The 56,941-nt window shown below is 68.8% G+C and carries 49 protein-coding genes and 2 pseudogenes (1 of these 51 cut by a window edge); 14 read left to right on the top strand and 37 right to left on the bottom strand.

Translation table 11 applies throughout. The features are described 5' to 3' along the window. Together purU and E3O42_RS06285 are read left to right on the top strand one after the other, a co-directional pair. A protein-coding gene (purU, locus tag E3O42_RS06290) for a formyltetrahydrofolate deformylase (protein WP_134453120.1) crosses the window boundary here: on the top strand, positions 1–725 show its 3' portion. It extends 151 nt beyond the left edge of the window; 725 of the gene's 876 nt are visible here — the last part of the coding sequence; its start codon lies off the left edge, out of view; it ends in the stop codon at positions 723–725. Between the two features lie 21 nt (positions 726–746). Beyond that, a complete protein-coding gene (locus E3O42_RS06285; protein ID WP_134453119.1) occupies positions 747–1,106 on the top strand; it encodes a YrdB family protein in 360 nt (119 codons plus the stop codon). Between the two features lie 3 nt (positions 1,107–1,109). On the opposite strand, the gene E3O42_RS06280 is transcribed toward E3O42_RS06285, so the two are convergent. The 5 genes from E3O42_RS06280 to E3O42_RS06260 form a co-directional block, all read right to left on the bottom strand. Continuing rightward, the gene (locus E3O42_RS06280) at positions 1,110–1,502 is read right to left on the bottom strand and encodes a DUF1761 domain-containing protein (protein ID WP_134453118.1); all 393 of its coding nucleotides are present in this window, start codon (positions 1,500–1,502) and stop codon (positions 1,110–1,112) included. A 55-nt stretch (positions 1,503–1,557) separates the two neighbouring features. Next, on the bottom strand, positions 1,558–2,433 hold the full coding sequence (locus E3O42_RS06275) for an AraC family transcriptional regulator (RefSeq protein WP_134453117.1): 876 nt from the start codon (positions 2,431–2,433) through the stop codon (positions 1,558–1,560). Positions 2,434–2,624: 191 nt separating this feature from the next. Further along, positions 2,625–3,896 carry an MFS transporter gene (locus E3O42_RS06270; protein ID WP_134453116.1) on the bottom strand — a complete coding sequence of 424 codons (1,272 nt, stop codon included), beginning with the start codon at positions 3,894–3,896 and terminating at the stop codon, positions 2,625–2,627. A 44-nt stretch (positions 3,897–3,940) separates the two neighbouring features. After that, a complete protein-coding gene (locus E3O42_RS06265) occupies positions 3,941–5,836 on the bottom strand; it encodes a heavy metal translocating P-type ATPase (protein ID WP_134453115.1) in 1,896 nt (631 codons plus the stop codon). Positions 5,837–6,029: 193 nt separating this feature from the next. Next, positions 6,030–7,244, bottom strand: coding sequence for an NADP-dependent isocitrate dehydrogenase (locus E3O42_RS06260; RefSeq protein WP_134453114.1), 1,215 nt, complete (start codon positions 7,242–7,244; stop codon positions 6,030–6,032). Between the two features lie 164 nt (positions 7,245–7,408). Between E3O42_RS06260 and E3O42_RS06255 the strand changes: the two genes are divergently transcribed. Both E3O42_RS06255 and E3O42_RS06250 read left to right on the top strand, forming a co-directional pair. Continuing rightward, positions 7,409–7,861: a GNAT family N-acetyltransferase gene (locus tag E3O42_RS06255; RefSeq protein ID WP_134453113.1), complete on the top strand. Its 453-nt coding sequence runs from the start codon at positions 7,409–7,411 to the stop codon at positions 7,859–7,861. Positions 7,862–7,863: 2 nt separating this feature from the next. Then, entirely contained in the window at positions 7,864–8,184 is a 321-nt protein-coding gene (locus E3O42_RS06250; protein ID WP_166787911.1) for an MGMT family protein, read from the top strand. Here the strand turns inward: E3O42_RS06250 and E3O42_RS18470 are convergent. From E3O42_RS18470 to sucC, 11 genes and pseudogenes are all read right to left on the bottom strand, one after another. After that, positions 8,159–9,394 (bottom strand): annotated as a pseudogene (locus E3O42_RS18470) (NAD(P)/FAD-dependent oxidoreductase). The gene E3O42_RS06250 and the pseudogene E3O42_RS18470 sit on opposite strands and share 26 nt — an antisense overlap. 278 nt (positions 9,395–9,672) lie before the next feature. Further along, complete coding sequence (locus tag E3O42_RS06240) at positions 9,673–11,478, bottom strand: ABC transporter ATP-binding protein (RefSeq protein WP_134453112.1); 1,806 nt, start codon at positions 11,476–11,478, stop codon at positions 9,673–9,675. After that, positions 11,475–13,325, bottom strand: coding sequence for an ABC transporter ATP-binding protein (locus E3O42_RS06235; RefSeq protein ID WP_134453111.1), 1,851 nt, complete (start codon positions 13,323–13,325; stop codon positions 11,475–11,477). The genes E3O42_RS06240 and E3O42_RS06235 overlap by 4 nt, the downstream gene beginning before the upstream one ends. A 475-nt stretch (positions 13,326–13,800) precedes the next feature. Next, positions 13,801–14,613 carry a dimethylargininase gene (gene ddaH / locus E3O42_RS06230; RefSeq protein WP_134453110.1) on the bottom strand — a complete coding sequence of 271 codons (813 nt, stop codon included), beginning with the start codon at positions 14,611–14,613 and terminating at the stop codon, positions 13,801–13,803. 144 nt (positions 14,614–14,757) lie between these two features. Beyond that, entirely contained in the window at positions 14,758–15,978 is a 1,221-nt protein-coding gene (locus E3O42_RS06225; RefSeq protein WP_241984670.1) for a mechanosensitive ion channel family protein, read from the bottom strand. A 320-nt stretch (positions 15,979–16,298) separates the two neighbouring features. Continuing rightward, positions 16,299–17,981 (bottom strand): bifunctional phosphoribosylaminoimidazolecarboxamide formyltransferase/IMP cyclohydrolase, encoded by a 1,683-nt coding sequence (gene purH, locus E3O42_RS06220; protein WP_134453109.1) that lies wholly within the window; start codon positions 17,979–17,981, stop codon positions 16,299–16,301. Next, positions 17,978–18,571 carry a phosphoribosylglycinamide formyltransferase gene (gene purN / locus E3O42_RS06215; protein WP_134453108.1) on the bottom strand — a complete coding sequence of 198 codons (594 nt, stop codon included), beginning with the start codon at positions 18,569–18,571 and terminating at the stop codon, positions 17,978–17,980. The genes purH and purN overlap by 4 nt, the downstream gene beginning before the upstream one ends. A 9-nt stretch (positions 18,572–18,580) precedes the next feature. After that, entirely contained in the window at positions 18,581–19,840 is a 1,260-nt protein-coding gene (locus tag E3O42_RS06210; protein WP_134453107.1) for a cell division protein PerM, read from the bottom strand. 84 nt (positions 19,841–19,924) lie between these two features. Then, entirely contained in the window at positions 19,925–21,484 is a 1,560-nt protein-coding gene (locus E3O42_RS06205; RefSeq protein ID WP_134453106.1) for an APC family permease, read from the bottom strand. A gap of 110 nt (positions 21,485–21,594) precedes the next feature. Further along, positions 21,595–22,482, bottom strand: coding sequence for a succinate--CoA ligase subunit alpha (gene sucD / locus E3O42_RS06200; RefSeq protein WP_066597484.1), 888 nt, complete (start codon positions 22,480–22,482; stop codon positions 21,595–21,597). Positions 22,483–22,515: 33 nt separating this feature from the next. Beyond that, a complete protein-coding gene (gene sucC, locus E3O42_RS06195) occupies positions 22,516–23,685 on the bottom strand; it encodes an ADP-forming succinate--CoA ligase subunit beta (RefSeq protein WP_134453105.1) in 1,170 nt (389 codons plus the stop codon). Between the two features lie 165 nt (positions 23,686–23,850). Here sucC and E3O42_RS06190 point away from each other — a divergent pair, with 165 nt between their 5' ends. Both E3O42_RS06190 and E3O42_RS06185 read left to right on the top strand, forming a co-directional pair. Then, positions 23,851–24,255 carry a DUF3054 domain-containing protein gene (locus E3O42_RS06190; protein ID WP_134453104.1) on the top strand — a complete coding sequence of 135 codons (405 nt, stop codon included), beginning with the start codon at positions 23,851–23,853 and terminating at the stop codon, positions 24,253–24,255. 118 nt (positions 24,256–24,373) lie between these two features. Next, positions 24,374–25,696 (top strand): DUF1254 domain-containing protein, encoded by a 1,323-nt coding sequence (locus tag E3O42_RS06185; RefSeq protein ID WP_134453103.1) that lies wholly within the window; start codon positions 24,374–24,376, stop codon positions 25,694–25,696. A gap of 160 nt (positions 25,697–25,856) precedes the next feature. Here E3O42_RS06185 and E3O42_RS06180 read toward each other — a convergent pair whose 3' ends face one another. The 4 genes from E3O42_RS06180 to E3O42_RS06165 form a co-directional block, all read right to left on the bottom strand. Further along, positions 25,857–26,075, bottom strand: coding sequence for a hypothetical protein (locus tag E3O42_RS06180; protein WP_134453102.1), 219 nt, complete (start codon positions 26,073–26,075; stop codon positions 25,857–25,859). Positions 26,076–26,202: 127 nt separating this feature from the next. Beyond that, the gene (locus tag E3O42_RS06175; RefSeq protein ID WP_134453101.1) at positions 26,203–27,306 is read right to left on the bottom strand and encodes an FUSC family protein; all 1,104 of its coding nucleotides are present in this window, start codon (positions 27,304–27,306) and stop codon (positions 26,203–26,205) included. Next, positions 27,303–29,780 carry an ATP-dependent helicase gene (locus E3O42_RS06170; protein ID WP_134453100.1) on the bottom strand — a complete coding sequence of 826 codons (2,478 nt, stop codon included), beginning with the start codon at positions 29,778–29,780 and terminating at the stop codon, positions 27,303–27,305. Before E3O42_RS06170 ends, E3O42_RS06175 begins: the two co-directional genes overlap by 4 nt. Positions 29,781–29,834: 54 nt before the next feature. Further along, on the bottom strand, positions 29,835–30,872 hold the full coding sequence (locus tag E3O42_RS06165; protein ID WP_134453099.1) for a glycerophosphodiester phosphodiesterase family protein: 1,038 nt from the start codon (positions 30,870–30,872) through the stop codon (positions 29,835–29,837). Between the two features lie 38 nt (positions 30,873–30,910). Here E3O42_RS06165 and E3O42_RS06160 point away from each other — a divergent pair, with 38 nt between their 5' ends. Together E3O42_RS06160 and E3O42_RS06155 are read left to right on the top strand one after the other, a co-directional pair. Beyond that, a complete protein-coding gene (locus tag E3O42_RS06160) occupies positions 30,911–31,522 on the top strand; it encodes a hypothetical protein (RefSeq protein ID WP_134453098.1) in 612 nt (203 codons plus the stop codon). A 101-nt stretch (positions 31,523–31,623) separates the two neighbouring features. Next, complete coding sequence (locus E3O42_RS06155; RefSeq protein WP_134453097.1) at positions 31,624–32,439, top strand: Bax inhibitor-1/YccA family protein; 816 nt, start codon at positions 31,624–31,626, stop codon at positions 32,437–32,439. 225 nt (positions 32,440–32,664) lie between these two features. On the opposite strand, the gene guaA is transcribed toward E3O42_RS06155, so the two are convergent. From guaA to E3O42_RS06130, 5 genes are all read right to left on the bottom strand, one after another. Beyond that, a complete protein-coding gene (gene guaA / locus E3O42_RS06150) occupies positions 32,665–34,344 on the bottom strand; it encodes a glutamine-hydrolyzing GMP synthase (protein ID WP_255454967.1) in 1,680 nt (559 codons plus the stop codon). Continuing rightward, positions 34,341–34,769 (bottom strand): DUF3817 domain-containing protein, encoded by a 429-nt coding sequence (locus tag E3O42_RS06145; RefSeq protein WP_134453096.1) that lies wholly within the window; start codon positions 34,767–34,769, stop codon positions 34,341–34,343. Before E3O42_RS06145 ends, guaA begins: the two co-directional genes overlap by 4 nt. Positions 34,770–34,778: 9 nt before the next feature. Further along, a complete protein-coding gene (locus tag E3O42_RS06140) occupies positions 34,779–35,594 on the bottom strand; it encodes an SURF1 family protein (protein ID WP_241984672.1) in 816 nt (271 codons plus the stop codon). Between the two features lie 5 nt (positions 35,595–35,599). Further along, complete coding sequence (locus E3O42_RS06135) at positions 35,600–36,958, bottom strand: cation:proton antiporter (RefSeq protein WP_134453094.1); 1,359 nt, start codon at positions 36,956–36,958, stop codon at positions 35,600–35,602. A 3-nt stretch (positions 36,959–36,961) separates the two neighbouring features. Then, the gene (locus E3O42_RS06130; protein WP_134453093.1) at positions 36,962–37,489 is read right to left on the bottom strand and encodes a cation:proton antiporter regulatory subunit; all 528 of its coding nucleotides are present in this window, start codon (positions 37,487–37,489) and stop codon (positions 36,962–36,964) included. Positions 37,490–37,760: 271 nt separating this feature from the next. On the opposite strand from E3O42_RS06130, the gene E3O42_RS06125 reads away from it, so the two are divergent. Next, positions 37,761–38,735 carry a hypothetical protein gene (locus E3O42_RS06125; RefSeq protein ID WP_134453092.1) on the top strand — a complete coding sequence of 325 codons (975 nt, stop codon included), beginning with the start codon at positions 37,761–37,763 and terminating at the stop codon, positions 38,733–38,735. Positions 38,736–39,027: 292 nt separating this feature from the next. Here E3O42_RS06125 and E3O42_RS06120 read toward each other — a convergent pair whose 3' ends face one another. The 3 genes from E3O42_RS06120 to guaB form a co-directional block, all read right to left on the bottom strand. Beyond that, positions 39,028–40,752 carry a glycerol-3-phosphate dehydrogenase/oxidase gene (locus E3O42_RS06120; protein ID WP_174844227.1) on the bottom strand — a complete coding sequence of 575 codons (1,725 nt, stop codon included), beginning with the start codon at positions 40,750–40,752 and terminating at the stop codon, positions 39,028–39,030. A 49-nt stretch (positions 40,753–40,801) separates the two neighbouring features. Further along, complete coding sequence (locus tag E3O42_RS06115; protein ID WP_134453125.1) at positions 40,802–41,911, bottom strand: GuaB3 family IMP dehydrogenase-related protein; 1,110 nt, start codon at positions 41,909–41,911, stop codon at positions 40,802–40,804. 101 nt (positions 41,912–42,012) lie between these two features. Then, on the bottom strand, positions 42,013–43,515 hold the full coding sequence (gene guaB, locus E3O42_RS06110; protein WP_134453090.1) for an IMP dehydrogenase: 1,503 nt from the start codon (positions 43,513–43,515) through the stop codon (positions 42,013–42,015). 235 nt (positions 43,516–43,750) lie between these two features. On the opposite strand from guaB, the gene E3O42_RS06105 reads away from it, so the two are divergent. Genes E3O42_RS06105 through E3O42_RS06090 form a run of 4 tightly spaced genes read left to right on the top strand, consistent with a single transcriptional unit; the run spans position 43,751 to position 47,721 of the window. Next, complete coding sequence (locus E3O42_RS06105; protein ID WP_241984669.1) at positions 43,751–45,058, top strand: branched-chain amino acid ABC transporter permease; 1,308 nt, start codon at positions 43,751–43,753, stop codon at positions 45,056–45,058. Between the two features lie 12 nt (positions 45,059–45,070). Beyond that, positions 45,071–46,051: a branched-chain amino acid ABC transporter permease gene (locus tag E3O42_RS06100; RefSeq protein ID WP_134453123.1), complete on the top strand. Its 981-nt coding sequence runs from the start codon at positions 45,071–45,073 to the stop codon at positions 46,049–46,051. 37 nt (positions 46,052–46,088) lie between these two features. After that, the gene (locus tag E3O42_RS06095; protein WP_134453122.1) at positions 46,089–46,964 is read left to right on the top strand and encodes an ABC transporter ATP-binding protein; all 876 of its coding nucleotides are present in this window, start codon (positions 46,089–46,091) and stop codon (positions 46,962–46,964) included. Next, positions 46,951–47,721: an ABC transporter ATP-binding protein gene (locus E3O42_RS06090; protein ID WP_134453089.1), complete on the top strand. Its 771-nt coding sequence runs from the start codon at positions 46,951–46,953 to the stop codon at positions 47,719–47,721. The genes E3O42_RS06095 and E3O42_RS06090 overlap by 14 nt, the downstream gene beginning before the upstream one ends. A gap of 484 nt (positions 47,722–48,205) precedes the next feature. Here E3O42_RS06090 and E3O42_RS06085 read toward each other — a convergent pair whose 3' ends face one another. From E3O42_RS06085 to groES, 3 genes are all read right to left on the bottom strand, one after another. Beyond that, on the bottom strand, positions 48,206–49,501 hold the full coding sequence (locus E3O42_RS06085; RefSeq protein ID WP_134453088.1) for an ABC transporter substrate-binding protein: 1,296 nt from the start codon (positions 49,499–49,501) through the stop codon (positions 48,206–48,208). A gap of 168 nt (positions 49,502–49,669) precedes the next feature. After that, on the bottom strand, positions 49,670–50,590 hold the full coding sequence (rarD, locus tag E3O42_RS06080) for an EamA family transporter RarD (RefSeq protein WP_241984671.1): 921 nt from the start codon (positions 50,588–50,590) through the stop codon (positions 49,670–49,672). A 135-nt stretch (positions 50,591–50,725) separates the two neighbouring features. Beyond that, the gene (gene groES, locus E3O42_RS06075) at positions 50,726–51,022 is read right to left on the bottom strand and encodes a co-chaperone GroES (RefSeq protein WP_066597535.1); all 297 of its coding nucleotides are present in this window, start codon (positions 51,020–51,022) and stop codon (positions 50,726–50,728) included. Positions 51,023–51,166: 144 nt separating this feature from the next. Between groES and E3O42_RS06070 the strand changes: the two genes are divergently transcribed. Continuing rightward, complete coding sequence (locus E3O42_RS06070; RefSeq protein WP_134453086.1) at positions 51,167–52,354, top strand: class I SAM-dependent methyltransferase; 1,188 nt, start codon at positions 51,167–51,169, stop codon at positions 52,352–52,354. 26 nt (positions 52,355–52,380) lie between these two features. Here the strand turns inward: E3O42_RS06070 and E3O42_RS06065 are convergent, their stop codons facing one another. From E3O42_RS06065 to tsaB, 6 genes and pseudogenes are all read right to left on the bottom strand, one after another. After that, positions 52,381–52,896 (bottom strand): hypothetical protein, encoded by a 516-nt coding sequence (locus E3O42_RS06065; protein ID WP_134453085.1) that lies wholly within the window; start codon positions 52,894–52,896, stop codon positions 52,381–52,383. Between the two features lie 38 nt (positions 52,897–52,934). Next, complete coding sequence (locus E3O42_RS06060) at positions 52,935–53,564, bottom strand: DUF4190 domain-containing protein (RefSeq protein ID WP_134453084.1); 630 nt, start codon at positions 53,562–53,564, stop codon at positions 52,935–52,937. Positions 53,565–53,665: 101 nt separating this feature from the next. Next, a complete protein-coding gene (locus E3O42_RS06055; protein ID WP_166787910.1) occupies positions 53,666–54,067 on the bottom strand; it encodes a DUF4190 domain-containing protein in 402 nt (133 codons plus the stop codon). A gap of 165 nt (positions 54,068–54,232) precedes the next feature. Beyond that, positions 54,233–55,396, bottom strand: a complete 1,164-nt coding sequence (tsaD, locus tag E3O42_RS18830; RefSeq protein WP_420897866.1) for a tRNA (adenosine(37)-N6)-threonylcarbamoyltransferase complex transferase subunit TsaD — start codon at positions 55,394–55,396, stop codon at positions 54,233–54,235. Between the two features lie 36 nt (positions 55,397–55,432). Beyond that, a pseudogene (gene rimI, locus E3O42_RS18825) lies at positions 55,433–55,864 on the bottom strand (ribosomal protein S18-alanine N-acetyltransferase); the annotation flags it as partial. After that, complete coding sequence (tsaB, locus tag E3O42_RS06045) at positions 55,864–56,499, bottom strand: tRNA (adenosine(37)-N6)-threonylcarbamoyltransferase complex dimerization subunit type 1 TsaB (protein WP_134453081.1); 636 nt, start codon at positions 56,497–56,499, stop codon at positions 55,864–55,866. The pseudogene rimI and the gene tsaB, both read right to left, overlap by 1 nt. Positions 56,500–56,941: the final 442 nt, after the last annotated feature.

Genomic DNA, 56,941 nt, shown 5'->3' with positions numbered 1-56,941 from the left:
ACACCGGCCGGTTCTTCATCCGCCTGCAGGTGGAGTCCCCCGCGAACCGGGACGAACTGCAGGCCGCGCTCGCGCCGATCATCGAGCGGTACGCCATGGCCTCCGTCATCGACGTCGTCGGCCGGCCGCTGCGCACCCTGGTGCTTGCGTCGACCGCCGGGCACTGCGTCAACGACCTGCTCTTCCGCGAGCGCGGCGGCCAGCTGGCCGTCGAGGTGCCCCTGGTGCTCAGCAACCACGGCACCCTGCGTGACCTGGTCGGTTTCTACGGCGTCCCGTTCGAGTCGCTGCCGATCACGGATGCGGCCAGCAAGGCCGCGTTCGAGGCGCGAGTGGTCGAGGCCGTCGAGGAGAACGACATCGAACTGGTGGTGCTGGCCCGGTACATGCAGATCCTCTCCCCCGAGCTGTGCGCGTACCTCGAGGGGCGCGCGATCAACATCCACCACTCGTTCCTGCCCGGCTTCAAGGGTGCCAATCCGTACAAGCAGGCGCACGCCCGTGGCGTGAAGCTGATCGGCGCCACCGCGCACTTCGTCACAAGTGATTTGGATGAGGGCCCGATCATCGAGCAGAACGTGGTGCGTGTGGATCACTCCCGCACCCCAGGCGAGCTCGTCGCGATCGGGCAGGACGAGGAGAGCCGCACGCTCACCCAGGCCGTGAAGTGGTTCGCCGAGAACCGGGTGCTGCTCGACGGGGCGCGCACCATCATCTTCAAGTAGCCCGGTGGGTAGGATTGGCGGGTGAACGACACCCGCCCCACGCCGAGCATCGGCGCCAACGACATCCTGCGTTTTGTGCTGGAACTGTTCGCCTTCGTGAGTCTGGCGCTCTGGGGGTTCCTGGCCTGGCCGTTGCCGTGGCCGGGCATCCTGGTGGGTATTCTCGCGCCGGCGTTCGCGATCCTGGTCTGGGCGTTGTTCCGCTCCCCCAAGGCCGTGTTCAGGCTCGACCCGTTCGGCAAGGCGATCGTGGAGATCTTCGTGTTCGGCGCCGCGGCGCTCGCCTGGTGGGACCTGGGCCAGCCGATCGTAGCCGGCATCTTCGCCGTCGTCGCCACCGCCAGCGGAATCCTCTCCGGCCGCAAGGAACTCAGCACCTGAGCATCACTGCATTGCACCGATGATGGCGCCCATCACGGTGAAAGACACCACGTTGTACGACCCATTGATGGCGAACAGCAGCGGGCCGCGCCGCTCGAACAGGTAGTTCACGCCGAGGGCGGCGGCCACGAACGTCGCGCCGGTGGCAAATCCGGCGAACACACCGAAGCCCAGCCCGTTCGAGCCGATGAACGCGGCCAGGCTGATCGCCATCACGATCGCCAGGATCAGCGAACCGAGGAAGACCCTGGCGGTTCCGTGCTTCAGTTGCTCGTCGGTGACGCCCGCCGCGCGTTGCCAGGGGCGCGCGAACAGCACCGAGTACCAGAGTCCGCCGATGACGAACGACGAGAGTGCGGCCAGCGCGATCGCCAGCCAGTTGAATGACACGTCCATGACTGCTCCCGGGATGCCTGGTCCCGGCCTCTCCAGGACAGTGTCACGCTAGCCGTCACGGTGCGGTGCGTCTTGTAGAAAATTCCGGCACCTCTGGCGAGGGCACGCCGTCCAGCTCGTCCAGCGGCACGAAGGCGGCATAGTCGGCGCCGTAGCGGGCGACGATGTCGAGGTACCGGCTGGGCGAGAACCCGGTGAAGGCGCGGAAGACCCTGATGAAATGCGGCTGGTCGTAGTACCCGGAGGTGGCCACCAGGTCGGCCCAGCTGGGCATCGACCCCTGCAACGGCAGTGCCTGGATGAACTGGCTGAACCGCACGATGTCCGCGTAGACCTTGGGGGTGACCCCGCACCAGGACCTGAATTCGTCGATCAGGCGGTGGTGGCTGAGTCCGGCGGCCGCCGCGATGACCGGCATCGGCGCATCCGGGTTCTGGTGGATGCCGGCCCAGGCTCTCACCACCGCCGGCGGCACCGTGTTGGGCCGCTGCAGGGCGCGCAGGTGGGTGATCAGCAGCGCGACCGCTGCCGCCGGGTCGGATGCCTGCCTCGCGGCCTCCCGCAGCGCGTCGGTGTCACCGAGCAGCCCCTGACTCTCGCGCACGGTGCCGGTCAGCTCGGCGGCGGGCAGCCCGAGAAACCTCGCGGCGGCGAACGGCGCCAGCTCGGCGGCGACGTGCCGGATCGCCGGCGGGCCCTGGGTCATCAGGAACCGTGGCTGCAGCCCGGACAGGAATCCCGCCCCGAGCGTGCGCACCGCCCCGCTCCGCAGGTCGAACAACCGATACGGGTCGGACAGGTTCACGATCAGGTGCAGCGCGGGCTGCGGGAAGATGCGCTCGTAGCGCTGCGCGACGGGCTGCTCGAGGTACCACAGTCGCAGCACCTCCGGGGCCAGATCGGCCGGTACGGGCACCTCGAGGTAGGCCATGCCCCCACCGTAGGACCGACCGCGGCGGAAGGCTACTCCTCGTCCACGCCACGCGCGCTCCACGAGGCGCCGCCCCTTGCCGCGCGGACGCTGCCCTGCCGGGTGTCGAGACGACACTTCGGGCCCGTCCACAGCCCCGCGACGGGCCCCAACTGCCCACTCGCGCCAGGTGCCACTCGCGAAGGGGCGGCTCAGCGGTCGGCGGGGTCGGTGACCGGCGGCGCCGGGGGCTCGGGGGCGGGCTGCGGGGGCAGGCCGGCGGGCATCCGCAGGGCGTAGAGGGAGGTGGCGACGAAGAGCAGGCCGCCGAGCAGGAACGCGGCCGGGTACGAGACGGTGTCGGCGAGCAGGCCCGCCACGAGCGGCCCGACGATGGCGCCGAAGTCGGAGAACATCGAGAAGATCGCCACCGGGCGGCCGCCCGCGGTGCCGGCGGCGGCGTCGCCGACGGATGCCGCAGGCGCGGTGCCCATGAACGCCGCGGCGACGCCGTAGACACAGAGGAGCGCGGTGAGCAGCCAGATGTTCGGGGCGAACGGGATCGCCGTGATCGTCACGGCCGCCACGAGGAACGCCCCGATGATGGCCGGTTTGCGGCCGACGGTGTCGACGAACCTGGACGCGGGCGCGAGTGCAAGCGTCTGCGCGACCGCCGCGATGGCGAACGCGATGCCGGTCCAGGCGCTCGGGCCCTTGAGCACCTCGACCACGAGAACCGGCACCAGGGCGCCGCGCACTCCGAATGACGACCAGCCCTGGGAGAAGTTGGCCAGGCAGGCGGCACGGAACCGGGGGTCGCGCAAAACCGTGCGCAGCGGCAGCAGCGGGGTCAGCACGCCCGTCGGGCCCGCGCCGGCGCGAGTGGCCGGCTGCAGCAGGACCAGCCCGATCAGACCGGCCACGGCGAGGGTACCGGCGTAGAAGAAGAACGGCGCGGTCAGCGAGATGGTGGCGAGCAGGCCGCCGAGCGCCGGCCCGGCCATACCGCCGATGAGAAAGCCGCCCTGGTAGAAGCCCACGGCGCGGCCGCGGATGCCCGGCGCGGTGGTGCGCAGCAGCAGCGTCATCGCCGCGACGGTGAACATCGCCGAACCGATGCCGCCCGCTCCGCGCAGCAGCAGCAGTTGCGGGTAGCTGCCGGCGATGCCGACCAGGCCGCTGGACACCGCCACGATGCCGATGCCCACGGCCAGGATGGTTCGTTCGCCGGCCCAGTCGATGAGCTTGCCGCAGACCGGGCTGGCGACGAAGCGCATCAGGGCGAACGCCGACACCACCGCGCCGATCTCCAGGTTGCCCACGCCGAAGCTCTTCACGTACACCGGCAGCACGGGCACGACCACGCCGAAACCCACCATGACGAAGAACGCGATCACGCCAAGCACATAGACGTCGCGGCCCAGGCGGGGTTCGTTGGCCGTTCGGCTGGTGGTGGGCCCGAACGGCAAACGGATGCGACGCATCCCTCCAGATTAGGCGCTCGGCGGGCCCGGCAGGCTCACCGGAGTCAGTGGGCGGCCACCGGCTGCGTCGCCGCCGGGATTCGCGCGGCCACGCCGCGGGCCCGCACATCGCGCCGCCCGCCGATGGCCCGCAACGCGTTGAGGATGGTGGCCAGGTCCACCAGCTCCTGCAGCAACGCGCCCACGGTGGCGGGGATCTGTCCGAACGCGGCGGCGATCATCAGGCCGATGCTCAGCGCGATGCCGAGCCAGATGCTCTGCAGGGCGATCCGCACGGTGTCCTGTCCGATGGCGACGGCGCGGGCGGCGCGGGACAGGTCGTCGAGCAGGATCACGGCATCCGCCGATTCGCTGGCCGCCGTTGACCCCCTGGCGCCCATGGCGATGCCCACGTCGGCCACGGCGAGCACCGGCGCGTCGTTGACGCCGTCACCGACCATGATCACCGGCCGCTCACGGATGGCCCGCACGGCGTCGACCTTGTCGGCTGGGAGGCAGTCGGCCCGCACCCGGGTGATGCCCACCAGCCGGGCGATGTGGTTGGCGGTGGGCCGCGTGTCGCCGGTGAGCATCACCGATTCGCGCACGCCGAGCCGCTCAATCGCCCGCACAGTGGCGCGGGCGTTGTCGCGCACCTGGTCGCTGGCGACGATGCAGCCGGCGTACTCGCCGTCGACGGCAAGGTAGATGGCGAGTTCGCCGCCGGACAGGTCCGCAGGGTAGGCATCCGGGGCGTGGTCGGCCACGAACGACAGCCCGCCCACGATCACCTCCAGCGAACCGAACCGGGCGGTCACGCCCTGGGCGGGCACCTCCTCGGCGGACTCGGTGTGCTGCAGGGTGAGGTCGCGCAGCTCGGCGGCGGTGATCACGGATGCGGCGAGTACGTGCGACGAATACTGCTCGGCCGACGCAGCGAGGGTGAGCAGCTCATCCGAGGTGAATGGGGGTTCCGGGCAGACCCGGGCGATGATCGGTGTGCCGTAGGTGAGGGTTCCGGTCTTGTCGAAAACCACGGTCCTGGCGCGAGCGAGAGTCTCGAGCACTCCCCCGCCCTTGACGATGATGCCGTTGCGGGCCGCCCGGCTCATGCCGCCCATGAACGCCACCGGGGCGGCGAGCAGCAACGGGCACGGGGTGGCGACCACGAGCACCTCGGCGAAGCGCACCGGATCGCCCGAGACGAACCAGGCCAGGCCGGCGATCAGCAGGGCCACCCCGGTGAACGGCACCGCGTACCGGTCGGCGAGGCGCACGACGGGGGCCTTGCTCGCAGCGGCCTCCGCCACCAGCGCCACGATCTGCTGGTACTGGCTGTCGGCGGCCAGGGCGGTGGCGCGCACGGTGGCGGCGGCCTGCCCGTTGATCGAGCCGCTGAGCACCGGGTCGCCGGCACGCCGCTCCACGGGCAGGCTCTCGCCCGTGAGCGAAGACTCGTCGAACACCGCAGCGGCGGAGACCAGCTCGGCGTCAACGGGCACGATCTCGGCGGGCCGCACCAGCAGCAGGTCGCCGACCTGCACCAGGGTGGCCGGCAGGTCCTCAACGTCGGAGGGGCCGTCGCGCAGCAGGTGCGCGATCTGCGGCACCCGGTCGAGCAGCGCGTTCAGCTCCCGCTGGGCCCGCCCGGCGGCGTAGTCCTCGAGCGCGCCGCCGCCGGAGAGCATCAGCACGATCAGCAGGGTGGCGACGTACTCGCCCACCAGGATGGTCGCGATGATCGCCATGATCGCCAGCAGGTCAACACCGAACGAACCCCGGCGCATCCGCTTGAGCATGCCGACGCCCTCGATGCCGACCACGGCCAGGCCCAGGCCGGAGAACAGCCATTGCACGGCGACCGTCTGCCCCGCTGCCCACAGCAGCAGCCCGAGCAGGCCGATCACGATGGTTGCCGCCACAACCGGATACCGGCGGAATGCTCCCCTGAGCGTGGACATGGGTCCATTGTCACCTCGGATGCCCGTGCGCACCAGCACGGAAAGCCTCGCCGTGGTCGCACCCGGTCGGGCCGACTGTGCCCGGTGCGGGCAATTGTGCCCCGCGCACCGGGCGCAAGTGTCCGCACCGGCAACAGTTGCCCACGGAAAAGGCCCCGTCGGATCGGCGGGGCCTTCTCGACGTGCGGGCGGGTTACGCCAGGCGGGACTGCAGGTTATCGGCGATCGCGGCCAGGAACTCCTCGGTGGTGAGGTAGCCCTGGTCCGGGCCGACCAGCAGCGCGAGGTCCTTGGTCATCTTGCCGCTCTCGACGGTCTTCACGACAACATCCTCGAGGGTGTGCGCGAACTCGGCGAGCGCCGGGTTGCCGTCGAGCTTGGCGCGGTGCGACAGGCCGCGGGTCCAGGCGTAGATCGACGCGATCGGGTTGGTCGAGGTGGGCTTGCCCTGCTGGTGCTGGCGGTAGTGCCGGGTGACGGTGCCGTGCGCGGCCTCGGCCTCGACGACGCTGCCGTCGGGGGTGGAGAGCACGCTCGTCATCAGGCCCAGCGAACCGAAGCCCTGCGCGACGGTGTCGGACTGCACGTCGCCGTCGTAGTTCTTGCAGGCCCAGACGTAACCGCCCTCCCACTTCATCGCCGATGCGACCATGTCGTCGATCAGGCGGTGCTCGTAGGTGAGGCCGGCGGCCTCGAAGCGGTCCTTGAACTCGGTGTCGAAGATCTCCTGGAAGATGTCCTTGAACCGACCGTCGTACGCCTTGAGGATGGTGTTCTTGGTCGACAGGTAGACCGGGTAGTTGCGCTCGAGGCCGTAGTTGAGCGAGGCACGGGCGAAGTCGATGATCGACTTGTCGAGGTTGTACATGCCCATGGCCACACCGCTGCCGGGCGCCTGGAAGACCTCGAACTGCTGGGGGTCGCCGCCGTCCTTCGGGGTGAAGGTCATGGTGAGGGTGCCTTCGCCCTCGAAGCGGAAGTTGGTGGCGCGGTACTGGTCGCCGAACGCGTGGCGGCCGATGATGATCGGCTTGTTCCAGCCCGGCACCAGACGCGGGATGTTCGAGATGATGATCGGCTCACGGAAGATGGTGCCGCCGAGGATGTTGCGGATGGTGCCGTTGGGCGACGCCCACATCTTCTTCAGGCCGAACTCCTCGACGCGGGCCTCGTCGGGCGTGATCGTCGCGCACTTCACGCCGACGCCGTGCTTCTGGATGGCGCGGGCCGCGTCGACCGTGATCTGGTCGTCGGTCTCGTCACGCTTCTGGATCGAGAGGTCGTAGTACTCGAGGTCGATGTCGAGGTACGGGTGAATCAGGGAGTCCTTGATGGCCTGCCAGATGATGCGGGTCATCTCGTCCCCGTCAAGCTCGACGACAGTACCTGCAACCTTGATCTTCGACAATGGATTCTCCTCAGTGAGTCGGGGCGTGGTGGCCGTGAACAATCCTAGCCGAGGGCGGTAACTGTCTCGACATCGAGACACTTGGCCGGCGGTTCGTCCCCGATAGCCGCGTCCCCCACAATCCCGACTATCTGCCGCCGCGACCGGGCGATAGCCTTGGGAGTATGCCTGAACTCCGACTTGAAGAACTGTCCGCGCGCAACATCGTCGCGGCCAACAACCTGAGCCTCAAGCCCGGTCAGGAGCAATTCATCGCGCCGGTGTCGTACTCGGTCGCCGCTTCCGTGATCAACCCGGCCACCGCCTGGCAGCGCGTCGTGCTGCTCGACGGCGATGTCGCCGGCTTCATCCACGGCAACTTCGACCCCGACTCTCCCCAGATGGAGTTCCGGGCTTGCATCTGGCGGATCAACGTCGACGCCGAAGCTCAGGGTATGGGTGTGGGCAAGTTCGCCGCCGAGGCACTCGCCGAAGAGGCCCGCCACCGCGGCTTCGACCGCATCACCGTGATCTGGGAGCCCGGCGTAGACGGCCCGGAGGCCTTCTTCCACCGCATCGGCTTCGCCGACATCGGGGAAACCGAATTCGGCGAGGTCATCGGCGCGCTCACCCTATAACGGTGCGGCTCAACCCGGACAGCCCGTTCGTGGCTGCGGTGCTCGACATCGTCGACTCGATCCCACCCGGGCAGGTGATGACCTACGGCGACGTCGCCGCCGTCCTCGGTTCCCGCGCCGCCCGGGTGGTCGGCCAGACGATGGCGCAGTTCGGGGCAGATGCGCCGTGGTGGCGGGTGATCCGCGCAGGCGGGCATCCGCCGATCGGCCACGAGAGCCGGGCCCTGGTGCACTACCGGGCCGAACAGACGCCGCTGTTGCACGGTGCCGAGCCGGAGACCGGCTACCGAGTGGACCTCAGCCGGGCGCGCTGGCTTCCGTGACCGCGCCGGCCGGCACCGCGGGGTCGGGGTTCGCGGGGTCGGGGTCGGCGCTGGGTCCGGCCAACCGGGCCTGCCACTCCCTCACCTGCACGGGCCGGTCGATGCCCAGCACCGCCACCGGCTGGTCGCCCCTGCGGTAGACGGCGAGCAGGTCGCCGGTGTCGACGCTGCCCGCCTCGATCGTCATCGACTCTGTGCCGTGCAACCGGCCGGCGAACTGCACCAGGGCGCCGGCCTGCTGCGAGGTCAGCATGGCGGGTGCCGCCGCCGCTCCGGGGTCGACCCCGAGCAGCGCGGCCATGGCGATCGATAGTCGGTCGCGAGTGTCGCTCCAGTGCGCGATGCGGTGGTGCTCCCCGGTGACCGGGTCCAGCCAGGCCGCGCAATCGCCGACCGCGACGATTCCGGGCAGGCCGGTGGCGCCGGCCTCGTCAGCGGCCACTCCGCCGCGCAGGTCGGGGCCGGGACGCTCGAGGGCGGAGCCGTTCAGCCAGCCCACCAGCGGCACCGCACCGATGTCGAGCAGCACCACGTCGGCGCCGAGCTCCTCCCCGGTGCCGAGTCGCACTCCGGAGACCCAGCCGGGGCCGATCAGGTCGGCCACCCGCAGGTCGGTGCGCACGGTGATGCCCCGGCGTTAGTGCAGCCCGAACACGGCGTCGGCGACGGTGGCGCCGAAGGTCGTGCAGAGCGCATCCGTGGCGCTGCCGAGCACCGTCACGTCCAGGCCCATGTCCCGGGCGGTCGACGCCACCTCCAGGCCGATCACGCCGGAGCCGACCACCACCATGCGGGCGCCGGGCAGCAGCTCTTCGCGCAGGGCGAGGGCGTCCTCCACGGTGCGCAGCGTGTGCACCCCGCGGGGCATGGTCGCAAAGCGACGGGCGGCGGACCCGGTGGCGATCACCACGGCGTCGGAGTCGACGGTACGGCCATTGGCCAGCGTCACCCGGTGCGCGGCCGCGTTTAGCGCGACGGCCGGCACCCCCAGCTGCCAATCGGCGTCGAGGTCTTCGTCGGGGGCCTCCAGGGCCAGCTCATCGATCGTCGTCTGCCCGGTGAGGAACCCGCGGCAAAGTGGCGGCCGGTCGTAGGGCCGGTGGCGTTCGCTGCCCAGGACGGTGATGCGGCCGGTGTAACCGTGGGCGCGGAGGGCGGCGGCACACGCGTGACCCACCGCCCCCGCGCCCACGATGGTGACTGAGTCCATGCTGGGTGATCCCCCGATCAGACAGGCCGGGCCCGCGGATGTCCGCTCGGCGCCGACTCGGGAACGAATGGTTCGAGGCGGTGGTTGTTCTCTGGGACCAGATTCCCCGCCCAAGCTGTGTCAAGCGGCGTCGGGCCGGTTCCCGGCAAGAGGTTCGACACCCTTGACCCGCCCGAAACACCTCAAAGCCCTCCCCTCAGCCCGCGAGCTGTGAGCTAAGCACCCAGAAGTTGAGTTTCTTGGGGCTTAACTCACAGCTCGCGGAGGGGTGGCGGGGTCTAGACCAGCGACTCGCGCCAGGCGGCGTGCAGGCGGGAGAACCGGCCGGTGCCCGAGATGAGCATGTCGGGGGTGCCGTCCTCCACGATCACCCCGTTTTCCATCACCAGCACCCGGTCGGCGATCGCCACGGTCGACAGGCGGTGCGCGATGATCACCGCGGTGCGGTCGCTGAGCAGCGTCTGCAGGGCCTCCTGCACCAGCCGCTCGCTGGGGATGTCCAGCGACGAGGTGGCCTCGTCGAGGATCAGCACCGCCGGATCGGCCAGGAACGCCCGCGCGAACGAGATCAGCTGCCGCTGGCCGGCCGAGACCCGCCCTCCGCGTTTGTTCACGTCGGTGTCGTAGCCGCCGGGCAGGCCCACGATGAAGTCGTGCGCGCCCACGGCCCGGGCGGCCGCCTCGATCTCCGACCGCGTCGCATCCGGTTTGCCGATCGCGATGTTGTCGGCGACGCTGCCGCTGAACAGGTACGCCTCCTGGGTCACCATCACGATGGCCCGGCGCAGGTCCTTGGGGTGCAGGTCGCGCAGGTCAACGCCGTCCAGCAGCACCCGGCCGTGGGACGGGTCGTAGAACCTGGAGATCAACTTCGCCAGGGTCGACTTGCCGGCGCCCGTCGAGCCGACCAGGGCGATGGTCTGCCCCGGCTCCAGAGTGAGGCTGAAGTGCGGCAGGATGACCCGGTCGGCCTGGTACTCGAACTGCACGTTGTCGAAGTGCACGGCTCCCTTCGACGTCCACAGGTCCACCGGCTTGACCGGGTCCGGCACACCGGGCTGCTCCTCGAGCACCCCGGAGATCTTCTCCAGCGCGGCCGCGGCCGACTGGTAGGAGTTGTAGAACATCGCCATCTCCTCCATCGGATCGAAGAACCGGCGGGTGTACAGCAGCGCGGCGAGCAGCGCGCCGATCGCCAGCTGCCCGTCGGCGACCCGGAAACCGCCGACCAGCAGCACCGCGGCGACGGTGACGTTGCCGATCAGGATCAGCCCGGGGTCGAACACGCCGAACAGCTGGATGACCCGGGCGTTGACCAGGCGGTACGACTCGACGAGCCTGCCGAAGACACCCTCGTTGCGCTTCTCGGTGCGGAACGCCTTGACCGCGCGGATGCCGGTCATCGTCTCGACGAACTGCACGATCAGGCTCGCCGACGCCGTGCGTGACTGGCGGAACAGATGCTGCGAGCGCACCTGGAACCAGCGGGTCAGCCCCAGCAGCGGCACGAGCGCGGCGAGCAGGACCAGCCCGCTGACCCCGTCGAGGGCGACCAGGGCGATGCCGGTGAAGGCCATGTAGAGCAGGCCCTGCACGAGCTGGTTGATGCCGGAGTCCAGCAGCTCGCGGATCGCATCCAGGTCGCTGGTCTGCCGGGAGATGATGCGCCCGGAGGTGTACGACTCGTGGAATTCGAGGCTGAGGCGCTGGGTCTGCAGGAACACGCGCTTCCGCAGGTCAATGAGCACGGCCTGGCTGATCCGGGCGGAGAGCACGGTGTACCAGGCGATCAGCAGCGCGCCGGTGATGCCGGTGACCAGGTAGATCGCACCGGTCGCCGCCAGCGGCACCCAGTCCTGCTCGAGCAGGGCGGGCAGGCCCTTGTCGATGCCGTAGGCGATCAGGGCGGGGCCGGCGACCTGCGCGGCCGTGGACACGACGACGACGAGCATCGCCACGACCACAGACCAGCGCACCGGGAACAGCAGCGAGCCGAGTAGGCGCAACGAGCGGCGCCGGATCTGCGCGCTTTCCGCCTTGGTGTAGTCGAGGCGTTCTTCGCCTTCGACGCCGATGACACTCACAGTGCTTCTCCCGCTCGCTCGGACTCTCGTCGTTCTTCGTCCTCCAGGCTGGAGATGACGAACTTGTAGTGCGGGCTGCTGGCCAGCAGCTCGGAGTGGGTGCCGACGGCAGTGATGCGGCCTGCTTCGAGCAGGGCCACCCGGTCGGCGAGCATCACCGTGGACGGGCGATGCGCCACGATCAGCGCGGTCGTCGACGCGAGCACCCGGCGCAGGGCCGCTTCGACCAGCGATTCGGTGTTCACGTCGAGCGCAGAGAGCGGGTCGTCGAGCACGAGCACGGCGGGCGCAGCGGCCACGGCGCGGGCCAACGCCACGCGTTGCCGCTGGCCGCCGGAGAGGCTCATCCCCTCCTCGCCGACGAGGGTATCGACGCCGTTGGGCAGGTCGTGCACGAAGGCGGCCTGCGCGATCTGCAACGCCTCCGCCAGGGCAGCGTCGGCCTCCGGGCTCCGTTCGGCGAACTCCGGGCGGCCCAGCAGCACGTTGTCGCGCACGGATGCCGAGAACAGGGTGGCATCCTCGAACGCCATGGCGATGTGCCGGCGCAGCTCGTCCCGCCGCAACGCCCGCACGTCGACCCCGTCGAGGGTCACCGAGCCATCCGTCACGTCGTACAGCCGGGTGGTGAGGGCCGTCAGGGTGGACTTGCCGGAGCCGGTGAGCCCGACCAGGGCCATGGTCTCGCCTGGTTCGAGCACCAGGTTCACCCCGTCGAGCAGGTCGGGGAAGCGTTCGGGAGAGTCCGCATAGCGGAAGTGCACGTTCTCGAACGCGAGCCGGCCGCGCGGGCTGGTGATGGTGACCGGGCGGGGCGGGTCGGTGATGGTGTTGGGCGTGTCGAGGATGTCGAAGAACCGGTCGGTGGCGGTGCGGGTGTCGAAGGTCATCGACAGCAGGAACCCGATCGACTCCACCGGGAAGCGCAGCACGGTGGCGGTGGCGAAGAACGCCACCAGTTCGCCGACGCTGAGCTGTCCCTGGCTGGTCAGCCAGACGCCGGAGACAAGGCAGAGCGCGAAGGCGACGTCGGGCACCAGCAGCAGCCACAGCCAGATGCCGGCGATGGCGCGGGCCTTCTCGATCTCGGTGCCACGCAATTCCTCGGCCTGGCTGGCGAAGCTCTTCAGAGCGAAGCTGCCGCGGCCGAACGCCTTGAGCACGCGGATGCCGTGCACCGATTCCTCGACGGCGGTCGCCAGGTCGCCGGACTGGTCCTGGCTGCGCCTCGCGATCACCGAGTACTTCTCCTCGAAGACGTAGCCGTAGATCCAGATCGGGATCGAGCAGACCAGGAAGATCACGCCGAGGATCCAGTTCATCGACAGGAGGATCACGACACCGGCGATGATGGTGAGGAAGTTCACCACGAGCAGCACCAGGCCGAACGAGATCCAGCGGCGGATCATGTTGAGGTCGCTGACCGCGCGGGAGAGCAGCTGACCGCTCGGCCAGCGGTCGTGGAAGGTCACGGGCAGGTCCTGCAGCCGGGCGTACAGGGCGTTGCGCATCCGGGATTCAATGTGGGTGCCGGGCACCAGCACGAACCAACGGCGCAGGGCGATCATGCCCGCCTCGAGCACGCCGAGGCCGAGCACGGTGAGCACGGCGGGCCAGATCGGCGCGGTGTCGCCATGACTGAGGGCGCCGTCAACGAGCTGCTGCAGCACCTGCGGGATGGCCAGGGCCACCAGCGAGGCCAGCAACGACGCGAGCATGCCCAGGCCCAGCCGCGGCAGCGCAGGCTTGGCGAAGGGGTAGAGCCGCAGCAGGGTGTGGAAGGTATTGGAGCGCGCGACCGGCGTGGCCGTGCTGTGGGGCGGATGCTGTGGAGCGGTGGTGGTCATGAGGGGTTCCTGGCTGGGCCCGGTGCGGCGCTGAAGCGTCGCCGGGCTGGATGGTGCGTGGCTGGGGTGGTGTGGGGACCGTGGCAGAGCCGATGGTGCTGGCGGCGTGCCGACGGTGCTGCCCGGGCTGGCGCGGTGCGACCGTGTCCGGGAGAGGAAGCGGGCGGTGACGCCCGCTGAAATGTGCCGGCCCGCGCGGGCGCGGGCGGCGGGGTTCTCTGGCCGGGCCCTTAGGCGGAGGCGAGTCGGAGCGCCGGGACGAAGGCAGCGCCGGTCGCAATCGCTGCGTACCTGGTGCGAGCTGTCTTTGTCATGTCGGCCTCCTGAGTGTTTCGTGTCATCGTCTTGTGCCCCCCTTTTCAGGCAGCCTTTCAGGATAGGACAACGGGCGGCTCAGGCGCAAGCACCAATTCTCGGGTGCGGGTTGCCCCTGGCGCGCTTCCGGGCCGCGGGCCCGCATCCGCCGTTGGCCGGGTCAGCGCACCCGCACGCTCAGGCAGGTGACGCAGCCCTCGAGTTTCTCGAATTCGGTGATGTCCACGGTCACCACCCGGTAGCCGAGCCCGGTGAGCAGCTCGGTGGTGCGCGGCGCCGCGGCAGACATCAGCAGGGTGTGCTCGTCGAGCACGATGACGGCGGTGCCCTCCGCCTCGGGCACCGGCACGAACCTCTCGAACAGGCCCGGGTCGTCCACGAGCGGCGGGTGGCCGATGATGGTGCCGTCCGGCAGGGCGGTGATCGCGGTTTTGAGGTGCAGGGCGCGGGTCACCGGAACCAGGACGACGGTGTAGCCGAGCGGTTCGACGATGGCGGCGAGTTGCGCGGCGCCCTCGGCGTTGGTGCGCAGGCTTTGGCCCACGTAGACGGTGGCGCCCACCTTGAGCACATCACCGCCGTCGAGGGTGCCGGGCAGGTCGAGCCGGCGCACCGTGAGGCCCAGGGCGCGCACGGCCGCCTCGGCGCCGGCCGTCTCGCCGCGCCGGCTGGGCGCACCGGGGCTGGAGAGCACGGCCGTGCCGCCGAACAGGATCACGGCATCCTCGATGAAGACGGAGTCGGGCTGGTCGGGCGCCGGATCCACCTCGGTAGTGATCCAGCCCTCCTGCCGCAGCGCCGCCACGTAGCCGGCCCACTGCGCCCGGGCCAGGTCCAGGTCGATCGGCAGACGTTCGATGTGGGTGATCTGCCCCTCCGCGAGACTGTCCGCGGGCCGGCGCACGAGTGCGCGCCTGGCGGTGCCCGTGGATGTCGTGTCGACACGGAGGCCTGAGTCGCCGGAGGTTGTCATGCGGACAGCCTAACCGCCGACGAATAGTTGCCCATGAAGCCCCCGTCGGCCGCCGCATCCGCCACCTGCCGCAAAGTACCCTTTCACGCGGCGCGAAAGGGCAGGATGCGGCAAGTCGGCGAACCGACAGAGGGAGCGTGGAACCTAGCGGGGCGCGGGGAGAGCCTCGGGGGCGTCCTCCCAGTCCTGCACGGTGATCGATTCGGTGAAGTGCTGGGCGCGTTCCTTGCCGCCGTCGTTGCCGGAGAACAGTCCGGGCGCCTCGATCACCGGGCGCGCGGGCTTGCGCGCGTGGCTGGACGGGCGCACTGGCGGGGTGTCCGGCTGCTGGCGCACCTCGACCCGGTTCAGCGGCAGGGCATCTGGGTTCTCGGCGTTGACCCAGTCGATCAGGTTCTCCCGCACGAAGCAGCGCAGGTCGAACAGGGTCGGCGCGTCCTGCGCCGTCACGAGCACCCGCACACGCACGTAGCCGCCGACGGCGTCCGTCACCTGCAGCACCACGGCCCGGCCGTCCCAGAGATCGGTCTGGGCGACCACACGGTTCAGCTCCTCGCGCATCGCGGCGGGGTTGACCCGCCAGTCCAGGTCGAAGTCGATCTGGCCGAGCAGCTCGCTGTTGTGCCGGGTCCAGTTCTGGAAGGGCGTGGTGGTGAAGTAGGTCGACGGCAGCACCATGCGCCGGTCATCCCAGATGTGCACAACGATGTACGTGAGGGTGATCTCCTCGATCTTGCCCCACTCTTCCTCGACGATCACGACGTCGTCGACCCGCAGAGCGTTGTTGAACGCGAGCTGCATGCCGGCGAAAATGTTGGCCAGGGTGGACTGGGCGGCCAGACCGGCCACGACGCTGAGCAGGCCGGCGGAGGCGAACAGGCTCGCGCCCACCGTCGCGGCTCCGGGGATGCTCAGCAGCACGGTGCCGATGGCGCAGATGATGATGACCACGACGCCGATGCGGCGCAGCATCCGCAGCTGAGTGCGCACCCGCCGGGCCACCCGGTTGTCACGCACGTCGATGCGGTACCGGTTGGCGGCGATCTCCTCCGCGTAGTAGAGCACGGCGCAGAGCAGCCAGGTGCCGCTGCCGATGAACAGGGTCCGGAAGATGAAGCCCAGCAGCACGTCGAAGTCGGCGGGCACATCGAGGTAGCCGGCGACGGCCAGCCAGAGCGCGCCGATCAGCACGGTCATGCGGAACGGCACCCGGATCAGCTGCACGAGCACACGCGCCCAGGCCCTGCGCTTGCCGACCATGCGGAAGGCGAACGCGGTGATCGCGGTGATCGCGAGGGCGATAACGATCGCCGCGACAACGGCGACCGGGAAGGCGGGCAGGGACAGCCCGAAAATGTCGATCACAAGTGGCCTTCCGTGTCAGGTCTAAATGAGGTCTGCAACGGCGGTGTCACGTGAATCTCCCATCATGGCAGTCCGACACTGGGAACGACCACAACGTCACCGAGGTTCGATCGGCTGTGACTGGGTCTGGTCCCAAACCTGCCGATTGTTCTGACTCCCCGTCAGGGATACCGTGCTACAGACGACGCCGGTGGCGTCACGGCCGGCGGCATCGCAGCCGGATCGCCCCGCGTTCGGCGCCTCCTCGATTCGAGGGAGACGGAAATGAAACGACGAGTGCGATGCCGGGTCGGCGTTCACAAGCGGGCTTAAGCCGCGCATCAATGGAAGAAGTGACGCTCCCCGGTGAAGTACATCGACACGCCGGCTGCCGTCGCCGCGGCGATGACCTCTTCGTCGCGCACCGAACCGCCGGGCTGCACGACCGCGGTCACGCCGGCCTCCAGCAGCACCTCGAGGCCGTCGGCGAACGGGAAGAACGCGTCGGACGCGGCCACGGCGCCCTCGGCCCGCTCCCCCGCCCGGCTCACGGCCAGGTGGCACGAGTCCACCCGGTTGACCTGGCCCATGCCCACACCGACGGATGCGCCGGCGTGCGCGAGCAGGATCGCGTTGGACTTCACCGCGCGGCAGGCCTTCCAGGCGAACTCGAGGTCGGCGCGAGTGGCGGCATCCACCTCGGGGCCCGACACCAGGCGCCACTCGGAGGTGTCCAGGGTGTCGAAGGTGTCGGTCTCCTGTACGAGCAGGCCGCCGGAGATCTGGCGCAGCTCCAGCGACGAACGACGGTAGTCGGCCGGCAGCTCGAGCAGACGGATGTTCTTCTTGGCCGAGAGCAGCTCGAACGCGGCCGGCTCGAAACCGGGAGCCACGAGAACCTCGGTGAAGATCTGGCTGACCGTCTCGGCCATGCCCAGCGTGACCACCCGGTTGGCGGCGATGACCCCGCCGAACGCGGAGACCGGGTCGCAGTCGTGCGCGCGGTGGTGCGCCGACGCGATGGCGTCAGGCGCCTTGGGGTTGGCAACGGCGATGCCGCACGGGTTGGCGTGCTTGATGATGGCCACGGCCGGTTCGCTGAAGTCGAAGGCGGCGCGCACTGCGGCGTCCGCGTCGACGTAATTGTTGTACGACATCTCTTTGCCGTGCAGTTGCTTGGCCTGGGCGATGCCCTGGCCGCCCTCGCCGAGGTATAGCGCGGCGGCCTGGTGGGAGTTCTCGCCGTAGCGCAGCACGGCGCCGCGGGTGGCTTCGATGGCGAGGGTGTCCGGGAACAGTGCGTCGGTCGGGTCATCGTCGGTGTCGCCGACGAGGGCGTCGATCACCTCGAGGATCTCCTCGCCGAGCGTCTCGGAGTCGTCCTGCCACTGGTCGTAGACGTTCTCGGTGAACCAGGCCGACACGCTCAGGTCGTAGTTGGCGGTGTGCTCGAACGCGAGCGAGGCCAGCTTCTGGCGCAGGCGCATGGTGCTGCCGCCGGCGGCAACGGCCGCGATGATCTCCGGGTAATTCTCCGGGTCGACGACGATGGCCACGTTGGGGTGGTTCTTGGCGGAGGCGCGAACCAGCGCCGGTCCGCCGATGTCGATCTGCTCGATCACGTCGGCGGGTTCCGCACCGGACTCGACGGTCTCGACGAAGGGGTACAGGTTCACCACGACGAGCTGGAACGGGGCGATCGACAGGTCGGCGAGCTGGTTCTCGTGCGCCTCGAGGCGCAGGTCGGCGAGGATGCCGGCGTGCACGCTCGGGTGCAGGGTCTTCACCCGGCCGTCGAGCGACTCCGGGAACCCGGTGACCGCGGCGACATCCGTCACGTCGTGGCCGGCGGCGCGGATGGTGGCGGCGGTGGAGCCGGTGGAGATCATCTCCACCCCGGCGGCGGCCAGGGCGTTGGCGAGTTCGACCAGGCCGGTCTTGTCGGAAACCGAGATCAGTGCGCGCTGCACGGGAATGACATCCCGGTCGCGGTAGAGGCTCCGGGCGTTGGTGTGACCGCTCATATGGGGGATTGCTCCTTGAGATCGACGTGTCCGTTGGCGATGTCGAGCACGGCCTGCACGAGGAGGCGGCGTTCGACGAGTTTGATGCGGTCGTGCAGCGAGTCCTGGGTGTCGTCGGGCAGCACCGGCACCCGTTCCTGGCTCACGATCGGTCCGTCGTCCACTCCGTTGTCGACAACGATGATGCTGGCACCCGTCTGGGTCGCCCCGGCGGCGAGCGCGTCGCGCACCCCGTGGGCGCCGGGGAACTCGGGCAGGTAGGCGGGGTGCGTGTTGATCAGGTGCGGCGAAAGCGTGCCAACGACCCTCGGCGGCAACAGGCGCATGAAGCCGCTGAGCACGGTGAGGTCGGGCTGCCACTGCTGAATCTGCTCGAGCAGGGCGTCGCCCCACGCGTCGCGGTTGGCGTACGAGGCGAACGGCACCGTGAAGGTGGGGAGGCCGAATTCCTCACCGAGGGCGAGCCCCTCGGCGTCCCTGTCGGCGCCGATGGCGATCACCCGGGCGGGGAACTCGGCGTCACCGGACGCCTCGAGAAGCGCGCGCAGGTTCGATCCTCCGCCGGAGATCAATACGACCAGTGACAGCACCATCCGAGCCTACCGTTTCGTTGAGAGTTCCTCGGCACCTGAGCCCGTGCTCCGGGCTCGTCGGCCACCGACGAGCATACCGAGTGCGGCGGCGACGCCCACCTCCAGGGTGGTCAACGCCCCGACGAGCAGCGGGTTGGGCCCCACCTCGGCGAGGCGCCCCGGCCCCATCGCCCCGGCGGACCACCAGGCGAGCAGGCCGAGCAGGATGCCGGCGACGACACCCATCAGCGCACCGGTGACGAGCATCCGCGCCGTGCCGTGCGGGGCGTTGGCGCGCTTGTCGACGCTCTGCCGAACGAGCACCGCCACCACGAATCCGAGCAGCACCGGAACGAGCAGGCCCAGGAAACCGAACTCCAGGGTGCCGTGCGGCAGTGCGCCGAGCAGCGGCAGGCCGGGCACCGCGCCGAGCGTCGTGCCGAGCGGTGAGACGCTGTTGCCGGCGCCGAGGGCGATACCGGGGCCGACGAACCAGCTGGCCGCCCAGACGACGACGTTCGGGATGAAGGCGAGCTGCCCGATCGTGAGGGCGATGCCGCCCATAACACCGGCCTGCAGGGTCTCGTAAAGTCCGATCACGGTGGCGAAATTGGCCAGCACCGACACGAACACGGCCAGGCCGGAGACGATCATGATGCCGGCGACGGCGGCGGTGCCACCGCGGAGGGCCGCGACGAGCTGGCTGCGCGTCTCGGCGGGGATCCGGGCCAGCTGGTCACCGACCGGGCGGCTAGCCCAGCCGGGCAGGAGCGTTCCGGTGGCCCGGTTCGCCCAGACCAGACCGATCAGCACGCCGGTGGCAAAGACCAGGGTGGGCAGCAGGATGCCCTGCACGGGCGCCGGCGTGACGACGGCGGTTCCGGCGGAGAAGGTGAGCAGCGCGGCGAGCAGCCCATAACTGAGAACGGCCACGCCCGCCGCGGTCAGGCTGTACTCGGTGCCAGCCGCGCGGCGGCCGGTGCGCACACCGAGCAGCACCGCGAGCAGGGCGAAACCGAGCAGGGCGATACCCAGGGTGAAGGGGAGTTCGGAGCCGGCCAGCCCCAGCGACGCCGACATCTCGACGGGCAGCTGCACCGCGAGGTCGACGCCGTTGCCGAGCAGCCACACGTCAACGGCGGCACGCCAGAAGACGAACCAGTCGATGGCCAGACCGTAGTGGGTGCCCCACAGGATCGTGAGCGGCACCAGGGCGATGCCCACGCCGACGGCGACGACAATGAGCGCCTCGAGCGCGGCGAGCAGGGCAATCGTTATCCGGTTCATATCCGCAGGGAGTTTACCGTGGGCGGGCTGTGGGTTCGTCCTACCCCGCCGCGCTCGGGCCGAATCTCCGGCGAATCCGACGCCTCAGATCCCGCCGTCTACCGACCGGATCACCGGCAGGTCCTCGTCGGGCACCAAGACCGCGGTTTCGCGGTTGAGTGACTCACCGCGGAAGAACGGCTTGGCGCCGGAGAAGAACGACCAGACGATCATGAGAAGCACCCCGAACAATAGCGAGCCGACCCCCACCACGAACACACCGCCGACGCCGAACAACACCGTGTAGCCGTAGTCGGGGTCGAGCATGTCCCACACCGAGAACCCGAACGCCGCGGTGAGCAGCAGCGACCCGACCAGCGGGAAGACGAAGCGCATCCAGGCGTTGCGCCAGCTGGTGAATAGGTCGTGCCGGAAGTACCAGACGCAGGCGTAGCCGGTGATGGCGTAGTAGAACGCGATCGCCAGGCCCAGAGAGAGGATGGTGTCGTTGAGGATGTTGGAGCTGACGAGGGTCATCCCCACGTAAAAGGCCACCGCGACGATGCCCATGATCAGGGTGGAGAACGACGGGGTGTGGAAGCGCGGGTGCACCTGGGCGAACCGGCGGGGTAGGGCCTTGTAGACGGCCATGGCGAGGGTGCCGCGGGCAGTGGGCAGGATGGTGGTCTGGGTCGAGGAGATGGCCGAGATCATCACGGCGGCCACGAGCAACCAGGCCCACGGCCCGAACACGGCGTCCTTGAGTGCGAAGAAGACGTCGTCGGCGTTGCCCTCGTTGCCCAGGCCGAAGCCCTCTGTGCCGAGTCCGGCGTAGGCCATCGCCGCGACGGCGACGCCCACGTAGGTGACCAACAGGATGAGCGTGGTGAGCACCGCCGCCTGGCCCGGAATCCGTTTGGGATCCTTTGTTTCCTCGTTCAGCGACAGGCAGGTGTCCCAGCCCCAGTAGATGAACAGGGCCAGCAGCACGCCCTCGACGAGCCCGCTGAACGAGGTGAGCGCGAACGGGTTGAACCACTCGGCCTGCGGGGTGGTGGAGCCGGCCGGCGCGCTGCCGTCGAACACCGCCCACAGGGTGAACACCGTGAACAGGATCAACGCGAGGTACTGGAAGCCCAGCAGCACGTTCTGCAGCCGTTCGCCGATCTCGATGCCCCGGTAGCTCACCCACACCATCAGCACGATGAACACCACCCCGGTGACGGTGACAATGAGCTCGTTCTCGGCCAGGTCCGGCGCCACCAGCAACCAGAAGTAGATGCCGCCGATCTGTGCGAGGTTACCGAGCACCACGATGCCCGCCACCGCCACACCCCAGCCGCCCATCCAGCCCACCCACGGGCCGAACGCCTTGGTCGCCCAGGTGAATGTCGTGCCGCAGTCGGGGATGTCCCGGTTCAGTTCCCGGTACGCGAACGCCACCAGCAGCATCGGGATGAACGCGATCACGAACACCACCGGTGCCTGGGCGCCCACGGCGAGCACCACGAAACCCAGCGTCGCGGCCAGGGAGTACACCGGGGCCGTGGAGGCGAGCCCGATGACGGTGGAGCCGAACAAGCCCAATTTTCCGGCGGCAAGGCCCTTGCCCGAGGTGGGGGCGGGCTCTGGCCGGACCGGCACCGTGGAGTCATTGCGGGACATGGTCCCCCTCTCGAAGCCAGCGCATCCGTCGTGTGCGGGCATAGTACACGCCGCCCCGCACACGAGAAAGGGCCCGCCGGATCGGCGGGCCCTTCGTCGTCTGGTGCGGTCTACAGCGCGGCGAGAACCTCGCGCAGCAGGGTCGCGGTCTCGCTCGGCGTCTTGCCGACCTTGACCCCGGCGGCCTCGAGGGCCTCCTTCTTGCCCTGCGCGGTCCCGGCTCCGTCGGAGACGATGGCGCCGGCGTGGCCCATGGTCTTGCCCTCCGGTGCGGTGAAACCGGCCACGTAGCCCACGACGGGTTTGGTGACGTGAGCCTTGATGTACTCCGCGGCCTTCTCCTCGGCGTCGCCGCCGATCTCGCCGATCATGACGATCGCGAGGGTCTCCGGGTCGGCCTCGAACGCGGCGAGCGCGTCGATGTGGGTGGTGCCGATGATGGGGTCGCCGCCGATGCCGATGGCGGTGGAGAAGCCCAGGTCGCGCAGCTCGTACATCATCTGGTAGGTCAGGGTGCCCGACTTGGAGACCAGGCCGACCGGGCCCTTACCCGTGATGTTCGCCGGCGTGATGCCCACGAGCGCTTCACCGGGAGTGATGATGCCGGGGCAGTTCGGCCCGATGATGCGGGTCTTGTTGCCCTTCTCCTGGGCGTAGGCCCAGAACTCGGCGGAGTCCTGCACGGGCACGCCCTCGGTGATGATCACGAGCAGGCCGATTTCGGCGTCGATCGCTTCGATGACGGCGTCCTTGGTGAAGGCCGGCGGCACGAACGCGATGGAGACATCCGCGCCGGTCTTCTCCATGGCTTCGGCAACCGTGCCGAAAACGGGCAGCTCCACGTCGCCGTGGGTGACGGTGGTGCCGGCCTTGCGGGCGTTGACGCCGCCGACGATCTGGGTGCCGGCCTTGAGCATCAGGGCGGTGTGCTTGGTGCCCTCGCCGCCGGTGATGCCCTGAACGATGACCTTGGAGTCCTTGTTGAGGAAGATTGACATGTTTTTCCTATTCCTTGATCTCGACGGGCGCGATCAGCGGGCGGCGTTGGCGAGTTCGGCGGCCTTGGCGGCGCCCTCGTCCATGGTGGCGGCCAGGGTGACCAGCGGGTGGTTGGCCTCGTTGAGGATGCGGCGTCCTTCCTCGACGTTGTTGCCGTCGAGGCGCACCACGAGGGGCTTGTTCGCGGCGTCGCCGAGGGTGGCGAGCGCGCCGACGATGCCGTGGGCCACGGCGTCGCAGGCGGTGATGCCGCCGAAGACGTTGACGAAGACGCTCTTGACCTGCGGGTCACCGAGGATGACGTCGAGGCCGGCGGCCATGACGGCTGCGGATGCTCCGCCCCCGATGTCGAGGAAGTTGGCCGGCTTGACGCCGCCGTGCTCCTCGCCGGCGTAGGCGACCACGTCGAGTGTGGACATGACGAGCCCCGCGCCGTTGCCGATGATGCCGACCTCGCCGTCGAGCTTCACGTAGTTGAGGTCGTTCTGCTTGGCCTTGGCCTCGAGCGGGTCGGCGGCGGCCTTGTCCTCGAGGTCGGCGTGGCCGGGGTGGCGGAAGCCGGCGTTCTCGTCGATGGTGACCTTGCCGTCCAGGGCGATGATGTCGCCCTCTTCGGTGAGCACCAGCGGGTTGACCTCGACGAGGGTGGCGTCTTCGCCGGCGAACACCGTGTACAGCTGCACGAAGACCGGGGCGACCTTGTCGACCAGCTCGGCCGGGAACTTCGCGGCACGCGCGATCTCCGTGGCCTTGGCCAGGTCGATGCCGGCGGTCGGGTCGATGGCGACGTAGGCGAGCGCCTCGGGCTTCTCCACCGCGAGGACCTCGATCTCCACGCCGCCCTCGTAGCTGGCGAGCGAGAGGTAGGAGCGGTTGGAGCGGTCCAGCAGCACGGAGAAGTAGAACTCCTGCTTGATGCGGGCTCCCCCGGCGACCATCACACGGTGCACGGTGTGCCCCTTGATGTCCAGGCCCAGGATGGCGCGCCCGGCGGCCTCGGCCTCATCCGGGGTCTTGGCGACCTTCACGCCGCCGGCCTTGCCGCGACCGCCGACCTTGACCTGCGCCTTGACGACGACGACACCGCCGAGCTTCTCGGCCGCGGCGCGCACCTCCTCGGGCGTGTCTGCGATGATGCCCGGCAGAACCGGGACTCCATACTGTTCAAACAGGTCTCTGGCCTGGTATTCGTAAAGATCCACGCTGCTCTTCCAATCCGCGTCATAGCGTTCCGTGCATGGGGTAGGTGTGGCCTGGTCTTCCCGGCGCAAAAACTAGCTCGACGTCGAGAGATACTGACCATCTCAAACTCTACCTTCTCAGATGAGTGGCCATGCCCGCTGGTCGAGCGCCGGTATTCTGGGCCCATGCCCAATCGCAACTCCAGCTTCGCCCTCATTTCGTTTGCGGCCGGCCTGGATGCGGCCCTGCTGCTGCTGTTCGTGGCGATCGGCCGGTCCAGCCACGGCGAGGGGCTCTGGGGTGTGCTGGGCACCTGGTGGCCGTTCCTGGCCGGACTGGTGGTGGCCTGGCTGGTGCTGCGCGCCTGGCGGGCGCCGCTGCAGATCGTCTGGACAGGGCTGGGCCTGTGGCTGATCACCGTGGTGGTGGGCATGCTGCTGCGGATCGCCAGCGGCCAGGGCGTGCAACTGAGCTTCGTTCTCGTGACCTTCCTCGTCCTCGGGGTGTTCCTGCTCGGTTGGCGCGCGGTCGTCCTGCTCGTGCAGCGCCTGCGTCGCCGCGGTGCGGCGGCGCGCGTCCCGACTCGCTGATTGAGCCCAGACTCGCGGTCGCACTGTGCCCGGCCGCAGGGCTGGGCCACAATGCCTGCGAAAGGTTCGCTCGCCCGGGCTTCCCTGGCGTGACCCGACCCCGCAGGAGGAGCACCCAATGAGCACCCTGTCGATCGACCCGAAGACCCTGGCCGGGGAGGCCTACCTCTACCTGTACCCGCTGGTGCTGATGGAGGTCACCCGGCAGCAGAGCATCAACACCGCGCCGGGGCGGATCTTCGGCCGCGGCCCCGAGAACACCTTCGTGCACACCCGCAGCTTCCCGGCGGCCGACTTCCGCGACGTCGTGCGGCCCAACTTCGACACCCTGTATTCGATCGCCTGGCTCGAGCTCGGCTCGGGCCCGGTCGTGGTTCACCTACCCGACACCGCCGACCGGTACTACCTGCTGCCGCTGATCGACATGTGGACGGAGGTCTTCGCCAACCCGGGCAAGCGCACCACCGGCACCGCGGCGCTGGACCTCCTCGTGGTTCCGCCCGGCTGGGCGGGCGAGCCGCCGGACGGCCACGGACTCATCCACGCCCCCACCCCGCATGTCTGGGTCGTGGGGCGGTTCCAGACCAACGGTGTCGGCGACTACCCGGTGGTGCGGGCGCTGCAGGACCAGGTCTCGCTCACCCTGCCGCCGCAATACGTGCAGTTCCCGCTGGACCCGACGGTGGACTCGGCCACCGCGCCGCTGCGCACGGTGGCGCAGCTGAGCGGGGTGGATTTTTTCCGACGGGCCGCGTCGGCGCTGCGGACGGTGCCGGCGCACGACACCGACTTCTCGATCCTGGCCCGGATCCGGAACCTCGGCATCGTGCCGGGCCTGCCCTTCGCCAGCGAGCGGCTGGATGTGGTGGACACCGCTGCGCTCGAAGACGGGGTGGCCGAGGCCAAGGCGACCATGCTGGCCACGCTGCCCCGGCTGGGCCGGCGCGTGAACGGGTGGTTGCTCAATGTGAAGACCATGGGCAACTACGGCAACGACTACGTCACCCGCGCTGTGGTGGCGATGGTGGGCCTCGGCGCGAACCCGCCGGAGGACGCGGTGTACCCGATCCTCATGACGGATGCCGATGGTCGGCCCCTCGACGGCGGGAACCTGTACAGGCTGCACTTCGAGAGGCACGAGCTGCCGCCCGTTGAGGCGTTCTGGTCCCTCACCATGTACGACGCGGACGGTTTCCCCGCCGCCAACCCGATCGACAGGTTCGCGATCGGCGACCGGGACTCGCTGCACTACAACGCCGACGGGTCCCTCGACCTCGTCCTGCAGCACGAGCGGCCGGCGGAGGACCTGGTGGCCAACTGGCTGCCGGCGCCGCTGGGGCCGCTCGGGGTGACGATGCGCCTGTACGGCCCACGCCGCGAGGTGCTCGACGGCACGTGGGTGCCTCCGGCGGTCACCCGGCTAAACGGCGCGTCCCGCTGATGGGTAGGGCTTGTTTTTGGGAAAAAGTGACTTTACAAGGACGGAATTGGACACCGGATCCTTTTTTCCGACCGATGTCCTTATAAACGGCCGTCAGCTGCACGAGGCCCTCAACGAGCAGGTCGCCCGGGCGCAACGCAGCCGCACCGCCCGACCAGGGTCAGTGGTCCAGGACCTCGTCGTCGTCGGTGTCCTCGCCCAGGTCGACAAGTCGGTTGTCGGCGTCGTCGCCCCACTCGTCGGTGGTTTCCACGGTCGGCGCGGTGTACTCCGCCTCGGGGAGCAGCTCCTCGTCTGTGGGGATCTCCAGGTCGTCGACGGCGCGGTTATCGGCCAGCGCTTCGGGGTCGTGCGGCCACCCGTTGGAATCGTGGGTCATGATCGAGCCTCCTTCGGACGTGCGCCGGCGTTGAGATGTGCGGGGAGTTGATGACCGGGCGGCTGCAGCGCGCGGGTTCCAATGCAGGACACCGTACCTTCGTCGGTGGTCGCCGACAAGGCGTCGATCAGGGGGTGACGGCCGACCGGCGGGTTGCCCGGGCCAGGCCGGCGCGGGTGGCCACCACGAGGATCACGGCGACGGCACCGCCCAGCGCCGTTTCCACGACCCGGTCCACCAGAAGCTCCGACACCGGCACCGGACTGCCCAGGTGCGACACCGTCAGCGCCAGCGGCGTGATGAATAGCAGCGCAGCACCATAGTGCTTGCCGATCAGGATCTCGGCGCCGAACTGGCCGATCGCGATCACCAGGATCAGCACCCAGACGGGTGGCCCTGGCACGAGCACCAACGCTGTGACGAGGACCCCGAGCGCGGTGCCGAAGATGCGATGGAAGGCGCGGGAGGTGGAGTGCCTGGCGCCGGGCGGCGGCATCACCGCCACCACGCTCACGACCGCCCAGTACGGATGCCCGATGCCCACGAGGATGGCCAGGCCGCCGGCGACCAGACTGCCCACCACCATCTGCCCGATCGACAGCCAGACGCGGCCGTCACGGTACGCGGCCGGGTTGACGCGCGGCTGCCGCGGCAGCCGCTTGAACAGCGGAGCCGAGCGTTCCGGCGCGGCCCGGCGCAGCAACCAGCCCGACATGGTCACCATCCAGGCGAAGGCGGCACCGACCAGGCCCACCAGCAGCCGGCTCAGCACCTGGTCGGGCTCGGTGGGCACCTGGGCGCACACTGTGTAGGCGAACACGAAGAACAGCGCGGTGCTAGGGAACAGTCCCATCGTGTTGACAAGCAGCACCCCGAGAACCAACACCACGATCAGGCCCGCGGTCAGCAGGCCGAGAGGCGCCCCGAAGACGGCCAGTATGAGCCCAAAACCGATGCTGCCGACCATCCCGACGGCCGCCACGCTCACCGACCGGGCCCGCAGCCGGTACGGTTCGCTGCGCCCGAACAGAGCCGTCATACCGCCGAACGACGCGTACACCGCCCAGTCGATGCGCCCCACGAGCACCAGCACAATGAGCGGAATCACCATGGCCAGCGTCGCCCGGGTGGCGACCTCCAGGTCGAGGGCGCGCAGCGACCGTGACCACTGCCTCAGGCTTTCGGGCCGGGAGCGGGCATCCGCTGAATCGTCGTGGTTCGGGGCCGTCACTCGATCTTCTCGATCGGGGCGACCTTGATCAGCAGTTTCTTTGCCCCAGTGGTGTCGAACTGCACATGCGCGATGCGCTTCGTGCCCTCCCCGGTGACCTGATTGACCCGCCCGTCACCGAAGTCGACGTGACGGATGCGGTCGCCGGCGTTGAGGGTGAGGTCGCCGTTGTCGCGCACCTGCGCGGTGATGCGGTTGGCCCACTCGGTCTTCGGCTTGGGCGCCGGCGGCAGCTGGCCCGGAGTGCCGCTGCGGCTGCCGAAGCCGCCGCCGTCGCGGCGCGCGTTGAGCGCCCGGGGCTGGGTGCCGCCGCGGGAGTTGGCCATGCCCGGCGACTGCTTCCAGTCGATCAGGGCGGCCGGGATCTCCTGCAGGTAACGGCTGGGCATGGCCACGTTGACCTCACCGAACTGGGCGCGGGTCATCGCCAGCGACAGGTACAGCCGCTGTCGTGCACGGGTGATGCCCACGTAGAAGAGGCGTCGTTCTTCGGCGGGTCCGCCGGGTTCGCCGGCCGACATCTGGTGCGGCAGCAGCCCCTCCTCGACGCCGGTGAGGAACACGGCCTCGTACTCCAGGCCCTTGGCGGTGTGCAGCGTCATCAGCGACACGGTGCCGGAGGCGTCGTCGAGGTCGTCCGCGGCGGCGACGAGGGACACCTGGGTGAGGAAGTCGACCAGGCCGGAATCGGGGTTCTCCCGGTTGAAGTCCTTGGTCTGGGCGACGAGCTCCTCGATGTTCTCCGCCCGAACCTCGTCTTGCGCGTCGCGGCTGGCCCGCAGCACCGCGAGCAGGCCGCTGCCGTCAAGCAGGAAGGTGAGCAGGTCGCTGACGTTGGAGACCCCGGCCGGGTTCTCCGGGTCGAGGCTGAGCGCGGCGGTGTCGAGCAGGGTGGCCAGCTTCAGGATGGCCCCGGTCACCTTGGGGCCCAGGCCCAGGCCGCCGGAATCGCGCATGGCCTGGCGGAAGGAGATGCCGTTGGTCTCGGCGAAGCTGGCCAGCTGGGTCTCGGTGGCCGGGCCGATGCCGCGCTTCGGGGTGTTCAGGATACGGCGGAGCGCCAGTTCGTCCAGCGGGTTGGCCACGGCGACGAGGTAGGCCAGCGCATCCTTGATCTCGGCGCGTTCGTAGAACTTGGTGCCGCCGACGACGCGGTACGGCACCGCGGCGCGCACCAGGATCTCTTCCAGCGCACGGGTCTGCGCGTTGGTGCGGTAAAACACCGCCATGTCGCGGTAGGCCATGCCGGCGCGGTGCAGCACCTCGATCTCGTCTGCGACGAACTGGGCCTCGTCGTGCCCGTTGTACGCGGTGTAGCCCACGATCTTCTCACCGTCGCCGCCGGCGCTCCAGAGCCGCTTCTCGCGGCGGTCGAAGTTGTTGCCGATCACGGCGTTCGCGGCCGAGAGGATGTTCTGGGTTGAGCGGTAGTTCTGCTCCAGCAGGATCACCTTGGTGCCGGGGAAGTCCCGTTCGAACTCGGTGATGTTGCGGCTGGAGGCGCCACGGAACGCGTAGATGGACTGGTCGGAATCGCCGACCACGGTCAGGCTGGCACCGGGAATCTGCCCGGAGGTGTCCTGCAGGTTCTTCACGTGCAGGCCTTGGTCCTCCATGTCGTCGGCCAGTTCGGCGTCGATCGGGCGGGTGAGCTCGCGCACCAGCGCGTACTGGGCGTGGTTGGTGTCCTGGTATTCGTCGACCAGGATGTGCCGGAACCGGCGCCGGTACAGCGCCGCGACCTTGGGGAAGGCCCGGAACAGGAACACGGTCTCGCCGATCAGGTCGTCGAAGTCGAGGGCGCTGGCCGCGCGCAGTCGTCGCGTGTACTGGCGGAAGATTTCGACGAACATGACCTCCTGCGGGTCGCTCATGTTCGCGTTGCGGGCGTAGGAGTCGACATCCGCCAACTCGTTCTTGAGCTTGGAGATCTTTGACGCCACGTTGCCGGGCGTGAAGCCGAGGGTGTCGGCGTCGAGCTGCTTGATGATGCGCTTGATGGTGACCTTGGAGTCGGCAGAGTCGTAGATGCTGAAGTTCGCCGACAGGCCCGCGCTCTCGGCCTCACGGCGCAGGATGCGCACGCAGGAGGAGTGGAAGGTGCTGATCCACATACCGTCGGACGCCTGGCCCAGCAGGGCCTTGACCCGCTCGCGCATCTCGGCGGCGGCCTTGTTGGTGAACGTGATCGCGAGGATCTGGCTGGGCCACGCCTCGCGGCTCTCGATCAGGCCGGCGACCCGGCGGGTGAGCACGCTGGTCTTGCCCGAGCCGGCGCCGGCGACGATGAGCAGGGCGGGCCCGCGGTACCGCACGGCCTCGAGCTGCTGCGGGTTGAGGCCGTCGAAGAGCGGGCTCTGCTGCTCTGAACCGCCGTGCGAACCGGCGTCGGGGCCCGCTCGTCCGTCGAGGATGATCGGGGTCGCGGACGACCTGGTCGCGGGGGCGTTGGGCAGGTCTGGAGACAAAGTCATGGCCAGCCAATTCTAGGCGCAGCCGCTGACATCCGCCCCTCGGCGGGCACGGCGTCAGGCCGGTGAGAGCGGATGCGGCAGCCCGGCGGGCAGCCCGTCACGAACGAAGACCGCCAGGTCGGGCTGGTCGGCGAAGACGCCGTCGATGCCGGTGTCCATGATCGTGCGGAACTCGGCCTGCCAGTTGCCGAAGTCGGCCTTGCGGGTGCCGACCCTGAAGCTGGGGGCGAGGAACCGGTTCTCCGGGCGCAGCGTCCAGGTGTAGATCGCCAGGCCGGCGGCGTGGGCGGCGTCCACCAGGTCTGAGGCGCCGTCGACGTTGCCGTCGGCACCGGTGTGGAGGATGAGGGACTTGGGCACGCTGATGCCGTCGACCTGATGGCCCAGCTGGTAGAGCGCCAGGTCGGTGAGGTACTCCGCGTAGGTCGTGGCCCGGTCACCGAACCTGGCGACGAGATCCGCGGGGGCTCCGCTGGCCTCGAGCAGGAACACCCGGCGGCCGAAAACGCCGCGCGCCTGCACCTGGGCCAGCACGGTGCGCTCGAAGCTCTCGATGGTCAGCCGGCCCTCCCCGGTGTTCCAGCCGGCCTCGTTGACCTCGGCGGCGAACAATTCGTCCAGCGGCAGCCCGATGGACTCGAAGTAGCTGGCGTGCTTGATCTCGGCGACGACGCCGAGCTCGCGGTCCAGGGGCGCCTCCGCGCGGTCGACGAGGCGGAGCACGTCGCGCAACCGCAGGATCGGGAAGACCCCGTCGAAGCTGGCGCTGAGGCCCCGCAGGGCGGGCAGCCGCTCGCGGGCGCGCAGGGTGCGCAGCTCCGCCCAGGTGAAGTCTTCGGTGAACCAGCCGGTCAGGGCTACACCGTCGATGACCTTTTCGGTGCGTCGGCCGGCGAATTCGGCGTGGGCGGCCACATCCGTCGTGCCCGAGATCTCGTTCTCGTGCCGCACCACCAGCACGCCGTCCTTGGTGGCGACGATGTCGGGCTCCACGGCGTCGGCACCCAGCGCGAACGCGAGCCGGTACGCGGCCTCGGTGTGCTCCGGACGGTAGCCGCTGGCACCGCGGTGAGCGATCACGAGTGGTGGCATGTCCCAACATTAGCCGCGGCCTGCCAGAATCTTTGGTTATGAGCACTCGGATGGAGCCGACCCCGCGCGTGCGCTGGGGCGACCCCCGCTGGCGGTACGGGGTGGGCTTGGTCACCATAGTGCTCGGCGTGGCCCTGACCAACCTGATCAGCACCTACAGTCTGTGGTTCCTGTTGGTCGGGCCCTGCGTGCAGTTGCTTGGCTGGCTGATCCTGCCCGGTGCTCTCTGGCGCCGGCTCCTCGTGATCCTGCCGTGCCTGCTGGCCGGGCTGGTGCTCGTCGCCGGGCCGGACTTCGCGGGGGCCTTCGCGGTGCTGCTGGCCGGATGGCTGTTCGCCCGGCACCGGCCGGGGCGCAGCTACCTGGCGCTGATCCCGGTGATCGCGCTGAGCTTCGTGCTCAAGGGCGCCCTGAACGAGTACGGCCAGAACTGGGTCGGGTTGGTGAGCGGGTCCGTGGCCAGTGTGGCCTGCGCGTGGCTGGGTTGGGCGTTGGCGCTCTGGCGCAGGCGCCGGATCACCGCCAGGCAGGCGGCGGCAGCGGGCGGCGCGGAGGCGCCGGAACCGGCGGAACCGGTCTACAGAGCGGGGCCGACGATCCCGGCCGGGCCGGACGCATCCGCCCTGCCCGGCCCCGCCAAGGCTGAGTAGACTCTCAGCAAACTACGGGTTGATCCGGTAGATTTAAGTACAGACTCGCGCGTCGAACACCGGCGCGCATCCCTCACCAGCTGATTGTTAGGCAGGAAACCATGGCTACCTCCAACCCCGCATTTAGAAACGCCGCGTTCGGCGCTCCGGGCGCCGTTGCAACGTCCAAGGTGCTCTCCGACAACGACCTGCAGGCGCTGTACAACTCACCCTCCGCCGGTTCGCAGGACACCGACCGGATGACCTACGAGGACACGATCGGCAAGACCGTCCTGGCCTTCGCGATCCTCCTGGCCGCCGCGGCGACAGCGTGGGTGCTCACCCCGGTGATGCCGTTCCTGGTCATCCTCGGTGCCATCGGCGGGCTCGTGCTCGGCCTGGTCAACGCCTTCAAAAAGGAGCCGTCGCCGCCCCTGATCCTCGCCTACGCCGCGCTGGAGGGCCTGTTCGTCGGTGGCATCTCGCGCATCTTCGAGCAGATCGCTCCCGGCGTGGTCGTGCAGGCGGTCATCGCCACCCTCGTGGTCGTCGGTGTCACCCTGGCCCTGTTCTCCAGCGGCAAGATCCGCGCGTCGAAGCGGGCTACCAAGGTGTTCCTCGTCGCCATGATCGGCTACGCCGTCTTCTCCCTGGTCAACTTCGGCATGATGATGTTCGGCGCCGTTGACGGTGCGTTCGGCATGCGCAGCGGCAGCATCGAGATCGCCGGTTTCGAGATCAAGCTGGGCCTGCTCATCGGCGTGCTGGCCGTGCTCATGGCCGCGTACTCCCTGGTGCTGGACTTCGACTTCATCCAGAAAGGCGTCAACAACCGCGCTCCCCGCAAGTACGGCTGGAGCGGCGCGTTCGGCATCATGGTCACCGTCGTGTGGCTCTACATCGAGCTGCTGCGCATCTTCATGATCGCCCGCGAGTAGCGCCCCCTCGCACACCCCGAAAGGGCCGGCCCACCACGGGCCGGCCCTTTCGTCGTCTCGCGGTCGCCAGAGCGCAATTCGGGCTACGCGGGCACGGCGCCGTTATGCGGGTGGCGCGCCAGGCGCATAACGGCGCCTGACCCGCATACCGCGCCGAGGGCTAACGACGGAAGCACCCTCGCGCAGGGCGAGGGTGCTTCCGGTGCTACGGGAGCGGCGGGACGCCTACTCCCACTCGATGGTCCCCGGCGGCTTCGACGTGACGTCGAGCACCACGCGGTTGACACCGTCGACCTCGTTGGTGATGCGGTTGGAGATCTTCGCGAGCAGGTCGTACGGCAGGCGGGTCCAGTCGGCCGTCATGGCGTCCTCTGAGGACACCGGGCGCAGCACGATCGGGTGGCCGTAGGTGCGGCCATCGCCCTGCACGCCCACCGAGCGTACGTCGGCGAGCAGCACCACGGGGCACTGCCAGATCTCCCGGTCCAGGCCGGCGGCGGTCAGTTCGGCGCGCACGATCGCATCCGCCTGACGCAGCAGGTCCAGGCGCTCCTGGGTGACCACACCGACGATGCGGATGCCCAGGCCGGGTCCGGGGAACGGCTGGCGTTGCACGATCTCGGCGGGCAGGCCCAGCTCGGCACCGATGGCCCGCACCTCGTCCTTGAACAGGGCGCGCAGCGGCTCGACGAGCTCGAACTGCAGGTCCTCGGGCAGGCCACCCACGTTGTGGTGGCTCTTGATGTTGGCGGTGCCGCTGCCGCCGCCGGACTCGACGACGTCGGGGTACAGGGTGCCCTGCACGAGGAACCGGATCGGGTCGCCGTCGATCTCGGCGGCCTCCTTGATGAGCTCGGCCTGAGCCTGCTCGAAGGTGCGGATGAACTCGCGGCCGATGATCTTGCGCTTGGTCTCCGGGTCGCTGACCCCGGCGAGGGCGGAGATGAACTGCTCGCGCACATCCACCGTGACGAGGCGGATGCCGGTGGCCTTCACGTAGTCCTCTTCGACCTGGCGACGCTCGTCCTCGCGCAGCAGGCCGTGGTCCACGAACACGCACACCAGCTGGTCGCCGATGGCCTTGTGCACCAGGGCGGCCGCGACGGCGGAGTCGACCCCGCCGGAGAGCCCGCAGATGACCTTGCCGGTGCCGACCTGGGCCTGGATCAGCGCGACCTGCTCGGCGATGACGTTGCCGCTGTTCCAGTCGGCGGGGATGCCGGCGGCGCGGTGCAGGAAGTTCTCCAGAACGTGCTGGCCGTGCGCGGAGTGCTTGACCTCGGGGTGCCACTGCACGCCGTAGAGCTTGCGCTCGTCGTTGGCGAACGCGGCGACCGGGGTCGACACCGTGGAGGCGAGCACCGTGAAGCCGTCGGGGGCCTTGGACACCGAGTCGCCGTGGCTCATCCACACGGCCTGCTCGGCGGGCTGGTCGGCGAGCAGCGCGTTGACGCTGTCGGAGACGACCACCGGGGTGGAGCCGTATTCGCGCTGGCCGGTGTGCGAGACCTCGCCGCCGAGGGCGGTGGCCATCACCTGGAAGCCGTAGCAGATGCCCAGCACCGGGATGCCGAGATCGAAGATGGCCGAGTCGAAGGCGGGGGCGCCGTCGGCGTAGACGCTGGACGGTCCACCGGAGAGCACGATGCCGATCGGGTTCTTCTCGGCCACCTCCGCGGCAGTGATCGAGTGCGCCACGATCTCCGAGTACACGGATGCCTCGCGCACGCGCCGGGCGATCAGCTGCGCGTACTGCGCGCCGAAGTCGACCACGAGCACCGGGCGGCTGACGCCGGACGCCGCTACGGGAGCGGTGCCTTCCTCGGTGCCGATCAGGTTTTCGAGGCCCTCGGCGCCCTCGGCGCCCTCGGCTCCCACGACGTCCATCGGGTTCACGGCGCTCATGCGCGGACCCCGCTTTCGACCGCGGCGACCGGGTGCGCGGCAAGGTAGGCCGTGACGCGCTGGCCGACCTTCACCTCGAGGAAGAAGGACAGGAACGGGATGATGCCTCCAAGGGCGATCAGAAGGAAGGTGGGGAAAGGCCAGCGCATGATGCTCCAGAGGCGGAAGTCGGCGAACAAATACAGAACGTAGAACCAGCCGTGCACGATCAGCAAACCGGTGCTCAGGTTGACGGCGGCCACGGTGCCCTCCGGCACGAGGGCCAGCAAACCATTGGTGCCGAAGGCCTCAAGCTCGGTGCCGAAGAAGTACTTGGCGATCACTNGCAGCAGCAGCAGGACACCGGTGATGATCGACGAGACCTGGTACAGCCGAAGCGCACCGGGGATTCTGGGCAGGTCGGCGGGCTTGGGTTCAAGTGGCATGGGCTAATTCTACGGGGCGTTCGCGTGCGGCCGGTCGGCGCCCGGGGCCGGGCCGGATGCCTCGTCCGGCGAACCGGCGGCGATCTCGGCTTCCTCGGTCTCGCGCTCCCAGGCATCCCGCACCAGGCGGTACCAGAGGAAAACGGCGAACCCGGCGAAGACGACCCACTCGAGCGCGTAGAAGATGTTCAACCAGTTCAGCGGAACCTCCACGACGGGCTCCGGGGAGTCGATGACCGCCAGACCGTCGGGTGCGACGGTGTCGACGATGTAGCCCTGGTACACGGACTGGTCGGACCAGTTCGCCCAGAGGTTGATCAGCGCCGCCGTGGACACCGTGGTCATGGTGTGCGGATCGGCATCTTCGTCCGGCAGTCCGGGTGCCTCAGAGGAGAGGAACCGGCCGGTGAGCGGCTGCAGCGAGAGGATCGACATCTGCGTGGCGAGCCGGTCGCGGACCGCGGCGGCCTCGTCGGAGTCGGCGGTCCAGCCGCGGGCCACCGCGATGCTGGCGCCCTCATCGGTGACGAAGTGGCTGACCACCCAGAAGCCGGTCTCGCCGCCGTTGTGCCGGCCGCTGATGATCTGCTCATCGCCGGCCACGAAGGAGCCGGACGTCTGAACCATCTGGCCCTCCGCGGCCTGCGCGGGCGGCCCATCCGGCGACACGGTGTCGCTGAGCGGCTGCACGGTCTCGGTGCTGCGCTCCACGACCTCGCCGGAAGAGATGGCGCGGTCCAGCTGCCACTGGCCGAGCAGAGCGAAGCCGGCGGCGATGGCCAACGCCAGCACCAGCGCGGCGATCCACCGGCGACGCACCATCATGCGGATCACGAGTAGTCACCCGTCCGGTCGTCCTGGCCGGCCTTGTCGGTCTTCTTCTGGGGGGTCGGGTACGTGTCGGAGATGAAGTCCACCATCGGGTCGCCGGATTTCTGGTCGTGGGTGACCGCCTCAACCAGCGCGATCTCCTCGGCGCGCATGGCGTCGCGCTCCGGGGTGCGGGTGGGCGGATGCGCCGCTCTGGAGCGCCGGCTGAAGGCGGCGCCGATCTTCTCCGAGTTGGCGGTGAACAGCGGGCCGAGGATCGCCATGGTCAGCACGTACAGTCCCGCGAACGGTTGCAGCCGCGGGTCGAGGCCCGCGCTGACCGACAGCGTCGCCAGGATCAGGGTGAACTCGCCGCGGTTGACGAAGATCGCGGCGGTGTTCAGGCCTTCCCGCACCCCCATCTGGTGCATCCGGGCCAGCAGCGCGCCCGACCCCAGGCTGAGCACAAAGGTCATCACGATGGCGATGCCCACCAGGCCTATGACCGAGCCGAACTCGGCCACGTTCAGCGCCAGGCCGAAGTTGAGGAAGAAGAACGCCCCGAAGACATCACGCAGCGGCACCGCCACCCGTTCGATGCGACCCCGGTAGGTGCTCGCGCCCAGCACCACGCCGATGAGGAACGCGCCGATGGCGTCGGTGACGCCGATGATCTCGCCGATGCCGGCGAAGAGCACAGCCAGGCCGAAGAACAGGATGGTGAAGAGCTCGTCGTCCTTGGTGCGCATCAGCCTGGACACGACCCGGCCGCCCCACCGGGCGACGGAGAACATCACCACGAGGAACAGGAACGCGATGCCCAGTTGCAGCACGATCGGCCAGATCTCGGTCTTGCCGCTGAGAACCACGGACACGATGGCCAGGTACACGGCGATGAAGATGTCACCGACCACGGTCACCCCGAGGATCATCGGGGTTTCCTTGTTGGCCAGCCGGCGCAGTTCGATGAGCAGTTTGGTGATGATCGCGCTGGACGAGGTGCCGGTCATGCCCGCGATGACCAGGGCCTCCCTGGCACCCCAGCCGGTCATCATTCCGAACGCGAAGCCGGCGCCCATGTTGATCAGGATGTAGCTGCCGCCGGAGACCAACAGCTTTCCGGCGTCGCCGAAAAAGGCCTCCTGGTCGAACTCGAGGCCCAGGCTGAACAAGAGCAGGATCAGCCCGAAGACCGCGATGAGTTCGATGTCGGCGGAATGGAAGTCCAGCGGGAACCATCCGCTGTACGGGCTCGCCAGCAGACCCACGATCATGTAGATCGGGATCGACGGCAGGCCGATCAGCTTGCCCAGGCGGCCGAGGACGTAGGCAACCACCAGCAGGATGCCCAGGGTGAGGAGGTCTTCACCGAGGTTCATCGGCTACCCTCCAGGCGGCGCGACGACGGGCTTGGCCTTGATCTCACCGGTGCGGAAGAAGGCGAAGGCCTTCGCGACCTTCTCGGGAGATCCGGCCACCACCAGGGTGTCGCCGGGGAAGACCTTGAAGTCGGGCGCGGGAGCCGGGTTGGCGGATTCGCCGCGCACGACGGCCACCACGGTGAGTCCGGCGATGCCGCGCTCGGCGGGGTTGCCCAGCGGCTGGCCGGCGATGTGGTCCTCGTAGTCCACGGTGAACCAGTCGATGCTCAGCCCGGGGATCTGGTCGAGCGCGGTGAGCGACTCGGTGATCTGGGTGCCACCGAGCAGTTCGGCGAGGGTGTGCGCCTCGTCCTCGCTCAGGCGCAGGGAAACCTTGCTGGCGTCGGGGCCGCCCTCGTCGTCGGCGAAAGTGATCAGGTCGCTGTGACCGGAACGGTGCGCGATGACACCGACCTTGCCGCCGTCATCGGTGATGAAGGTGTGCAGCACACCCACACCGGGGAGCTTGACCCGTCGAACGTCAACCATGGTGCGACTCCTGAAGGCTTGTGGGCGGTCTTCTCATTCTACCGGAGCGTGTCTGCCGGTTTGGCGGGCCGCGGCGCCGCCGCATCCGCTCGGCTCGCCGCGCCCCGCGATTGCCCCGCGCCGCGTTCGGTGCGCCCCGTATGGCCCAGTGCGCCCGCTATGCCTGGCGCATTCAGCCATACGGGGTGCACGCCCAGACGACGGGAAGGCGGAAGTGCACAGATCTCCCGCCGCGCCTCCACCGGAAGCGGTAATCTGCGACCCTCTCCGAATGGACACCACCTCATCTGGCGGTTTGGACGCACTCACCATGTTGATCGGCCGCAACGGCCTCATCCTCGCGACCGACGCGGCGCGAGTCGGCCTCCAGCGGGAGCTCCGACGCGAGTTCGAACGAAAGGGACTCGTCCGCCTTCGTCGCGGGGTGTACGTGCTCACCACAGAGTGGGCGGCCCTGGGGGCGGATGAGCGCTACCTCCGCCGGATCCGGGCACATGCCGCGGTCGCTGAGGGGCCCGCCGTCTACTCGCACGTCTCCGCGGCAGCGCTCTGGGGTTTGCCGATCGTCGGTGCCTGGCCCACGGAGGTTCATCTCACCGCCTCGGCGGCGGCGGGCGGACGATCCCGGCCCGGCGTTGTCCGTCATTCGCAGGAGCACAGCCTCGACGTCATGGAGCACGAGGGGCTTCGGGTGACGTCCGTCGCGGCCACCGCCGTGGCAATGGCCCGAATGCTCCGGTTCGGCCAGGCGGTGGCGGTGATGGACAAGGCCTTGCACCAACCACGCGCCGGTGACGCGTTGACGACCAGGGAAGAGCTCGAACAGGCGTTTGCGCAGCTCGGCCGCGTCCCCGGCCGCGCGGCGGCGGGACGCGCGCTGGACTTCGCCTCGCCGCTCTCGGGATCGGTGGGAGAGTCGATCAGCCGAGCCGGCATCTTCCTGCTGGGCTTTCTCGCACCGGAGTTGCAGGTGCCGCACTGGGATCAGGCCGGCTTGATCGGATATAGCGACTTCTTCTGGCCGGGCATCCGCACCGTCGGCGAATTCGACGGGCACGGCAAGTATCTGCGCGACGAATTCACCCGCGGGCGCCCCGTCGCCGGCATCGTCATCGCCGAAAAAGTCCGGGAAGACCGACTGCGCGCGTTGGGGCTGGGCGTTTTCCGTTGGGACTGGCCGATCGCCACATCCCTCGAGGCGTTGGGTGCCCTCCTCACCCGGAACGGTGTCCCCCGCGCCCGCTGAGCCCAGACGCCGTCGCCGGTGCACCCCCGGTGGCGCGATGCACCATCTATAGCGGGTGCACCGCGCCACACGGGGTGCACTGGGCCGCCGCGGGCATCGGAGGCGACGCAGCACGGGTGAAGCCGTTCCCTCAGGTGCAGTGGCGGCAGCAGGGCCCGCGGGCGAAGTTGGGTCCCGCCGGTGCACTCCGTATGGCAGGATGCGCCCGCCATGGCGGGTGCAGCGCGCCACACGGGGCGCACCGAACGCGGGAGTGGGGCGACCGAGCCGAGCCGCAGCGCGCGGCATCCGCTCAGTTCGTCACGATGTCCGGCGCCTCCAACCGCACCCGGTCGGCGGATTCGTCGTCGGGCTGGGTCTGCGAGGCTCGCTCGGCGGCGACCCGCTTGAGGTAGATCGACACCTCCCGCTCCTCACGCTCGGTGTCCCAACCCAGCACCCCGGCCAGCAGCCGTGCGGCGACGGGTGCCGCGGACACCCCGCGGTCCCAGGCCTCGATCGAGATACGGGTGCGCCGGGCGAGCACGTCCTCGAGGTGGAGCGCGCCCATGTGGGTGGCGGCGTAGACCACCTCGGCCTGGATGTAGTCGTCGGCGCCGGGCAGCGGGTCGGCCAGCTCCGGCTTCTCCTTGATCAGGTCGAGCAGTTCGTCGGTGAGGGTGCCGTAACGGTTGAGCAGGTGCTCGATCCGCACGGTGTGCAGGTTGAAGGCGTGGGCGATCTTGCCGCGCTTGTTCCACGCGGCCCGGTAGCCTTCGGCGCCGAGCAACGGGATCTCCTTGGTCGTGGACGGCGGCACCAGCCCGTCGAGGGCATCCACTGCGGCGTCGATCGCGTCCTTGGCCATCACCCGGTAGGTGGTCCACTTGCCGCCGGCGATCACGACCAGGCCGGGCACCGAGTGCCCGACGAGGTGCTCGCGGGACAGCTTGGAGGTCTGCTCGGACTCCCCCGCCAGCAGCGGCCGGAGGCCAGCGTAGACTCCCTCCACGTCTTCCCGGGTCAGCGGCACCTGCAGCACGGCGTTGACGTGTTCGAGCAGGTAGTCGATGTCCGCGGCCGTGGCTGCAGGATGCGCCTTGTCCAGGTGCCAGTCGGTGTCGGTGGTGCCGATCAGCCAGTGCCGGCCCCACGGGATCACGAAGAGCACGCTCTTCTCGGTGCGCAGCAGCAGGCCCATCGACGACTGGAACCTGTCCCGCGGCACGACGAGGTGGATGCCCTTGGACGCGCGCACCTTGAAGGTGCCGCGTTCGCCGACCATCCGCTGGGTGTCGTCGGTCCAAACGCCGGTGGCGTTGACCACCTGCTTGGCGCGAACCTCGAAGCGCTCCCCGGTCTGCAGGTCGTGTGCCTGCACGCCGACGACCCGTTCGCCCACCTTGAGGAAGCCCTCCACCCGTACCCGGCTGGCCACGTGGGCGCCGTACGCCGACGCCGTGCGGGCCAGCGACGCCACGTAGAGGGCGTCGTCGACCTGCGCGTCGTAGTAGGTGATGCCGCCGACGAGGGCGTTGTGGTTGAGGCTGGGCACCAGCTTGGCCACCTGGCCGCGACTGAGGTGCCGGTGATGCGGCACTCCGGGCCGGCCACCGATGTAGGAGAGCATGTCGTAGAGCAGCATCCCGGCGCCCACGTAGCCGCGTTCGAAGACCCGCTTCTTCAACGGGTAGAGGAACCGCACCGGCTTGACCAGGTGCGGGGCGATGCGCTTGAGCAGCAGCCCGCGTTCGGTGAGGGCCTCCCGCACCAGTCGGAAGTCGAGCTGTTCCAGGTAGCGGATGCCGCCGTGCACCAGCTTCGACGAGCGGCTCGAGGTGCCCGACGCCCAGTCCCGCGCCTCGAGCATCCCGACACTCAACCCGCGGGTGACTGCATCCAGGGCGCTGCCGGTGCCGACGATGCCGCCGCCGACCACGAGGATGTCGAGTTCCTTGGATTTGAGGCGCTCGATCGCCGCCGCGCGTTCCTCAGGTCCGAGCTTCGTTGACCTGGTCACCGAATTATCGTGCGTCATCTGCAAACTCCCATCGCCATCGGTGGTGCTTGCTTCGACGCTAGTTCACTCAGTACGGCGCGACAACTACCTCGACCCGCTGAAATTCCTTGATTCCGCTGTAACCGGTGGTCGCCATCGAGCGGCGCAGGGCACCGACCAGGTTGGCGGTGCCGTCGGCGACCGGTGCGGGTCCGTAAAGGATCGCCTCGAGCGGGGCGACGGTGCCCACCTCAACGCGCTTGCCGCGGGGCAGCTGCGAGTGGTGCGCTTCGGCTCCCCAGTGGAAGCCGCCGCCGGGAGCGTCGGTGGCGCGGGCGAGGGCGGTGCCGAGCATCACGGCATCCGCGCCGCAGGCGATGGCCTTGACGATGTCGCCGGAGGTGCTGAGGCCGCCGTCGGCGATGACGTGCACGTAGCGGCCGCCGGATTCGTCCATGTAGTCGCGGCGGGCGCCGGCGACGTCGGCCACGGCGGTGGCCATGGGGGCGTGGATGCCGAGGCTGGTGCGGGTGGTGGATGCCGCGCCGCCGCCGAAGCCGACGAGCACGCCGGCCGCGCCGGTGCGCATCAGGTGCAGCGCCGCGGTGTAGGTGGCGGCGCCACCGACGATGACGGGCACGTCGAGGTCGTAGATGAACTTCTTGAGGTTCAGCGGCTCCTGGTTGCGGGAGACATGCTCGGCGCTGACCGTGGTGCCCCGGATGACGAAGAGGTCGACGCCGGCGGCGACGACGGTCTCGTAGAGCTCCTGGGTGCGCTGCGGCGACAGGGCGCCGGCGACGGTGACGCCGGCGGCGCGGATCTCGGCGAGGCGCTCGGTGACGAGGGCCGGCTTGATCGGCTCGGCGTAGATCTCCTGCATGCGCGCCGTGGTCTTGTCGGCGGGCAGCGCTCGGATCTCGGCCAGCAGCGGCTCCGGGTTCTCGTACCGGGTCCAGAGGCCTTCGAGGTCGAGCACGCCGAGGCCGCCCAGCTGGCCCATCATGATCGCGGTCGTCGGCGAGACGACGGAGTCCATCGGGGCGGCGAGGAACGGGATGTCGAACTGGTAGGCGTCGATGGACCAGCCGACCGACACATCCTCGGGATCACGGGTGCGCCGACTGGGCACCACCGCGATGTCGTCGAAGGCGTATACGCGGCGTGCGCGCTTGGACCGGCCGATCTCAATTTCCATACTCACTAGCTCAGTTTAGTCGCAGCCCATTTGGTCGCCGAACCGTGAGAAAAGCCCCGAAAACTCGAGATTCTCGGGGCTTTTCTCTCAGTTCGCGGATGCTAGCGGCGGTAGTTGGGCGCCTCGACCACGATCTGCACGTCGTGCGGGTGGCTCTCCTTCAGGCCCGCGGCGGTGATGCGCACGAACTTGCCCTTCTGTTTGAGCTCGTCGATGGTGCGCGCGCCCACGTAGAACATCGACTGTCGCAGCCCGCCGATGAGCTGGTACGCCACGTTCGACACCGGGCCGCGGTAGGGCACCTGGCCCTCGATGCCCTCGGGGATGAGCTTGTCGTCGCTGGGCACATCGGACTGGAAGTAGCGGTCCTTGGAGTAGGAGGTCTTGTTGCCGCGGGTCTGCAGCGCGCCCAGCGATCCCATGCCACGGTAGGTCTTGAACTGCTTGCCGTTGACGAAGACGAGCTCGCCAGGGCTCTCGTCGCAGCCGGCCAGCAGGGAGCCGAGCATCACGGTGTCGGCGCCGGCGACGAGCGCCTTGGCGATGTCGCCGGAGTACTGCAGTCCGCCGTCGGCGATGACCGGCACGCCGGTCTCCCGCGCGGCCAGCGAGGCCTGGTAGACCGCGGTGATCTGGGGCACGCCCACGCCGGCGACGATGCGGGTGGTGCAGATCGAGCCGGGGCCCACGCCCACCTTGATGGCATCCGCGCCCGCGTCGATGAGCGCCTGCGCGCCGGAGCGGGTGGCGACGTTGCCGCCGATGACGTCGACGTCGGCGAAGGCCTTGTCGGACTTGAGCTTGCGGATGATCTCGAGCACACCGGCGCTGTCGCCGTTGGCGGTGTCGACAACGAGCACGTCGACGCCGGCCTCGAGCAGGGCGGATGCGCGGCGCCAGGCGTCACCGAAGAAGCCGATGGCCGCGCCCACGCGCAGTCGCCCGCCGTCGTCCTTCGTAGCGGAGGGGTATTCCTCGCTCTTGTCGAAGTCCTTGACGGTGATGAGGCCGGTGAGCCGGCCGGCGTCGTCGACGAGGGGCAGCTTCTCGATCTTGTGGGTGGCGAAGATGGCCACGGCGTCCATGGGGGCCATGCCCACCTTGCCGGTGATCAGCGGCGACGTCGTCATGACTTCGCGCACGCGGGTGGTGTGCTTGGCCACGGCGGAGACGAAGCGCATGTCGCGGTTGGTGATGATTCCCACGAGCACACCGTCGTTGTCGACGACCGGCAGGCCGCTGATGCGGAACTGGCCGCAGAGGGCATCCACCTCGGCGACGGTGGCGTCGGGCGAAGTCGTTACCGGATTGGTAATCATGCCGGATTCGCTGCGCTTGACCAGGTCCACCTGCTCGGACTGGTCGGCGATCGACAGGTTGCGGTGCAGGATGCCCAGACCGCCTTCACGAGCCATGGCGATGGCCATGCGGGTCTCGGTGACGGTGTCCATGGCACTGGACAGCAGCGGCGTCGCGACGCTCATTCTGCGGGTTAGCCGGGACTTTGTCTCGGCCTCGCTCGGAATGACGTCGGTGTGGCCCGGCAGGAGAAGGACGTCGTCGTAGGTGAGTCCGGTGAAACCGAACGGATCTGGCTGATCCATGAAACCCCTTTTGCATTTGCGGATAGAGAAAAAAGTCCGGAAATCCAAGGGATGCAACCGGTACTCAATGTTAAGCGACGTTGCGCTTCGCGCATTCCGCGATCCAAAATCGTCAGCACTGAATTCTGCGCACGAAACATATGCGACATAATCGGCACGTACTGTCAGCAAAGTCGCTGGCAGGCAAGTCCGTGCCAGTTCGAATACGCACCGACGGTGCCGCCATGGAGGTGCAGTGAGCAATACACACGCTGTCCGCAGAACCACGCCCAGGATGTTGGTGCTGCTATTCGGCCTACTTCTAACCGCCCTGACGTTATCCACGTTCGGGGCGAGCGCGGCTCATGCGGATGAGATCAACACTGATCAGTACGAATACGTGCTCTCGGGTAATGTGCAATTCGGTGGCGAGCCCATCGGGGACGTGCTCATTTCCGTCGAAGGCTCCGGCTACGAGGCCGAGGTCGTCACGGATGCCGAGGGCAAGTGGCGCATCGGCGTTCCAGAGAAGGCGACCTACACGGTCACCCTCGACGAAGACACCCTCCCGAAGGGCGTGGTCGTCGCCAAGGGCGGTGCCGAGATCCAGGCCGAGTTCGGCCTCACCAAGGTGAAGTCGGTGAACTACTTCCTCGGCGAGGGAGAGCGCATCACGGTCAGCTTCTTCGACCAGTTCGTGAACCGGTTCGTGAACGGCCTGAACTTCGGCCTGCTGCTAGCCCTGGCCGCGATCGGCATGTCGCTGATCTTCGGCACCACGGGCCTGAGCAACTTCGCGCACGCGGAGATGATCACGTTCGGTGCGTTGGCCACCCTCACCCTCTCCACGACCCTCGGGTTGCCGATCTGGCTGGCGATCATGCTGGCGATCGCCCTCAGCGGCCTGCTGGGCTTCGGGCTCGACGCCACCATCTGGAAACCCCTGCGGAAGAAGGGCGTCGGGTTGATCCCGCTGATGATCGTCAGCATCGGCCTGTCCCTGGCGCTGCGGTACACGTTCCAGCTGTTCTACGGCGGCGGCACCAGCCAGCTGCCCGGCTCCGGCATGACTGACCTCAAGTTCGGCCCGATCTCGCTGTCGCCGATCGACCTGGCCAGCATGGGCATCAGCATCGTGGTGCTTCTCGCGGTCTCCTACTTCCTGCTGCGCACCCGCATCGGCAAGGCCACCAGGGCCGTCTCCGACAACCCCAGCCTCGCCTCCGCCAGCGGCATCGACGTGGATGGCGTCATCCGCATAGTGTGGATCGTCGGCGGGTCGCTTGCCGGCCTCTCCGGTGTGCTCTGGGCGTACTTCCGGCCGGGGGTCAGCTGGGACATGGGCTTCCAGATCCTGCTGCTGGTCTTCGCGGCCACCACCCTCGGCGGCCTCGGCACCGCGTTCGGCGCCCTCGTGGGATCGATCATCGTGGGCCTGTTCGTCGAGCTGTCCACGCTGTGGATTCCATCCGACCTGAAGTACGTCGGTGCACTTGTCGTTTTGATCCTGGTGCTGCTGCTTCGGCCGCAAGGCATCCTGGGTCGCAAAGAGAGAATTGGCTAGGGGCTGACGATGATCGACTGGGGAGCAATCTTTAGCAACGCGGCCGTCGAGCTGATCAGCCCGACCACCGCCGCCTACGCCCTCGCGGCGCTGGGCCTGGCGGTTCACTTCGGCTACACCGGCCTGCTCAACTTCGGCCAGGCCGGCTTCATGGCCCTCGGCGCCTACGGGTACGCCATCTCGACCCTGACCTTCGGGTTCCCGGTTTGGGCTGCGGTGCTCGTCGGAATCGGCGCATCCGTGATCTTCGCGTTGGTTCTCGGTATCCCGACCCTGCGGTTGCGGGCGGACTACCTGGCCATCGTCACGATCGCGGCCGCCGAGATCGTGCGCCTGCTGTTCACGACGAACACCTTCGAGCCGGTCACGGGTTCGGCCAACGGGCTCAGCGGGTACAAGGGCGGATTCGCCGCCCTCAACCCGATCCCCGACGGCACCTACGGGTTCGGTCCGTTCGAGTACAACGCCTACGACTGGTGGCTGCGCATCGTGGCCTGGACGATTGTGATCCTGGCCTGCCTGTTCACCTGGCAGATCATGCGCAGCCCGTGGGGCCGTGTGATCAAGGGCATCCGCGAAGACGAAGACGCCGTGCGTGCCCTGGGCAAGAACGTCTACTTCTACAAGATGCAGTCGCTGATCCTCGGTGGCGTCTACGGCACCATCGCCGGCATGATCTTCGTGCTGCCCCGTGCCGTGGTGCCGTCGAACTACCAGACCTCGCTGACGTTCTTCATCTACGCCATCCTGCTGCTCGGTGGCGCGGCGACCATCCTCGGTCCGGTAATCGGCTCGATGGTCTTCTGGGTGCTGCTGTCGTTCTTCTCCGGGTTCATCGCCCGGGCCGTGGAGGCCGGCTGGATCCCGTTCCTGACGAGCATCCAGGCCGGACAGCTGCGCTTCATCCTGGTGGGCGTCGCGATCATGCTCATTGTGATCTACAGGCCCCAGGGCATCTTCGGAAACAAGAAGGAGCTGGCTTTTGTCAAGTAACAGCGTTCCCACCGCCAAGCCCGTCAAGACCGTTGACATGCACATCGGCGAGGCCGTCCCCGGCTGTAGGAAGAAGGACCCGATCCTCGTGGTCGACGGCGTCAGCCGTACCTTCGGCGGCCTCAAGGCGGTGGATGTCGAGCACCTCGAGGTCCCCCGCGGCGCCATCACCGCCCTGATCGGGCCGAACGGGGCCGGCAAGACCACCCTGTTCAACCTGCTCACCGGGTTCGACAAGCCGGACTCCGGCTCATGGACCTTCGAGGGCACCCCCATCGGTGGCATGGCCGCGTTCAAGGTCGCCCGGATGGGTCAGGTGCGCACCTTCCAGCTCACCAAGGCGCTGGGCCTGCTCACGGTGATGGACAACATGCTGCTCGGCGCGAAGGCGCAGGTCGGCGAGAACCTGTTCCGCGCCGTCCTGCCGTTCCTCTGGCGCCAGCAGGAGGCCGACAACAGGGACAAGGCGATGGACCTGCTTGCCCGGTTCAAGCTGGACACCAAGAAGGACGACTACGCGGCCAGCCTCTCCGGCGGGCAGCGCAAGCTCCTCGAAATGGCTCGGGCGCTGATGAGCGATCCCACCCTGGTTATGCTCGACGAGCCCATGGCCGGCGTCAACCCGGCGCTGACCCAGTCGCTGCTCGACCACATCCTCAACCTCAAGGCCGAGGGCATGAGCGTGCTCTTCGTTGAGCACGACATGCACATGGTGCGTCACATCGCCGACTGGGTGATCGTGATGGCCGAGGGCCGTGTTGTCGCCGAGGGCGACCCGCACGAGGTGATGCGCAACCAGGCCGTGATCGACGCGTACCTGGGCCAGCACCACGACGAGGACCTCGGCGAGGATCCCAGCGCCGAACAGCAGAATGTCGGAGCCATTAAGGAGCTGCTCGATGACGAACTCTAGCCCGCTGATCGACGCCACACCGGCCCCGGTGCGGAACGCCGTCGTCGAGGTGAAGAACGTGACGGCCGGCTACGTGCCCGGCGTCAACATCCTCAACGAATGCTCGCTCACCGCCTACGACGGCGAGCTGATCGGTATCATCGGCCCGAACGGTGCCGGCAAGTCCACCCTGCTCAAGTCGATCTTCGGCCTGGTCAAGGTGCGCGAGGGCGAGATCCGGTTGCGCGGCGACAACATCACCAACCTCAAGGCCAACAAGCTGGTCTCCAAGGGTGTGGGGTTCGTGCCGCAGACGAACAACGTGTTCCCGACGCTGACGATCCAGGAGAACCTGGAGATGGGCATGTACCAGAAGCCCAAGGGACTGGCCGAGCGGCTCGAGTTCGTCACCGAGATCTTCCCCGAGCTGCGCAAGCGCCTCGGCCAGCGGGCCGGGTCGCTCTCCGGCGGCGAGCGCCAGATGGTGGCGATGTCGCGGGCGCTGATGATGGGCCCGCACGTTCTTCTGCTCGACGAGCCGAGCGCGGGCCTCTCCCCCGTGCGTCAGGACGAGGCGTTCCTGCGAGTCAAGGAGATCAACAAGGCCGGCGTGACCACGATCATGGTGGAGCAGAACGCCCGCCGCTGCCTGCAGATCTGCGACCGCGGCTACGTGCTCGACCAGGGGCGGGATGCCTACACCGGCACCGGCCGCGAGCTGCTGAACGACCCCAAGGTGATCGGCCTGTACCTGGGCACCCTGGGTCAGGACGACTAACCGCACCACCGACTTGCCCCGTTGCGGACCAGTTGCCCCGGTCTACCGGGGCAACTGGTCCGCAGCGGGGCATTTCGCGCTCTACGGCGGCGCCAGGCGCCTCCCTGGCGCCAGTTGGGTGTCCCGAGCGGGAATCTGCTCGCCTGAGCCGCCGCGGTGCCCCCAGCAGGCGTGTGCAGCCCGCGACCATTCGAACCAGGACCTCGGAGGTCTTACAGTCGACGGCCCCCTCATTCCCGGCCACTCTCGTGCACAACTCCTGCAATTCCCCCCAGAACGGATGCCCGGCCGCGGGAATCCGGGCCCCGGCATCCCGTCGACCAGGTTCTGCAGGAGTTATGCACTCGGACGGCCGGGAGGAGCCAGGAGGCTGCGCCGTGACCGGGGTCGCCGGGCACGCGGAAGGGCCCCTGCCGAAGCCGGGGCCCTTCTGTGCGTGTCGCGGTACGCCTACTGTGGGTGTATCGCGGGTCAGCGGGTGGGACTAGTTGGTGCGGGTGTACTTGTTGTCTGCACCGAACTCGTAGATGCCGATGGTTGCGTCGGTCGGGTCGCCGTTCTCGTCGAACGTGATCGGGCCGGAGTAACCGTCGTAGTCGATCTGCTCACCCTCGGCCAGGAGCGCGGCGCCCGACGCGAAGTCGGTGACCTTGGTGCCCTCACCGGAGCCACCGGATACCTGCTGGAGGTAGCTGGAGATCGACTCACCCGAGACGTCGTTGGCTGCGTACGCGGCCAGGGCGATCAGGATGACGGCGTCGTAGGACTCAGCCGCGTAGCTGAAGTCGGTCAGGGCCGGGTCGACCTCGAGCAGACGGTCGGTGAAGTCACCGAGGGTTGCGGTGTCCAGGCCGGGCAGCGTGCCCTGCGAGCCCGCGATCAGGCCGGGTGCGAAGTCCTTGCTGTAGTCGGACAGGTTGCCGTCGACGAAATAGAGCTTGTCGCCGGGGAAGCCGCTGGCAACGAGGTCCGGGGTGATGACCTTGGCCTGGTCGAACGTGATCAGTGCGATCGCGTCGGGGTTGGCCGCGGTGACTTCAGCGATCTGAGCCGAGAAGTTGGCATCACCCTCGTTGAAGCTCGCGCTGGCGACGACCTCTCCACCGGCAGCCTCAAACGCCGTGGTGGTGTACTCGGCCAGGCCGGTTCCGTAGGCGTCGTTGAGCACGATCAGGCCCAGGGTGCTGTTGCCGTCTTCGGCGATCAGGTTGCCCAGGACTTCGCCCTGCAGGATGTCGGACGGTGCGGTGCGCCAGTACAGGCCGTTGTCGTCGTAGTCCGTGAAGTCGGCCGACGTGTTGGCCGGCGAGAACTGCACGACGCCGGCGCCGGTGATCGCGTCGATGACGGTCTTGGAGACACCCGAGGATGCCGCACCGACGATCGCGGATACGTCCTGCGACAGCAGGTCGGTCACGGAGACGGTGGCGGTGTCGGTCGTGGTGTCGCCCGAGTCGCGGAGGATGGCTTCGATGTCGATGCCCAGGTCGGCCGCCTTGATCTCGTCGATGGCGAGCTGGACACCGGCTTCTTCGGGCGGGCCGAGGAAGGCGAGCCCACCACTCTGGGGGAGGATCGTGCCGACCTTCAGGCTCAGATCGCGGTCGCCGGCCTCGATGGCGGTGACGTCGCTGCTCTCGGCGGGTGCTTCCGATGCGGCCGGCTGGGCTGCGTCGGTGCTGCATCCGGTGAGCAGAAGTGCGCTGACGCCGAAGATGGCGACGCCGGTGACTACGGCGCGGGCCGAGCGGGAGGCCGAGGCCTTCGCGAATACGCTCATGTTGCTCCTAGGGTAAGGGGAATCGAAGGTTAGAGCACGGCAAACGATCGTTGCCGTGCTGTAAACGTATTCATCCGGACGACCTCAAACAAGGCGGGCGTGTTACAGCCGTGTAACGCGACCAAATCGTTACGAACGGCCCCCTGATCAGGATGCCTGCTTTGAGCCCTAAATCGGGTCGACAACCGGCCGGCGCTGGGCCCGCCCCGCACGCACCATGTCGACGGTCAGCACGATCAGCGCGAGCCAGACCAGCCCGAATCCGAGCCAGCGTTCCGGCGGCATCGGCTCGTGCAGGATGACCACGCCGGCGATGAATTGCAGCACCGGAGCGAGGTACTGCACGAGCCCCATCGTGGTCAACGGCAGGCGCCGGGAGGCGGCCGCGAAGAAGAGCAACGGCACCGCGGTGAGCACGCCCGTGCCGATCAGGGCGATAGTGTGCAGCGTCGAGACGGTGCCGAAGGTGAGCCCGGAGATCAGGGATACCACCACCAACTGTACGATCGCGATCGGCGTGAGCCAGAGTGTCTCCAGGGTCAGCCCGGAGAGCGCGTCGATGTGGCCGCCGACCCGTTTCTTGATCAGGCCGTAGAAGCCGAAGGAGAACGCCAGGATCAGCGAGATCCAGGGCACGGTGCCGTAGCCGACGCTGAGCACGATCACGGCGACCAGGCTGATGAGCACCGCCGCCCACTGCGCGGTGCGCAGCTTCTCGTGCAGCACCAGGACACCCAGCAGCACCGTGATGATCGGGTTGATGAAGTAGCCCAGCGCCGTCTCGACGACGTGGCCGCTCAGGGTGCCGAGGATGAAGGTCTGCCAGTTGATGAAGATCAGCACCCCGGCCAGCCCCATCGTCCACACGATGCGCGGCGAGCGGAGCGCGGCCACGAGCGGCCGCCAGGCGTGGGTGGCCACGATCAGGACGGCGCAGAACACCAGCGAGAACAGCACCCGCCACGCGACGATCTCGAACGCTCCGGACGGCGCGAGGAACAGGAAGTACAGCGGCAGGAATCCCCACATGCCGTAGGCGCAGATCGCGAAGATCAGGCCCGTGCTCGCGGAACTGCGCGCCGGGCGTATCCGGCTCTGGCCGGCATCCACCGGATCGGTCGGCTCGGTGGGACCGGTCGGATTCTCGTGCACGTTGTCACCCCTCTGGATGCGAAAAATCCCGGATGGCCGAGGCCATCCGGGATTCAACGATATGCGGTGTGACTAGCGAACGACGACCGCGAGAACGTCGCGAGCCGACAGAACGAGGAGGTCCTCGCCACCGAACTTGACTTCGGTTCCACCGTACTTGGAGTAGATCACCTTGTCGCCGACGGCGACGTCGAGCGGGATGCGGTTGCCGTTGTCGTCGATGCGGCCGGGGCCGACGGCGACAACTTCGCCTTCCTGGGGCTTCTCTTTGGCGGTGTCCGGGATCACAAGTCCTGAAGCGGTGGTCTGTTCTGCATCCACCTGCTTGATGACGATGCGATCTTCGAGCGGCTTGATGGAGACCGACACGGTTGACCTCTTTCTTAGCTAAGACGTAGTTAGCAGACTCACAGCGAGAGTGCTAAGTCGAGTTTAGGGGGCAACTGGCACTCACGCAACGTGAGTGCCAGAGCGCTCGGGGTACGGCCCGGTTTGGCTTGGTAGGTTTGCGGGATGGATCGCGCCGAGCTCGTTGAGCTGCTCTCACCCGAAGGCCTGCGCCTGCTGGATTCCCTGCCCGTCTACGAGGCCGGCGCCGACGTCGTGCGTACGGTCAGCGCCTTGCGCAAGGCCGGGCACTCCCCTGCCCTGGTCAACGCGGTGCTCTACCAGTCCCGGCTGCGGGAGAAGGCGACGGCCAAGTTCGGCGATTTCGCCAGCCGGATGCTGTTCACCGAGGCCGGCCTGGAGCAGGCCACCCGGTTGCGGGTGGCGGCCCTGCACGCCGGCCGGTTCGTGGAGGCCGGCCTCAAGCGGGTCGCCGACGTGGGCTGCGGCATCGGCGGCGATGCCATGGCGATGGCCGCGATGGAGCTGACGGTGACCGCGATCGACATCGACGAGGTAACCGCCACGGTCGCCAGTTTCAACCTGGCCCCGTTCCCGAACTCCTCGGTGGTCTGCGCCGACGCGTCCAGCATCGACCCCACCGAGTTCGACGCGCTCTGGTTCGACCCGGCCCGCCGCACGGCCGGGCACGGCAACACCAGCCGGCTGACCCGGTCAGAGGACTACTCCCCCAACCTCGACGACGTGTTTGCCCTGGCCGAACGGATGCCTGTGGGCGTCAAGCTCGGTCCCGGCCACGACCGCGACCAGATCCCGGAGACCGCCGAGGCCCAGTGGGTGTCGGTGGACGGCAAGCTGGTGGAGATGGGGCTGTGGTTCGGCGCCCTCGCGCGGCCGGGTATCCGCCGGTCGGCGCTGCTGCTGACCAAGGACGGCGTCGCAGAACTGACCGCCCCGGCCGACAGCGAGGATGTCGGCGTCGGCGAGCTCGGCACCTACCTGTACGAACCCGACGGCGCCATCATCCGCGCCCGGCTGATCGGCGACCTGGCCAGGTCGATGGATGCGTCGATGCTCAGCGAGGGCCTGGCCTACCTGACCAGCCCGGCCCTGACGCGCACCCCGTTCGCCACGGCGTTCCGGGTGCTCGAGGTGCTGCCCACCGACGAGAAGAAGTTGCGGCTGGCGCTGGCCGAACGCAAGATCGGCACCCTGGAGATCAAGAAGCGCGGCGTGGACGTGGACCCGGCGACCCTGCGCACCCGGTTGAAGCTCAAGGGGCCGGAATCGGGCACCCTGGTGCTGACCCGCGCGGCCGGCCACAAGGTGGCGCTGCTGGTGGAACGGGTCTGACCGGCGCCTGCGGGCTGGGCTGCGGCTCAGCGGTAGTAGGCGGGCAGCATCTGGGTGATCACGACGAACCACAGCGCCGCCATCAGGATGCCCGCGAGCCCGCTGACCAGGCCGAGGATCCAGAGGCCGCCGGCGCGGCGCTCCACGACCCGGGCGACCAGTGCGAGCACCACCGCGGCCAGGCTCAGGGGCACGCCCCAGATCACGAAGATCCCGGCCAGCACCCCGAGCACGCCGCAGACCGCGGAAGCGACGCTGAGTCCCCGGCGGGCCGGATGGGTCTGGATCTCGGCCGTGGTGTACACATAAGGCACCCACTCGGTGGGCGCGGTGATGGTGGACTCGTAGGCGAGTTCACCGGCGGCCGGCGGCCGGGTCAGGTCACGCGAATGCCCGGCCAGCCCCCGCAGCTCCGCGGCCCGCGCCTCCGTGGCCCGGGCTTCCGCGGCCCGCGCCTGCACGCGGGACAGGGCCGGCGCCCCGGCGGGCGGGTGCGGCTGCTCCCGTTCCGCCCGGGTATCGGGCTGCCCGGTCTGCGACATGCGTGTGGACTCGTTTCTCGACTAACCGCGGGGCGCGGTCAGTAGTTGTAATTGTTCATCGGCACGCTCGCGAACACCAGCGCCCAGAGCAGAATACTCGAGAGCGCCAGGGCGATGCCCACGAAACCGGTGATGATACCCGTCAGCCAGAAGCCCCTGCCGTTGGGCTCCTTGTTGCGGGCGATGAATCCGAGCACCACGCCGGCGGCCGGCAGGATGATGGCGAGGATACCGCCGAAGATCGGGAAGAACGCGACCGGGGAGCCGAGGATGCCGATGACACCGGCGACCATCGACAGGATGCTCAGGATCGGCTGTTTGGTGGCCGACGGCATCCCGGGCTGGCCGGCGTAGTAGCCGGCGGCGGGGCTGCCGGAGGGCGGCGGGGTGCCGTACCCGGATCCGGGCGGGACGTAGCCCGGCGGCGGTGAGCCGTAGGGCGGCGGCGGCGTGCCCTGGCCCGGGGCCGGCGGGCCATAGGCAGGCGGCGGGGTCGGCTGGGCGCCCGGCGGAGTCGGTTCGGCGCCGCCGACGCGGCCGCTCTGGCGTTCCGGCGGGTCGCCGGCCGCGCTGTCCTGCGGAAAATCGGGCACCTGCGGCACGTCGGGAACCTGCGGCACGTCGGGAACCTGGGGAACCTCGGGATGTGGTGTGTTCGGATCAGTCATGATCGTCATTCCCTTCCTGTGAACGCCTGGTTTTGTCCAGACCGCCCGGCCGCCCGATCGGGCGGCCGGGGCTGGCCGACGAGCGCGGTCTGCCGAGCTGTTTAGTAGGTGGTGTAGGAGCCGTCGTTGATCCCCGCGATGGTCGCGAGAATGATGACAACGATGAAAATGAGGCCGCTGATCAGGCCGAGGTAGCCGAGCACGAGGCCGGCGATCGCGAGTCCACGGCCCTTTTCGCCGGTCTTCTTGATCTGGCTGAGCGCGATGTGGCCACAGATGACGGCGGCGAGGGACACGAAGAACGCGCTGACCAGGGAGATGATCGCGAGAACATTCCACTTGTCGCCTGCGGCCGGCTGTCCGTAACCCTGCGGGGCGGCGCCGTAGGCAGGGGCGGCGGGTGTTACGCCGTAGGCCGGCGGTGCGGGCGGGGTGTACGCCGCCGGCGGGGTGGGCTCGTTCGAGTCCGGCTTGTTCACCGGGTACTGGTTCGGGTCGGTCATGGGGACTCCTTCACGTGGGTGCAGCGTAGGGAAAACAAGGGCGCTGGGCGCGATGGGTGCCATAGTGGCACCCGCGCCGCGGGGGTGTCAACGTGCAGGCTCTGCGCAAAACCCCCACCGTCACAGTATCGCGTCCGCGCGAAAAACTCTTGGTGAGATGCGGTTTCAGGCCTGGATAAGGCCCACCGGGAGAGTGGAATCCGCCCCGAAATCGAGGCTGGAGGGTGCGTGCCCGGCCATGATCAGCTGTGCGCCGAGCGCGGCGATCATGGCGCCGTTGTCGGTGCAGAGCGACAGGGGTGGGATTCGCAGCGCGATACCGGCCGCATCCGTGCGTTCCTGGGCCACCTGGCGCAGCCGCGCATTGGCGATCACACCGCCGCCGAGCAGCAGCCGGGGCACCCCGAGGTCGGTGCAGGCCGCGACCGCCTTGGTGAGCAGCACGTCGACGACGGCCTCGCGGAAGCTAGCCGCGACATCGTTGATCGGCACGGTTTCGCCGGCGTCACCCTTCTGCTCCACCCACCGGGCCACCGAGGTCTTCAGGCCGGAGAAGGAGAAGTCGTAGCGGTGCTTTGCGACGTCTTTCTGATGGCTGAGGCCGCGGGGGAAGCGGATGGCGTTGGGGTCGCCGGTGGCCGCGACCCGATCGATCTGGGGGCCGCCGGGGTAGGGCAGGCCGAGCACCCTGGCGACCTTGTCGAAGGCCTCGCCGGCGGCGTCGTCGATGGTCTCGCCGAGCAGCTCCACGTCGGAGACCAGGTCGCGCACCAGCAGCAGGGAGGTGTGCCCGCCGGAGACCAGCAGGGCGATGGTGGGGTATTCCAGCGGCGCATCCTCGGTGACGCCATCGCCGCGCAGCAGGTCAGCGCCCACGTGGCCGACGAGGTGGTTGACGGCGTAGATCGGCACGTCCAGCGCCACCGCGAGCGACTTGGCCGCGCCGACGCCGACCATGAGCGCGCCGGCGAGGCCGGGTCCGCTGGTGACGGCGATGGCGTCGATCTCCTCGAGCCGGATGCCGGCTTCGGCGACCGCCGCGTGGATGGCGGGGACCATCTCCTCGAGGTGGGCGCGGGCGGCCACCTCCGGCACGACGCCGCCGTAGCGGGCGTGCTCGTCCATCGACGAGGCGATGGTGTTGGAGAGCAGGGTGGTGCCGCGCACGATGCCGATGCCGGTTTCGTCGCAGGAGGTTTCGATGCCCAGCACCAGCGGGTTGGTGCGGTTGAGCGGGCGGGTCGGTGCTGCGGATGCGGCGGGGGCCGGGTCGGCGGATGCGCCGGTGGCCGGGTCGGCGGCTGTGGCGGGGGCATCCGTGAATTGCATCTCGGCAGGCGGAATAGGCAGGCGCATCACGATCGCATCCACGTTGTCTGGTTGATAGTAGCCCCGGCGCACGCCGAGGTCTTCGAAGCCGAGCGAGCGGTACAGGTGCTGGGCGCCGGGGTTGTCCGCGCGCACCTCGAGGAAGGTCTCGCGGGCGCCGCGTTTGCGGGCCTCGGTGATCAGGCTGAGCATGAGTACCCGGCCCAGCCCCCGGCCGCGGGCCTCCTCGGCCACGGCGATGGTCTGGATGTCGCTCTCGGGCGAGCGCAGCGCCGCCTGCAGCCCGGCGTACGCGACGATGTGCTCCGGGGAGTCCGGCGGGAAGGCGACCAGGTAGTAGCAGCCGGGGTCGGCGACGTCGCGGGCCATCATCTCGGTCGACCAGGCGTCGTTTTCGAAGATGTGGGTCTCCAGGGCCATGATGGCCTCGACGTCGGCGGGCTTGGCTCGGCGCAGTTGCCAGGTCATCAGCTCACCCGCTTGGGGCCGTTTTTGGACACGGTCACGTCGGGCGAGCGCAGGTAGAGCGCCTCGTCGGCGGCGAACGGGCGGCCGGCCGCGAAGGCGAGTTCGGCGACCATGCCCAGGTCGCCGGCCGAGATGGTGGCGGCGTCGAGGCGGGGCAGGCCGGCGTGCACGAAGTCGGCCTCGAGCAACTCGGCCGGTTTGGCCAGGGCCGCTTCGCCGATGCGCACCGGCAGGTGCTGGGCATCCGCCCCGCTGTACGCGGACCAGTAGACCTCGCGGCGTCGGGCGTCGGTGACCACGAGCAGCGGGCCGGTGTGGCCGGTGCGGTAGTGGCCGTAGGCGATGGCGTCGTGGCTGACCACGGGAACGAGAGGGCGGCCGATGCCGAGCGCGAAGACCCGGGCGGCGGCGATGCCGACGCGGAGGCCGGTGAACGGGCCAGGGCCCATGCCGCCGACGACGCCGGAGAGCGCCGAGATGGGGATGGCGGCCTCGGTGAGGCACTCCTGGATGAGGCGGCCGACCACCTCGGCATGGCGCATGGTGTCGGCGACGCCGCGTTCGGCGATCACGCCGTGGGTCAGGTCGACGACGGCGACGCTGGTGCCGGCGGAGGTATCGATGGCGAGGAGCACTCGTCCAGCCTATGCGGCCCCGGCGCCTCCGCTCGCCGGGCGCCGTTGGGGTCGGTCGCCGTGTCGCCGGCGGTCTTGTTCACGGGCTCGTGCACGGGCAACTGTTGCCGAAACGGACATTTGCGTCCGGCGCACCGGGCACTAAGGTCCGCAAGGGCAACAGTTAGCTCAGCGATGGTCGCGACACTTCGCGCCCCTCGCAACACGGGCGACGAGCCTCACCTGGCCACGCGGGGCACAGCCCTCTCGCGAGAGGACACTTCGGGCCCCCTGCGCGGCCCACAACGGGCCGCAACTGGCCACTCGGGGCACAGCCCTCTCGCGAGAAGACACTTCGGGCCCCCTGCGTGGCCCACGACGGGCCGCAACTGGCAACTCGCGGGGCGGGAGCGGCGGGCGGGCGTGGCGGGCGGGCGGGCGGGCGGGCGGGCGGGCGTGGCGG

It is taken from the genome of Cryobacterium adonitolivorans (genome assembly GCF_004402695.1).
Lineage (GTDB): Bacteria > Actinomycetota > Actinomycetes > Actinomycetales > Microbacteriaceae > Cryobacterium > Cryobacterium adonitolivorans.
This window is presented reverse-complemented; position numbering and strand designations above follow the sequence as displayed.

What these genes read in the sequence shown, in the direction of transcription:
- E3O42_RS06120 (WP_174844227.1), bottom strand. Translation starts at nt 40,752, where the DNA reads ATGACGCACGATAATTCGGTGACCAGGTCAACGAAGCTCGGACCTGAG.
- tsaD (WP_420897866.1), bottom strand. Translation starts at nt 55,396, where the DNA reads ATGCAATTCACGGATGCCCCCGCCACAGCCGCCGACCCGGCCACCGGC.
- E3O42_RS06275 (WP_134453117.1), bottom strand. Translation starts at nt 2,433, where the DNA reads ATGGCCTACCTCGAGGTGCCCGTACCGGCCGATCTGGCCCCGGAGGTG.
- E3O42_RS06155 (WP_134453097.1), top strand. Translation starts at nt 31,624, where the DNA reads ATGGCTACCTCCAACCCCGCATTTAGAAACGCCGCGTTCGGCGCTCCG.
- E3O42_RS06180 (WP_134453102.1), bottom strand. Translation starts at nt 26,075, where the DNA reads ATGACCCACGATTCCAACGGGTGGCCGCACGACCCCGAAGCGCTGGCC.
- E3O42_RS06140 (WP_241984672.1), bottom strand. Translation starts at nt 35,594, where the DNA reads ATGATGGTGCGTCGCCGGTGGATCGCCGCGCTGGTGCTGGCGTTGGCC.
- E3O42_RS06125 (WP_134453092.1), top strand. Translation starts at nt 37,761, where the DNA reads ATGGACACCACCTCATCTGGCGGTTTGGACGCACTCACCATGTTGATC.
- E3O42_RS06170 (WP_134453100.1), bottom strand. Translation starts at nt 29,780, where the DNA reads ATGACTTTGTCTCCAGACCTGCCCAACGCCCCCGCGACCAGGTCGTCC.
- E3O42_RS06095 (WP_134453122.1), top strand. Translation starts at nt 46,089, where the DNA reads ATGCACATCGGCGAGGCCGTCCCCGGCTGTAGGAAGAAGGACCCGATC.
- ddaH (WP_134453110.1), bottom strand. Translation starts at nt 14,613, where the DNA reads ATGACAACCTCCGGCGACTCAGGCCTCCGTGTCGACACGACATCCACG.
- E3O42_RS06085 (WP_134453088.1), bottom strand. Translation starts at nt 49,501, where the DNA reads ATGAGCGTATTCGCGAAGGCCTCGGCCTCCCGCTCGGCCCGCGCCGTA.
- E3O42_RS06255 (WP_134453113.1), top strand. Translation starts at nt 7,409, where the DNA reads ATGCCTGAACTCCGACTTGAAGAACTGTCCGCGCGCAACATCGTCGCG.
- E3O42_RS06185 (WP_134453103.1), top strand. Translation starts at nt 24,374, where the DNA reads ATGAGCACCCTGTCGATCGACCCGAAGACCCTGGCCGGGGAGGCCTAC.
- E3O42_RS06205 (WP_134453106.1), bottom strand. Translation starts at nt 21,484, where the DNA reads ATGTCCCGCAATGACTCCACGGTGCCGGTCCGGCCAGAGCCCGCCCCC.
- E3O42_RS06115 (WP_134453125.1), bottom strand. Translation starts at nt 41,911, where the DNA reads ATGGAAATTGAGATCGGCCGGTCCAAGCGCGCACGCCGCGTATACGCC.
- E3O42_RS06265 (WP_134453115.1), bottom strand. Translation starts at nt 5,836, where the DNA reads ATGTCCACGCTCAGGGGAGCATTCCGCCGGTATCCGGTTGTGGCGGCA.
- E3O42_RS06090 (WP_134453089.1), top strand. Translation starts at nt 46,951, where the DNA reads ATGACGAACTCTAGCCCGCTGATCGACGCCACACCGGCCCCGGTGCGG.
- E3O42_RS06235 (WP_134453111.1), bottom strand. Translation starts at nt 13,325, where the DNA reads ATGACCACCACCGCTCCACAGCATCCGCCCCACAGCACGGCCACGCCG.
- guaA (WP_255454967.1), bottom strand. Translation starts at nt 34,344, where the DNA reads ATGAGCGCCGTGAACCCGATGGACGTCGTGGGAGCCGAGGGCGCCGAG.
- E3O42_RS06190 (WP_134453104.1), top strand. Translation starts at nt 23,851, where the DNA reads ATGCCCAATCGCAACTCCAGCTTCGCCCTCATTTCGTTTGCGGCCGGC.
- E3O42_RS06055 (WP_166787910.1), bottom strand. Translation starts at nt 54,067, where the DNA reads ATGACCGACCCGAACCAGTACCCGGTGAACAAGCCGGACTCGAACGAG.
- purH (WP_134453109.1), bottom strand. Translation starts at nt 17,981, where the DNA reads ATGAGCGGTCACACCAACGCCCGGAGCCTCTACCGCGACCGGGATGTC.
- E3O42_RS06165 (WP_134453099.1), bottom strand. Translation starts at nt 30,872, where the DNA reads ATGCCACCACTCGTGATCGCTCACCGCGGTGCCAGCGGCTACCGTCCG.
- E3O42_RS06060 (WP_134453084.1), bottom strand. Translation starts at nt 53,564, where the DNA reads ATGACTGATCCGAACACACCACATCCCGAGGTTCCCCAGGTTCCCGAC.
- E3O42_RS06070 (WP_134453086.1), top strand. Translation starts at nt 51,167, where the DNA reads ATGGATCGCGCCGAGCTCGTTGAGCTGCTCTCACCCGAAGGCCTGCGC.
- E3O42_RS06210 (WP_134453107.1), bottom strand. Translation starts at nt 19,840, where the DNA reads ATGAACCGGATAACGATTGCCCTGCTCGCCGCGCTCGAGGCGCTCATT.
- E3O42_RS06135 (WP_134453094.1), bottom strand. Translation starts at nt 36,958, where the DNA reads ATGAACCTCGGTGAAGACCTCCTCACCCTGGGCATCCTGCTGGTGGTT.
- sucD (WP_066597484.1), bottom strand. Translation starts at nt 22,482, where the DNA reads ATGTCAATCTTCCTCAACAAGGACTCCAAGGTCATCGTTCAGGGCATC.
- E3O42_RS06065 (WP_134453085.1), bottom strand. Translation starts at nt 52,896, where the DNA reads ATGTCGCAGACCGGGCAGCCCGATACCCGGGCGGAACGGGAGCAGCCG.
- E3O42_RS06280 (WP_134453118.1), bottom strand. Translation starts at nt 1,502, where the DNA reads ATGGACGTGTCATTCAACTGGCTGGCGATCGCGCTGGCCGCACTCTCG.
- E3O42_RS06160 (WP_134453098.1), top strand. Translation starts at nt 30,911, where the DNA reads ATGAGCACTCGGATGGAGCCGACCCCGCGCGTGCGCTGGGGCGACCCC.
- E3O42_RS06270 (WP_134453116.1), bottom strand. Translation starts at nt 3,896, where the DNA reads ATGCGTCGCATCCGTTTGCCGTTCGGGCCCACCACCAGCCGAACGGCC.
- E3O42_RS06130 (WP_134453093.1), bottom strand. Translation starts at nt 37,489, where the DNA reads ATGGTTGACGTTCGACGGGTCAAGCTCCCCGGTGTGGGTGTGCTGCAC.
- guaB (WP_134453090.1), bottom strand. Translation starts at nt 43,515, where the DNA reads ATGGATCAGCCAGATCCGTTCGGTTTCACCGGACTCACCTACGACGAC.